This window comes from Streptomyces sp. AC627_RSS907 (assembly GCF_019049165.1).
On sequence record NZ_JAGMUE010000222.1, the window covers coordinates 1 to 51,659 of the forward strand.

At 72.2% G+C, this 51,659-nt stretch carries 47 protein-coding genes and 1 riboswitch; of the genes, 22 read left to right on the forward strand and 25 right to left on the reverse strand.

What is annotated here, in order from left to right; translation table 11 throughout:
* Window positions 1-127 precede the first annotated feature (127 nt).
* The 5 genes from KUM32_RS32365 to KUM32_RS32385 form a co-directional block, all read right to left on the reverse strand.
* Window positions 128-1,321, reverse strand: a complete 1,194-nt coding sequence (locus KUM32_RS32365) for a hypothetical protein (protein ID WP_308408775.1) — start codon at window positions 1,319-1,321, stop codon at window positions 128-130.
* Window positions 1,322-1,388: 67 nt separating this feature from the next.
* On the reverse strand, window positions 1,389-2,402 hold the full coding sequence (locus KUM32_RS32370; RefSeq protein WP_217145506.1) for an NlpC/P60 family protein: 1,014 nt from the start codon (window positions 2,400-2,402) through the stop codon (window positions 1,389-1,391).
* Window positions 2,403-2,684: 282 nt separating this feature from the next.
* On the reverse strand, window positions 2,685-3,737 hold the full coding sequence (locus tag KUM32_RS32375) for a C40 family peptidase (protein ID WP_217145548.1): 1,053 nt from the start codon (window positions 3,735-3,737) through the stop codon (window positions 2,685-2,687).
* A gap of 232 nt (window positions 3,738-3,969) precedes the next feature.
* The gene (locus KUM32_RS32380; protein WP_217145507.1) at window positions 3,970-5,313 is read right to left on the reverse strand and encodes an NYN domain-containing protein; all 1,344 of its coding nucleotides are present in this window, start codon (window positions 5,311-5,313) and stop codon (window positions 3,970-3,972) included.
* 63 nt (window positions 5,314-5,376) lie between these two features.
* Complete coding sequence (locus KUM32_RS32385; protein ID WP_217145508.1) at window positions 5,377-5,616, reverse strand: hypothetical protein; 240 nt, start codon at window positions 5,614-5,616, stop codon at window positions 5,377-5,379.
* Between the two features lie 157 nt (window positions 5,617-5,773).
* Here KUM32_RS32385 and KUM32_RS32390 point away from each other — a divergent pair, with 157 nt between their 5' ends.
* The 7 genes from KUM32_RS32390 to KUM32_RS32420 all read left to right on the forward strand — a co-directional run bounded on the left by KUM32_RS32390 (window position 5,774) and on the right by KUM32_RS32420 (window position 12,157).
* Window positions 5,774-6,544, forward strand: a complete 771-nt coding sequence (locus tag KUM32_RS32390; RefSeq protein ID WP_217145509.1) for a rhomboid family intramembrane serine protease — start codon at window positions 5,774-5,776, stop codon at window positions 6,542-6,544.
* The gene (locus KUM32_RS32395; RefSeq protein ID WP_100044201.1) at window positions 6,541-6,822 is read left to right on the forward strand and encodes an Lrp/AsnC family transcriptional regulator; all 282 of its coding nucleotides are present in this window, start codon (window positions 6,541-6,543) and stop codon (window positions 6,820-6,822) included. Before KUM32_RS32390 ends, KUM32_RS32395 begins: the two co-directional genes overlap by 4 nt.
* A gap of 82 nt (window positions 6,823-6,904) precedes the next feature.
* Window positions 6,905-7,219: a small secreted hydrophilic protein gene (locus tag KUM32_RS32400; RefSeq protein ID WP_217145510.1), complete on the forward strand. Its 315-nt coding sequence runs from the start codon at window positions 6,905-6,907 to the stop codon at window positions 7,217-7,219.
* Window positions 7,140-8,657 (forward strand): ATP-binding protein, encoded by a 1,518-nt coding sequence (locus KUM32_RS32405; protein ID WP_374227579.1) that lies wholly within the window; start codon window positions 7,140-7,142, stop codon window positions 8,655-8,657. The genes KUM32_RS32400 and KUM32_RS32405 overlap by 80 nt, the downstream gene beginning before the upstream one ends.
* 19 nt (window positions 8,658-8,676) lie before the next feature.
* Complete coding sequence (locus KUM32_RS32410) at window positions 8,677-9,342, forward strand: response regulator transcription factor (protein WP_217145511.1); 666 nt, start codon at window positions 8,677-8,679, stop codon at window positions 9,340-9,342.
* A 57-nt stretch (window positions 9,343-9,399) separates the two neighbouring features.
* Window positions 9,400-10,815: an SLC13 family permease gene (locus KUM32_RS32415; protein ID WP_217145512.1), complete on the forward strand. Its 1,416-nt coding sequence runs from the start codon at window positions 9,400-9,402 to the stop codon at window positions 10,813-10,815.
* A gap of 127 nt (window positions 10,816-10,942) precedes the next feature.
* Window positions 10,943-12,157 carry a glycerate kinase gene (locus KUM32_RS32420; protein ID WP_217145550.1) on the forward strand — a complete coding sequence of 405 codons (1,215 nt, stop codon included), beginning with the start codon at window positions 10,943-10,945 and terminating at the stop codon, window positions 12,155-12,157.
* Here KUM32_RS32420 and KUM32_RS32425 read toward each other — a convergent pair.
* From KUM32_RS32425 to KUM32_RS32450, 6 genes are all read right to left on the reverse strand, one after another.
* Complete coding sequence (locus tag KUM32_RS32425) at window positions 12,100-13,479, reverse strand: aminotransferase class V-fold PLP-dependent enzyme (RefSeq protein ID WP_217145513.1); 1,380 nt, start codon at window positions 13,477-13,479, stop codon at window positions 12,100-12,102. The two genes, KUM32_RS32420 and KUM32_RS32425, sit on opposite strands and share 58 nt — an antisense overlap.
* A gap of 194 nt (window positions 13,480-13,673) precedes the next feature.
* Window positions 13,674-13,790, reverse strand: a riboswitch (SAM riboswitch).
* A gap of 80 nt (window positions 13,791-13,870) precedes the next feature.
* On the reverse strand, window positions 13,871-14,935 hold the full coding sequence (trpD, locus tag KUM32_RS32430; protein ID WP_217145514.1) for an anthranilate phosphoribosyltransferase: 1,065 nt from the start codon (window positions 14,933-14,935) through the stop codon (window positions 13,871-13,873).
* A gap of 130 nt (window positions 14,936-15,065) precedes the next feature.
* Window positions 15,066-16,703 (reverse strand): ubiquinol-cytochrome c reductase cytochrome b subunit, encoded by a 1,638-nt coding sequence (locus KUM32_RS32435; protein WP_217145515.1) that lies wholly within the window; start codon window positions 16,701-16,703, stop codon window positions 15,066-15,068.
* A complete protein-coding gene (locus KUM32_RS32440) occupies window positions 16,700-17,758 on the reverse strand; it encodes a ubiquinol-cytochrome c reductase iron-sulfur subunit (protein ID WP_217145516.1) in 1,059 nt (352 codons plus the stop codon). Before KUM32_RS32440 ends, KUM32_RS32435 begins: the two co-directional genes overlap by 4 nt.
* Window positions 17,755-18,564, reverse strand: coding sequence for a c-type cytochrome (locus tag KUM32_RS32445; protein ID WP_217145517.1), 810 nt, complete (start codon window positions 18,562-18,564; stop codon window positions 17,755-17,757). Before KUM32_RS32445 ends, KUM32_RS32440 begins: the two co-directional genes overlap by 4 nt.
* Before the next feature lie 65 nt (window positions 18,565-18,629).
* Window positions 18,630-19,250, reverse strand: coding sequence for a heme-copper oxidase subunit III (locus tag KUM32_RS32450; protein ID WP_029393865.1), 621 nt, complete (start codon window positions 19,248-19,250; stop codon window positions 18,630-18,632).
* 208 nt (window positions 19,251-19,458) lie between these two features.
* On the opposite strand from KUM32_RS32450, the gene KUM32_RS32455 reads away from it, so the two are divergent.
* Window positions 19,459-19,860 carry a hypothetical protein gene (locus KUM32_RS32455; protein WP_217145518.1) on the forward strand — a complete coding sequence of 134 codons (402 nt, stop codon included), beginning with the start codon at window positions 19,459-19,461 and terminating at the stop codon, window positions 19,858-19,860.
* Between the two features lie 62 nt (window positions 19,861-19,922).
* Here KUM32_RS32455 and KUM32_RS32460 read toward each other — a convergent pair whose 3' ends face one another.
* The 4 genes from KUM32_RS32460 to coxB form a co-directional block, all read right to left on the reverse strand.
* Window positions 19,923-21,197: an Ig-like domain-containing protein gene (locus tag KUM32_RS32460; protein WP_217145519.1), complete on the reverse strand. Its 1,275-nt coding sequence runs from the start codon at window positions 21,195-21,197 to the stop codon at window positions 19,923-19,925.
* A 142-nt stretch (window positions 21,198-21,339) separates the two neighbouring features.
* The gene (locus KUM32_RS32465; RefSeq protein ID WP_217145520.1) at window positions 21,340-21,738 is read right to left on the reverse strand and encodes a cytochrome c oxidase subunit 4; all 399 of its coding nucleotides are present in this window, start codon (window positions 21,736-21,738) and stop codon (window positions 21,340-21,342) included.
* A complete protein-coding gene (gene ctaD, locus KUM32_RS32470; protein ID WP_217145521.1) occupies window positions 21,735-23,471 on the reverse strand; it encodes a cytochrome c oxidase subunit I in 1,737 nt (578 codons plus the stop codon). Before ctaD ends, KUM32_RS32465 begins: the two co-directional genes overlap by 4 nt.
* The gene (gene coxB / locus KUM32_RS32475) at window positions 23,468-24,427 is read right to left on the reverse strand and encodes a cytochrome c oxidase subunit II (protein ID WP_217145522.1); all 960 of its coding nucleotides are present in this window, start codon (window positions 24,425-24,427) and stop codon (window positions 23,468-23,470) included. The genes ctaD and coxB overlap by 4 nt, the downstream gene beginning before the upstream one ends.
* A gap of 326 nt (window positions 24,428-24,753) precedes the next feature.
* Here coxB and KUM32_RS32480 point away from each other — a divergent pair, with 326 nt between their 5' ends.
* Window positions 24,754-26,136, forward strand: coding sequence for a cysteine desulfurase/sulfurtransferase TusA family protein (locus tag KUM32_RS32480; RefSeq protein ID WP_217145523.1), 1,383 nt, complete (start codon window positions 24,754-24,756; stop codon window positions 26,134-26,136).
* Window positions 26,137-26,154: 18 nt separating this feature from the next.
* Here KUM32_RS32480 and KUM32_RS32485 read toward each other — a convergent pair whose 3' ends face one another.
* Entirely contained in the window at window positions 26,155-27,129 is a 975-nt protein-coding gene (locus KUM32_RS32485; protein WP_217145524.1) for a carbohydrate kinase family protein, read from the reverse strand.
* A gap of 133 nt (window positions 27,130-27,262) precedes the next feature.
* Here KUM32_RS32485 and KUM32_RS32490 point away from each other — a divergent pair, with 133 nt between their 5' ends.
* Entirely contained in the window at window positions 27,263-27,511 is a 249-nt protein-coding gene (locus KUM32_RS32490) for a hypothetical protein (RefSeq protein WP_254406453.1), read from the forward strand.
* Between the two features lie 92 nt (window positions 27,512-27,603).
* Entirely contained in the window at window positions 27,604-29,127 is a 1,524-nt protein-coding gene (locus KUM32_RS32495) for a hypothetical protein (RefSeq protein WP_217145525.1), read from the forward strand.
* A gap of 80 nt (window positions 29,128-29,207) precedes the next feature.
* Here KUM32_RS32495 and KUM32_RS32500 read toward each other — a convergent pair whose 3' ends face one another.
* On the reverse strand, window positions 29,208-29,564 hold the full coding sequence (locus tag KUM32_RS32500; RefSeq protein WP_217145526.1) for an iron-sulfur cluster assembly accessory protein: 357 nt from the start codon (window positions 29,562-29,564) through the stop codon (window positions 29,208-29,210).
* A gap of 251 nt (window positions 29,565-29,815) precedes the next feature.
* On the opposite strand from KUM32_RS32500, the gene nadA reads away from it, so the two are divergent.
* Together nadA and KUM32_RS32510 are read left to right on the forward strand one after the other, a co-directional pair.
* The gene (gene nadA / locus KUM32_RS32505) at window positions 29,816-31,000 is read left to right on the forward strand and encodes a quinolinate synthase NadA (protein ID WP_217145527.1); all 1,185 of its coding nucleotides are present in this window, start codon (window positions 29,816-29,818) and stop codon (window positions 30,998-31,000) included.
* 183 nt (window positions 31,001-31,183) lie between these two features.
* Complete coding sequence (locus tag KUM32_RS32510) at window positions 31,184-32,005, forward strand: SAM-dependent methyltransferase (protein ID WP_217145528.1); 822 nt, start codon at window positions 31,184-31,186, stop codon at window positions 32,003-32,005.
* A 195-nt stretch (window positions 32,006-32,200) separates the two neighbouring features.
* Here the strand turns inward: KUM32_RS32510 and KUM32_RS32515 are convergent, their stop codons facing one another.
* From KUM32_RS32515 to KUM32_RS32535, 5 genes are all read right to left on the reverse strand, one after another.
* Window positions 32,201-35,320, reverse strand: a complete 3,120-nt coding sequence (locus KUM32_RS32515) for an efflux RND transporter permease subunit (RefSeq protein WP_217145529.1) — start codon at window positions 35,318-35,320, stop codon at window positions 32,201-32,203.
* A gap of 202 nt (window positions 35,321-35,522) precedes the next feature.
* Entirely contained in the window at window positions 35,523-36,209 is a 687-nt protein-coding gene (locus tag KUM32_RS32520) for a response regulator transcription factor (RefSeq protein WP_217145530.1), read from the reverse strand.
* Window positions 36,206-37,426, reverse strand: a complete 1,221-nt coding sequence (locus KUM32_RS32525; protein ID WP_217145531.1) for a sensor histidine kinase — start codon at window positions 37,424-37,426, stop codon at window positions 36,206-36,208. The genes KUM32_RS32520 and KUM32_RS32525 overlap by 4 nt, the downstream gene beginning before the upstream one ends.
* A gap of 113 nt (window positions 37,427-37,539) precedes the next feature.
* A complete protein-coding gene (locus tag KUM32_RS32530) occupies window positions 37,540-37,824 on the reverse strand; it encodes a hypothetical protein (protein WP_217145532.1) in 285 nt (94 codons plus the stop codon).
* 20 nt (window positions 37,825-37,844) lie between these two features.
* Window positions 37,845-38,630, reverse strand: coding sequence for a PspA/IM30 family protein (locus tag KUM32_RS32535; protein ID WP_302185202.1), 786 nt, complete (start codon window positions 38,628-38,630; stop codon window positions 37,845-37,847).
* A 268-nt stretch (window positions 38,631-38,898) separates the two neighbouring features.
* On the opposite strand from KUM32_RS32535, the gene KUM32_RS32540 reads away from it, so the two are divergent.
* The 3 genes from KUM32_RS32540 to KUM32_RS32550 all read left to right on the forward strand — a co-directional run bounded on the left by KUM32_RS32540 (window position 38,899) and on the right by KUM32_RS32550 (window position 41,533).
* Window positions 38,899-39,537 (forward strand): DUF3043 domain-containing protein, encoded by a 639-nt coding sequence (locus tag KUM32_RS32540; protein ID WP_217145553.1) that lies wholly within the window; start codon window positions 38,899-38,901, stop codon window positions 39,535-39,537.
* 83 nt (window positions 39,538-39,620) lie between these two features.
* On the forward strand, window positions 39,621-40,358 hold the full coding sequence (locus KUM32_RS32545) for a bifunctional 2-polyprenyl-6-hydroxyphenol methylase/3-demethylubiquinol 3-O-methyltransferase UbiG (RefSeq protein ID WP_217145533.1): 738 nt from the start codon (window positions 39,621-39,623) through the stop codon (window positions 40,356-40,358).
* A gap of 98 nt (window positions 40,359-40,456) precedes the next feature.
* The gene (locus KUM32_RS32550) at window positions 40,457-41,533 is read left to right on the forward strand and encodes a S1C family serine protease (protein ID WP_217145534.1); all 1,077 of its coding nucleotides are present in this window, start codon (window positions 40,457-40,459) and stop codon (window positions 41,531-41,533) included.
* A gap of 43 nt (window positions 41,534-41,576) precedes the next feature.
* Here the strand turns inward: KUM32_RS32550 and KUM32_RS32555 are convergent, their stop codons facing one another.
* Window positions 41,577-41,795 carry a hypothetical protein gene (locus KUM32_RS32555; protein WP_217145535.1) on the reverse strand — a complete coding sequence of 73 codons (219 nt, stop codon included), beginning with the start codon at window positions 41,793-41,795 and terminating at the stop codon, window positions 41,577-41,579.
* Window positions 41,796-41,984: 189 nt separating this feature from the next.
* Here KUM32_RS32555 and KUM32_RS32560 point away from each other — a divergent pair, with 189 nt between their 5' ends.
* On the forward strand, window positions 41,985-43,184 hold the full coding sequence (locus tag KUM32_RS32560) for a bifunctional adenosylcobinamide kinase/adenosylcobinamide-phosphate guanylyltransferase (RefSeq protein WP_217145536.1): 1,200 nt from the start codon (window positions 41,985-41,987) through the stop codon (window positions 43,182-43,184).
* On the opposite strand, the gene KUM32_RS32565 is transcribed toward KUM32_RS32560, so the two are convergent.
* A complete protein-coding gene (locus KUM32_RS32565; RefSeq protein WP_217145537.1) occupies window positions 43,173-43,859 on the reverse strand; it encodes a class I SAM-dependent methyltransferase in 687 nt (228 codons plus the stop codon). The genes KUM32_RS32560 and KUM32_RS32565 overlap by 12 nt on opposite strands.
* 200 nt (window positions 43,860-44,059) lie before the next feature.
* Between KUM32_RS32565 and cobT the strand changes: the two genes are divergently transcribed.
* Window positions 44,060-45,178 (forward strand): nicotinate-nucleotide--dimethylbenzimidazole phosphoribosyltransferase, encoded by a 1,119-nt coding sequence (gene cobT, locus KUM32_RS32570; protein WP_217145538.1) that lies wholly within the window; start codon window positions 44,060-44,062, stop codon window positions 45,176-45,178.
* Between the two features lie 401 nt (window positions 45,179-45,579).
* Complete coding sequence (locus KUM32_RS32575) at window positions 45,580-46,362, forward strand: adenosylcobinamide-GDP ribazoletransferase (protein ID WP_217145539.1); 783 nt, start codon at window positions 45,580-45,582, stop codon at window positions 46,360-46,362.
* Between the two features lie 30 nt (window positions 46,363-46,392).
* On the opposite strand, the gene KUM32_RS32580 is transcribed toward KUM32_RS32575, so the two are convergent.
* The gene (locus KUM32_RS32580) at window positions 46,393-47,205 is read right to left on the reverse strand and encodes an endo alpha-1,4 polygalactosaminidase (RefSeq protein ID WP_217145540.1); all 813 of its coding nucleotides are present in this window, start codon (window positions 47,203-47,205) and stop codon (window positions 46,393-46,395) included.
* 250 nt (window positions 47,206-47,455) lie between these two features.
* Between KUM32_RS32580 and KUM32_RS32585 the strand changes: the two genes are divergently transcribed.
* The 3 genes from KUM32_RS32585 to KUM32_RS32595 all read left to right on the forward strand — a co-directional run.
* Complete coding sequence (locus KUM32_RS32585; protein WP_217145541.1) at window positions 47,456-48,991, forward strand: leucyl aminopeptidase; 1,536 nt, start codon at window positions 47,456-47,458, stop codon at window positions 48,989-48,991.
* A gap of 404 nt (window positions 48,992-49,395) precedes the next feature.
* Window positions 49,396-50,784: a dihydrolipoyl dehydrogenase gene (lpdA, locus tag KUM32_RS32590; protein ID WP_217145542.1), complete on the forward strand. Its 1,389-nt coding sequence runs from the start codon at window positions 49,396-49,398 to the stop codon at window positions 50,782-50,784.
* Window positions 50,785-50,847: 63 nt separating this feature from the next.
* A partial coding sequence (locus KUM32_RS32595) for a biotin/lipoyl-containing protein (protein WP_302185203.1) occupies window positions 50,848-51,659 on the forward strand: 812 nt, incomplete at its 3' end.

The following is a 51,659-nucleotide window of genomic DNA, read 5'->3' on the forward strand; positions in this document are numbered from 1 at the left end:
GCCCCGCCCGGCCCCGCCCACCCGGCAGCCACGCCCCGCCGACACCGCACCAGCACCGGGGCCCCACGGCCCTCGCCGCGGCCGGCGCGCCAAGCAGGCCGCGTGCGCCCGGCGAGGGCGGCCGGGCTCAGTCGAACTCCGTCCGCAGGTACGCGCGCCACCGCGCCGTGAACTCCTCCGGTGTCGTGCCGAGCACCTCGTTCATCGCGTCCTCGGCCGCGCCCGCCCGCTCGTCGTGGGCTCCGACGGCACGGTAGAAGGCGTGCAGCCGGTCCTCGCCCCACTGGTCGGCGATCATCCGGCAGGCCAGCCAGCCCCCCTCGTAGGCCTCGGCGAGTTCGTCCGCTTCGCCGGTGAAGCCGAAGTCCTCGTCCGTCGGCAGCCGGCCGGGGACCCGGCCTCCGGACACCGCGCGGGCCAGCTCCGGCGCGGCCCGGGACGGAGACGGGTCGGTGGCGCGGTAGCCGACCCAGTCGGCATACCCCTCGGACAGCCACAGCGGCGTGGCGCGGGTGGTGTGGGCGCGGGTGGCGACGTGGGTGGTCTCGTGGGTGAGCACCACCTGCTTGCCCAGGGCGCCGAGCAGCCCGTACGCGTCGGGGTTGACGATGACCCGGTCCGCGGGGGCCCGTTCCCGGCCGCCCGTCTCACCGGTGGTGACCGCCGCGATGCCCCGGTAGGAGGAGGCGGGCGAGCCGAGCAGGCCCGCCATCCCCTCCAGCGACCGGGGGACGAGCACGACGACCCGCCGGGCCCAGTCGCCGTCCCAGACGTCCGGCACGGCCGGCACGGCCCGGTCGGCCAGGTCCGCGAAGCCGCGCAGGGCCCCGGCGGACTGCCCGACGCCGAGGACGAGGCTGTGCTCCCCCCGGACGACCCGGACCGCGCCCTGGTCCCACGGCTGCTGCCCGGACTCCTCGGCGGGCCGGTCGGAGTCGACGGACCACGCCCCGTCCGCACCGTCCCGGCTCAGCCGCACGGTGCGGCCGGCGGTGACGGGACCCCGGTCGTAGCCGTCGACGCGGTAGTCCAGCTCGACGTCGGCGACGGCCGTGTCGCCGGTGCGGTCCACGTCCGTCACGCGGTACGACCACGCGGCCAGCGGCACCGCGCTCAGGTTGTCGAAGCCGGCCGCGGTGCCGGTGCGCGCGTAGGCGGCCCGGTCGTGGTCGAGGACGGCCGCCGCACGCCGGTCCAGCACCCGCCGCACCTCGGCCAGGACGGGGTCGGCGGCGGTCCGGCCGCCGCAGGCCACCAGGGCGACGAGCAGGACGCACAGCGCCACCACCGAGGAACCCGACACCCGCCCGCGACCAGCCACCTTCCCGATCGTACGGGCGCCGGACCGCGGAGGGCAGCGGGCGGAGGGGCCGGACGGGTCGCGGGGTTCAGACCCGGGTGACCGAGGAGACCGGCATCATGCCGACCGGGTCGTAGCGCACGGGGGCGCCGGGGTAGGGCGCGTGGATCACCCGGCCGTCGCCGGCGTACATGCCGATGTGGCTGGCGTCGTCCCGGTAGGCGACCAGGTCGCCGGGGCGCGCCTCGGCCGGGGACACCCGCCGCCCGGCGCCGGCCTGCGCCTGCGAGGTGCGCGGCAGTCCGACGCCGGCCTGCGCGTACGCCCACTGGACCAGGCCCGAGCAGTCGAAGGAGGACGGCCCGTTGGCACCCCAGACGTACGGCTTGCCGAGGGCGGAGCGGGCGGCGGCGAGGGCGGCCGCCGCGCGGCCGGAGGCGGGGGTGGCGGTGCCGGGACCCACCAGGTCGGTGCGGCCGGAGCGGGAGCCGCGGTCGTAGGCGGCTCGCTGGTCGTCCGGGAGGGAGTTGAGCAGCTTCCGGGCCCTGGCCAGCTTCCGCTCCACGGTCTTCTTGTGGGCGGCGACGGCCTTGCGGCCCTTCTCCAGCTCGGTGAGTTTCCCGGCGGCCTCGGCGCGGTCCTGGGCGAGTTCGCGCAGGGCTTCCTGGAGTTCCCTGAGCCGGCCGGACTGGTGGGTGCTGATCCGGTCGAGCACCAGGGCCTTGTCCAGGTAGTCGTCCGGTTCGGCGGAGAGCAGCAGCGCCAGCGACGGGTCGATGCCGCCGGAGCGGTACTGGGCGCCGGCCAGCGAACCGAGCGCGTCCCGCATGGTGTTGATCCGCGCCTGCTGCCGGGCGATCGCGTCCTGCGCGGTGCTGACCTCCTCGCGCAGGGCGTCGGTGCGCGCGTCGGCCTCGTTGTAGGCCTCGGTCGCCTTCTCCGCCTCCGTGTAGAGGCGGTCCACCTCCGCTCGCCTGTCGTCGTGCGGGGCGGCCGTGGCCGGTGCGGCGCCCAGGACCGCGGCGGCGACGGACAGCAGGCCGACGGCGGCGGTGGTGCCGTGGTCGAACCCGGATGGTGCAAGGCGGCGATGGGACCCCACGGGAAGCCGCACTCCTTCCGCTGGCGGACGGGGAAACGCGGCAGACAGTAGCCCCGTGGCGGGGCAGCGGCCAACGACCGCCGGGGGCGCGCAACGCGACGCCCCGCCGCTGACGCAGGTCAGCGGCGGGGCGGGGTCGCGAGCGTCCTGCCGTGATTCGCCCGAACGGGCGCCACGGGGCGGGCGGCTCCGGGATCGCGCGCGGTTCCGGTCACGGGGTCGTGCGCGGTTCCGGTCACGGGGTCGTGCGCGGCTCCGGACAGGGGGCGTGCGCGGCCTTCCTCAGACCCGGACGCCGAACATGAACGGGCCGCCGATCGTGTTCATCGACTCGTAGCGGACGACCGTGCCGGTGCGCGGCGCGTGCAGGACCTGGCCGTTGCCGGCGTACAGGCCGACGTGGTGCAGGTCGTTGAAGAAGAAGACCAGGTCGCCGACCTGAAGCTGGCTCATCGAGTAGATGCGCGTGCCCGCGCCGGTCTGCGCCTCGGAGGTGCGCGGGATGGCGACGTCGGCCTGGGCGTAGGCCCAGGAGGTCAGGCCCGAGCAGTCGAAGGAGGACGGGCCGGTGGCGCCGTAGACGTAGGGCGAGCCGATCTTGCTCTGGGCGGCGGCGAAGGCGGCGGCGGCCCGGCCGGAGGCGGGCTTGCCGGCGGGGGTCCCGGCGCTGGACAGGACCTCGCGCTCGCTGGTGCGGGTGGAGCGCTGCTGCTCGGCGTCGAGAGCGGCCTTCTCCTGCGCGGTGAGCGTGTTGAGCAGCTTCTGCGCGGAGGCGAGCTTGCCCTGGACTTCCTTCTTCTTGTTGCCCAGTTCGGTGCGGGTGGAGGCGAGGTCCTTGAGCTTCTCGGTGGCCTCGGAGCGCTGCTGCGCGAGGTCGCGCTGCTTCTCCTGGATCTTCTTCAGCGCCTCGACCTGCTGACCGCTCAGCTGGTCGAGCGTGGAGGCCTTGTCCAGGTAGTCGTCCGGGTCGGCGGAGAGGAAGAGCTGGAGGGAGGGGTCGATGCCGCCGGAGCGGTACTGGGCGCTGGCCATCGAACCGAGGCCGTCGCGCAGCTCGTTGAGCTCCTCCTGGCCGCGGGCGACGTTCTCCTGGATGGTGGAGATCTCCTTCTGGAGCTTCTCCTGCTTCTCCTTGGCGCCGTTGTACTTCTCGGTGGCCTGCTCCGCCTCTTCGTAGAGCTTGTCGACCTTGGCCTTGACCTCGTCCTTGCTCGGCTTCTCGCTCGGCGCGGCGTTGGCGGCCTGCGAACTGAGAACGACAGCGGCGGCGGCAGCGGTGGTGAGCACGGTCACACGCGCGCGGCTCGACTGCTTGGGACGACGGTGGGACGCCACGGAGACGAGCTCCTTCTTGAGAGGGATCACCCGTTCGAGGGTTCGAGGGCAGACCTTAGTGACCTACTCGTGATCAGTTCAAATCCCCCGCCGGAAAAGTCCCGGTTACGCGCCGCATTCTTTGCCACAACTCACCTGCGGTGACCCTTGGTTGACGCTACGTTGCGTGACGGTTCCGTCAATTCGGGCATTGGGGCCCTACGTTGCGCATGGGGCAGAGGTGAATCAGGGGCTAGGAAAGCCGCTTGAGGAGCACCACGGACGCCACCGGCCGCGCGCCCGCCCGGGCCACCCCGTCGGCGACCTCGCGGTCGGTGGAGACGACGATGACCGGCCGGCCCGGCGGCTCGGCCCGCACCAGCTGACGGATCAACTCGTCGGCGGTGACGCCGGGTTTGGAGAACAGCACCCGCACCCCGCGCGGCGGCGCGAGGAGCACCGGCGCCGCCAGTTCGGCACCGTCGAAGACACAGGTCATCTCGGCGCCGGTCTGCGCGGCGAGCTGGGAGAGCTGGCCGAGCAGCCTGAGCCGCTGCTTCTCCAGCGGCATCTGCGGATAGCCGGTCTTGGTGACGTTGTAGCCGTCGACGACCAGGTGCGCCTGGGGCAGCGCGAGCAGCTGGTCGAGGATGGCGGGGTCGTTCTCGGACAGGGCGCGGGCGGCGATGTCCTTCGGCGACATCCGGCCCGGCTCGACCGCGTCCACCGTCTGGGCGGGCCGCACGGACACCGGGGGCAGCGCGAGCTCCCGGCGCAGCCCCTGGGTGGCGTCCAGCAGGGTGTCCAGGAGCAGCCGTACCCGCATGTCCTCGACGCTGCGTCCCTCGCGGGCCGCCCTGCGGGTGGCCTCCAGGGCGGCCTCCGCCTCCCCGAGCCGGGTCTTGAGCCGCCGGGTCTCGCTCTCGGCGGCGGACACCTGGGCGTGCCCCTCGGCCCGGACGGCGTCCATCTCGGCCCGGACCTTGCGCAGCGCCGCCTCGCCGCGCTTGACGTCGCTGAGGGCGGAGCGCAGTTTGCGGTGCAGCGACTCGGTCTCCTTCTTCGCCGACTCCAGCTCGGCGCGCAGCCGCTCGGTCTCGGCCCTGGTGTGCTCGCGGGCCCGGGTCAGCTCCGCGTGCAGCCGCTCCAGCTCCGCGCGGTTCTCCTCGTCGACGCGCTCGGCGTCCGCGCGCTGCGCCTCCTCGCCGGCGGCGGTCACCAGCTTCACCCAGCCGTGCGGCCGCAGCACGTAGGCCGCGGCCGCCACGTCGAGCGGGTCCGCGGCCGGGGGCGGGGAGCCGGCGTCCAGGGCGGCGGCCAGTTCCGGCTGGGCCTCCCGGAACTTCTCGCCGATGCGCTGGCGGAACAGGGGGTCGGTCTCGACCGCGGCGGCCATGGCGTTCCCGGCGAACTTGGCCCTCCGGTTCGGGGCGAACCGGGCGTACTGTCTCAGCTGGGCGGGCAGTTCGCCGAGAGTGAGCCCGCCGAAGCCGTCGGACACTATCTGCACGACCCTGCGGCGCACTCCGTCGGGCAGCGGGCGGTCGAGCACCTCAGCGGCGCCGTCCTCCGGCCTCCCGCCGTGTGTCTCCACCATCCGTCACCCCAATGTCTCAGCGTGGTCCCGGTACGGGATCACCTCACGCGGGGGCCGCTCCGCTCAGGAGGCGGCACCCGGCCTGTCCACGAGCTCCACCTGGTCCACGGCGTTGCACCAGCGGCACCGCACCGACTCGATGCTCTCACTGAGCACCTCCCGCTCCTCGACCTTCGGCTCACCGGCCAGATCGAGGTGCACGTACTCGACGACCTTGGAGGCCCGGGTCACGTCGAAGCGGGTGAGATTACCGCAGAGGGTGCAGCGCCACCGCGTCGTGCCGGTCGGCAGGGGAACCGTCATCGTGGTTGTCCGCTCTCTTCCAGTGTCGGTGACGCGCCGGACTCCCCCGGTGCGTGTGGGTCGTAACCCTACGGCCTGGCGGGTACCCGACGCCCGCCCGTCCGCGGCGGCGAGGCGATCCGGGAGGTTTCGTCCCGTTACGTCATGCTCTGTAGCCATGATCCATCACTGGACCACGGCGGCCCGCAGGACGGTCAGGACGCTCGGCACGGCCCGCACGGCCGGTACGCCCCGCGGCCGGGGGGCGCCGGTGACGTACGGGCTGATCACCCTGTGCTGCCTGCTGTTCCTGGTCAGCCCGGCGGCGGGCCTGAATCCGGTGTACGGCACCGGCGGCGAACCGCTCGCCGCGCAGCGCGCCTACTTCGCGCGCTGGGGCGTGGTCCCCGCAGAACTGTTCGAGGACTCCCCCGGGTCCGCCCTCACGCCCGCCACGGCCCTGTTCGTCCACGGCGGCTGGGTGCACCTGCTGGGCAACATGCTCTTCCTCCACGTCTTCGGCGCGATGACCGAGGAACGCATGGGCCGGCTCCAGTTCGCCCTGTTCTACCTCGGCTGCGGCTACCTGGCGCTGCTCGGGTACGCGGGGGCCAACGCGTACTCCCTGCAGCCCCTGGTCGGTGCCTCCGGGGCGATCTCCGCGGTCCTCGGTGCCTTCCTCTTCCTGTTTCCGCGCGCCCGCGTGACCAGCCTCCTGCCCTTCCTCTTCTTCCTGCCGCTGCGCTTCCCCGCCTGGCTCGTGCTGCCGTTCTGGGCGGCCCTGCAGTGGACGGCGGCGGGGCGGGCCGGCGACGGCCCGGGGGTGGCGTACCTCGCGCACCTGGTGGGCTTCGGGCTGGGCTTCCTCTTCGCCTGGGTGCGGTTCGGGCGTACGACTACAGTGAAGAGCGTTCCAGCGACGGCCCCCGAGGGAGAGAACCCACCGTGATCAGCGCGATCGTCCTCATCAAGACCAGCGTGGACCGGATCCCCGAGATCGCGGAGCGGATCGCCGCGCTGGAGAACGTCAGCGAGGTCTTCTCCGTCACCGGCACCTACGACCTGATCGCCATGGTGCGGGTGAGCCGGCACGAGGACCTCGCGGAGGTCATCCCCGGCCGGATCAGCAAGATCCCGGGCGTCGAGGGCACGGACACGCACGTGGCGTTCCGTACGTACTCGCAGCACGACCTGGAGGCGGCGTTCGCCATCGGGCTGGACAACTGAGGCCGGGGAGCGGGACGCGGATGAAGAGTTCTTCATCCGGTCCTCATCCAGGCCCCCGGACACCGGGCGCAGGATCGAGGGCATGGTCTTCTCCCGCCGGATGGCGGCCCTGGCGGCCGTCGTCCTGATCCCCCTCGGCATCGCCGCGACCAGCTTCGCCCTCACCGACAGTCCGCAGGAGCCCAGGGTTCCGGCCAAGGTGGAGCTGGAGAGCGCCTCCCCCACCCCGGCACCCGCCTCCTCCTCGCCCGAGCCGGCGCCCGGCGACCAGGTGGTGACCCGGCCGCCGGTGACCGACAGCCCTCCGGATGGCGACGATGACGACGACCGAGGTCAGGAGCCCGACGACGGAGCCGCCGACCGGGGCACCGACGACGGGCCCGGCGACGACGGCTGACCGCGAGCGCCGCCGGATATCGGCTCGTGTCCGCATCCTGCTGTGGCTGCTGCTCGTGATGGCGGTCGCCCTCGCCTCGGTGGCCGCGACCACCCGGTCGATCCTGCTGCGGGACACCGATCAGCGGATCAACGGGCTGCTCGCGCAGGAGGCCGGCGAGTTCGCCAACTTCGAGGAGCAGGGCTTCGACCCGGAGACCGGCCGCCCGTTCACCGACCCGGGCCGGCTGCTGCGGGTCTTCCTGGAGCGGCAGTACGCCGACCTGGACGAGGAACTGATCGGCCTGGTGGACGACGCGGGCGGCAAGCCCACGCAGATCATCCAGCAGCGCGAGATCCCGGTCGCCCTGCCCCTGCACAAGGACGCCGACGCCCGGCGCCGCATCTACGCCTCGCCCGACTCCACCGGCACCCTGGAGCGGCCGGAGGGGGAGATCCGCTGGGCCAAGGTCACCGTGGCGCGCTACGGCGGCGAACCGGCGGCGGCCTTCGTGGTCGCCTTCCACCCCGGGCGGGAACAGGCGCGCGCGGACGAGGTGTTCCGCGTCCTGCTCGCCATCTCCGGTGTCGCCCTGCTGATGACGACCGGCATCGCCTGGGTGGTCGCGGGCCGCATCCTCAAGCCGGTGCGGCTGGTGCGCGCCACGGCCGCGCAGCTCACCGAGCAGGACCTGACCCGGCGCATCCCGGTGCACGGCAACGACGACGTGGCGGCGCTGGCCGAGACCTTCAACGCCATGCTGGACCGGCTGGAACGCGCCTTCGCCACCCAGCGCCGGTTCGTCGACGACGCGGGCCACGAGCTGCGCACCCCGATCACCATCGTCCGCGGCCATCTGGAACTGATGGGCGACGACCCGGCGGAGCGCGAGGAGACCGTCCGTCTGGTCACCGACGAACTGGACCGGATGAGCCGCATCGTCGAGGACCTGCTGCTGCTCGCCAAGGCCGAACGCCCCGACTTCGTCACCCCCGAGCCGGTCCAGCTCGCCGAACTGACCGCCGACGTCTACGTCAAGGCCCGCACCCTCGGCGACCGGGACTGGGTGCTGGCCGAGGTCGCCGACCGCGAGGCCCACCTGGATCCCCAGCGGATCACGCAGGCCATGGTGCAGCTCGCGCAGAACGCCGTGCAGCACACCACCACCGGCCAGACCATCCGCATCGGCTCCCGCGCCGAGGGGCCGCGCGTCGAGCTGTACGTCGCCGACTCCGGGCCCGGGGTCCAGCCGCAGGACGCGGAGGTGATCTTCGAGCGGTTCCGGCGCGGCACGGCCCGGCGCGGGGTGCGCGGGTCCGGCGCCGGGCTCGGGCTGTCGATCGTCAAGGCGATCGCCGAGGGCCACGGCGGCCGTGTCACCCTGCGCGCCACCGAGGACGGCCCGGGGTCCCCGCGGACGGGGTCCGGGGGAGCCACCTTCGTACTCACACTGGACTGACTCCGGGAGAGGCTCGTCAATGAACCGCATCCTCATCGTCGAGGACGAGGAGCGCATCGCCTCCTTCGTCGAGAAGGGCCTGCGCGCCAACGGCTTCACCACCACCGCCGTCACCGACGGCGACACCGCCTACGAGTACGCCCTCACCGGCGGCTTCGACCTGGTCGTCCTGGACATCGGGCTGCCCGGCCGGGACGGCTTCACCGTGCTGCGCGAGCTGCGCGAGGCCCGGGTGACGACCCCGGTGATCGTGCTGACCGCCCGGGACTCCGTACGGGACACGGTGGCCGGCCTGGAGGGCGGCGCCGACGACTGGATGACCAAACCGTTCCGCTTCGAGGAACTGCTCGCCCGGGTGCGGCTCAGGCTGCGCACGGCGGCGCGGGCACCGGAGGTGACCGTGCTGAAGTCGGGTGCGCTCAGCCTGGACCTGCGCACCCGCCGGGCGCGTTCGGGAGAGCGCACCGTCGACCTGACGGCCCGTGAGTTCGTGCTGCTGGAGCTGTTCCTGCGGCACCCGGGGCAGGTCCTGTCCCGGGAGCAGATCCTGTCCCACGTGTGGGGCTACGACTTCGACCCCGGTTCCAACATCGTGGACGTCTACGTGCGGGCGCTGCGCAAGAAGCTCGGCGCGCAGCAGGTCGAGACCGTGCGCGGGATGGGGTACCGGCTGCCGGCCTGGTGAAGTTTCCTTCATGTACCGCTCATTGAGGGCTCACCGCCCGGGAGAACCCTCGATGACGTGACGCCGAACCTCCGCCTCGCGGCGGCCCTGTGCGTGGCGCTGTCCCTGTGCGCGCTGCTGGCGGTCCCCGCCAACTTCCCCGGCCTGGGCGGTGACGCGCGCCTCACCCTGGCCGTGTTCGCGCTGGCCACCTGCGCCTGGATCGGGACTCCGGTCGACGACACCTACATCGCGCTGGGCGCCGGACTCGCGCTGACCGTGACCGGCGTGATCAGCAGCGACACCCTCTTCGGCACCCTCGGCGACGCCACCGTGTGGCTGCTGATCTGCGCCTTCGTGCTGGCGGCGGCGGTGGCGCGGACCGGGCTGGCCGGGCGCGCGGCGGTGTTCCTGGTCGGCGGGGCGCGCAGCGTACGGCAGTTGGTGCACCTGACGACGGCCGCGCTGGTCGTGACGGCGTTCGCGGTGCCGGCCACGTCGGGCCGGGCGGCGCTCGCGCTGCCGGTGTTCCTGGCGCTCGCCAAGGCCCTCGCCGACCGGAAGCGACTGGTCGTGATGCTGGCACTGCTGTTCCCGACCGTGATCCTACTGTCGGCGGTGGCTACTCTGATCGGTGCGGGCGCACATCTGATCACGGTGTCGGTGCTGTGGGAGGCGACCGGGGAGCGGATCGGCTTCACCCAGTGGCTGTTGCTCGGCCTGCCGCTGGCGGTCGCCTCCTCCCATCTGGCGGCCGAGGCGGTGCTCCTGACGACGACTCGGCGCGCGGACCGCGTGGGCCCGGTGCGCATCACCGCCGAGGAGATACGGCGGCACAGCGAGAGCCCGGTCACCGGTCCCTGGACGCAGGCGGAGAAGCGCTGCGCGCTGCTGCTGGCCACGGTGGTGGCGCTGTGGTGCGGCGAACCGCTGCACCGGGTCCCGCCCGCGGTGGTGGCGCTGATCGGCGCGGTCGTCGCCTCCTCCCCCGCTCTGGGCACCGTACGGCTCAAGGACGCGCTCAGGACCGTTCCCTGGTCGCTGCTGCTGTTCATGGCGGCGACCATGGCGATGGGCGTCGCGCTCGCCGACTCGGGTGCGGCGCAGTGGCTGGTGTCGGGGCTGCCCGCGCACGTCACGCCGGCCGTCTTCCTCGGCGTCGTCGTCGCGCTCAGCACGGCGGCCCACCTGGTCCTCCAGTCCCGCTCGGCCCGCTCCTCCGTCCTGGTCCCGCTGGTGATCGCCGCGGCCGTGGGCTCCGGGGTCAACCCCGTCGCCGCCGCGCTCGCGTCCACTGCCGCCGCCGGCTTCTGCCATACGCTCCCGGCCTCCGCCAAGCCGGTCACGCTCTTCGCGGAGATCCCCGGCGTCCCCACCTACACCCCGCGTGACCTGCTGCGGCTGTCCGCCGTCCTGGCCCCGCTGACCGCGGCGCTCGTGCTGTTCTTCGCCACCGCCGTCTGGCCGCTGCTCGGTGTGCCCGTGACCCGATGACCTGATGAAGCCGATGAAGGAGCCCTCCGTGTCCTCCGTGTCCCCCGTCTCGCCCGTCTCCCCCGTCTCGCCGGTCCCGCCCGTCTTCCCCGTCTCCCCGGTCTCTCCCGTCCCGCCCGTCTCCTCCGTGCTGGACCGTGTCGTCGTGGCCCCCAGCGGCTTCAAGGAGTCCCTGTCCGCCCAGGCCGCCGCCGACGCCATCGCGGCGGGCGTCCGCCGGGTCCTGCCCGCCGCCGAGATCGACCTGATCCCGCTCGTCGACGGCGGCGAGGGCACGGCCGTCGCGCTGGCCGCCGCGACCGGCGGACGGCTGGTCGCCCTGGCCGCCACCGGCCCGGTCGGCGAGCGCGTCGGCACGCACTTCGCGCTGCTCGGCGCCCGGGACACGGCGGTGGTGGAGATGGCGGCCGTGGCCGGACTGTCGCTGGTCCCCCGCGCCCTGCGCGACCCCGGCGCCACGACGACGTACGGCGTCGGCGAGCTGATCCGGGCCGCGCTCGACACCGGGGTGCGGCGCGTCCTGGTCGGCTGCGGCGACTCGGGTACCTCCGACGGCGGCGCGGGCGCCCTCCAGGCGCTCGGGGCCCGGCTGCTGGACGCGGACGGCTTCGAGCTCCCGCGTGGCGGACGGGAACTGGTCCGCCTCGCCCGCATCGACCCGTCCGGCCTGGACGCCCGCCTCCAGGACACGGAGCTGCTCGTCGCCTGCAACCCGTACAACGTGCTGTGCGGCGAGCGGGGCGTGGCCCGGGTGTACGGCCCGCAGAAGGGGGCGACGCCCGCGCAGGTCGAGGAGTTGTCGGCGGGGCTGGAGAACTGGGCGGGCGTCCTCGCCCGCGACCTGGGCCCGGCCGGCGCCGACCTGCGCGGCGGCCCCGGCACCGGCGCCTCGGGCGGTCTGGGCGCGGGGCTGGCCGCCGTCGGTGCCCGGCTGCTGCCCCGCTTCGACGTCCTGCTGGACCATCTCGACCTGGACGCCCGGCTCGCCCGCGCCGACCTGGTGCTCACCGCCGAGGGGGCCCTGGACCACCAGACGCCGCGCGGCAAGGTCCCGGCCGAGGTGGCCCGCCGCGCCAAGCTCTCCGGCCGTCCCGTCCTCGCCCTGGCCGGCACGCTCGGCGAGGGTGCGCACGAGGTGCCGGGCGTGGACGCCTGCCACGGCATCGTGCCGGCCCCGATGGCCCTGGCGGACGCCCTGGTGCGCGCCGCCGAGCTGCTCGCGGACGCCACGGAGCGGGCGCTGCGGATGATCCTGCTGGGTGCGCGGCTGCCGGGCCGGGCGGCTCAGGCCTCGTCGGCGGAGGTGGTGTCGGGCACGCACCGCCCGTCCTCGGTGCGGTAGTTCCACCGGGCGCCGTCGTTCACCAGCTCCCTGACCGCGGTCACGAACCGTTCGACGTGCTCGTCCGGCGTGCCCGCGCCGAAGCTCACGCGGATGGCGTTGAGGGACTTCTCGCCCGGCGCCGCCTCGGGGGCGCCGCACTCGCCCTGCGTCTGCGGGTCACTGCCCAGCAGGGTGCGCACCAGGGGGTGGGCGCAGAACAGGCCGTCGCGCACGCCGATGCCGTACTCGGCGGAGAGCGCGGCGGCGAAGTGGGAGCTGTTCCAGCCCTCGACGACGAACGAGAGCACGCCGACGCGGGGCGCGTCGTCACCGAAGAGGGACAGGACCCGGACCTCCGGCACCTCGGCGAGCCCCTCCCGCACCTTGCGGACCAGGTACTCCTCACGGGCGACCAGCGTGTCGAACCCGGCCTCGGTGAGCGCCTTGCAGGCGGAGGCGATGGCGTAGGCGCCGATGACGTTGGGCGACCCGGCCTCGTGCCGCGCGGCGCTCTCGTGCCACTCCACGTCCACGCCCCCGTCGGTGCGCCGGCTGACCCGGCGGCTGGCGCCGCCGCCGGCGAGGTACGGCTCCGCCTCGCGCAGCCAGTCGGCACGCCCGGCCAGCACGCCGGAGCCGAAGGGGGCGTACAGCTTGTGCCCGGAGAAGGCGACCCAGTCCACGTCCAGGCCGGTCACGGACACCGGGTGGTGCGGGGCGAGCTGGGCGGCGTCCAGCACGATCCGGGCGCCGTGCGCGTGTGCCGCGGCGGCCAGTTCACGCACCGGCCAGAGCTCGCCGGTGACGTTGGAGGCACCGGTGACGCAGACCAGGGCGGGCCCGTGGGGCTCGCGGGCGGCGAGGGCGCGCTCCAGGGTCGCGACGGCCTGCGCCGGGGTGCGCGGGGCGTCGAGGTAGGTCACGTCCGCGTCCCTCCAGGGCAGCAGCGAGGCGTGGTGCTCGGTCTCGAAGACGAAGACCCGGCAGTCGGCGGGGAGCGCGGCGGCGAGCAGGTTGAGGGAGTCGGTGGTGGACCGGGTGAACACCACCTGGTCCCCCTCCCGGCAGTCGAGGAAGTCGGCGACGGTGTTCCGCGCGTTCTCGAACAGGTCGGTCGACAGCTGCGACAGGTACCCGGCGCCACGGTGCACGCTGCCGTAGTACGGGGCGTAGGCCGCCACGTCGTCCCAGACCCGCTGGAGCGCGGGCGCGCTGGCGGCGTAGTCGAGCGCGGCGTAGGTGACCTCGCCGCCGGTGACGAGCGGGACGGTGACATCCCGGCCCAGAACGGGCAGCGGGGCACAAACGGACTGGTCTGCGGCGACGGCGGAGACGGACATGGGTGCACTCCCGTGAAAGGCAGGTGTCATCACCACGCGAACCGCGACGGCTCGAGCGTGGGAGAAGGTGAGGAACGGAGAAGGGTGGTGCAGGTGATGAAGGGGATTGCGGAGGCGGGGCTCTGCGGCCCTATCGCATTCGCTGATTCACGGGAGACTCCCTCGAACGACCCAGGACCCCTGGTGACGCGAGGGGTCCGCGCTTGCCGTGGACCTTGCTGTCCACCGCCTGGTCTTCACCCGGGGCACCCCGCCACGGACGGAGGGTTGCCGGACAGTCGGCCGGGGCCGAATGACTGTCGCTCATGACCTGCCAAGGAACGTACGGGAAGTGATCGTCGTCCCGCAACCCGTGTCCGGATCGCGGGACGGACGTCACACCGGCGGTCCGTCAGGCGTTGCTCGCCGCGATCCAGCGCTCCAGGGTCCGCCGGGCCGCGCCCGAGTCGATGGCCTCGGCCGCCCGGTCCATGCCGGCCCGGATCCGCTCGGTCAGCGGAGCGTCGCCGGGCTCCAGGGCGACCAGGGCCGCCGCCGAGTTCAGCAGCACCGCGTCCCGCACAGGGCCTCTCTCGCCGGCCAGCAGACGGCGGGCGACATCCGCGTTGTAGGAGGCGTCGGCGCCGCGCAGGGCCTCCACCGGCACCAGTTCGAGGCCGACGTCCCGCGGGTCGAAGGCCTCCTCGGAGACCTTGCCGTCCCGCACGACCCAGACCCGGGACGTGGCCGTCGTGGTCAGCTCGTCGAGGCCGTCGTCACCCCGGAAGACCAGGGACGAGTGGCCGCGCTCGGCGAAGACACCGGCGATGATCGGCGCCATCCGGGCGTGCGCGACCCCGATCGCCTGGGCCTTCACCCGGGCGGGGTTGGTCAGCGGCCCCAGGAAGTTGAACACCGTGCGGATGCCCAGCTGGCCGCGGGCCGCCGCCACATGGCGCAGTGAGGGGTGGAACTTCACGGCGAAGCAGAAGGTGATGCCGGCCTCCTCGGCGACCTGGGCCACCCGCTTCGGCGTCAGCTCCAGATTGACCCCGAGCTTCTCCAGCACATCGGAGGCACCGGAAGCGGAGGAGGCCGCCCGGTTGCCGTGCTTGACGACCTTCGCGCCCGTGCCGGCGACGACGATCGCCGACATGGTGGAGATGTTGACGGTCTTCGCGCCGTCGCCGCCGGTGCCGACGATGTCGACCGTCTCGCCCGGCACCTCGATCACGTTGGCGTGGGCGTACATGGTGCGGACGAGGCCGGAGATCTCCTCGACGGTCTCGCCCTTGGACCGCAGCGCCACCGCGAACCCGGCGATCTGCGCGTCCGTCGCCTCGCCGCGCATGATCACGTCCAGCGCCCAGGCGGTGTCGTCCGCGGACAGGTCGCGGCCGTCCAGCAGTCCGTTCAGCAGGGCGGGCCAGGAGCGGCCCGCCGTGGTGTCGCCTCCAGCGGGGGTCACAGCGCTCATCAGCCGCTCCTGCGTGTGTGAATCACGGAAAGGTATGCACTCCCCACCCTATCCAGCCCCGGGCACGGCGAAGGGCCCCGTCCGCAGACCGGACGGGGCCCTTCGACCGTGGTGTGGCGACGCTGGAGGGTCAGTGGTGGCCGTGGCCGCTCGTGATCTCCTTGTACTCCTCGACAGTCGGCTTCGGAATCTGCGCGTCCTCGCCGTAGTACGCCTTGCTGAGCTTGGCGCGGAGCTTCTCCATGCCCTTCGGCTTGCGCTCGACGCCGTTCTCGTCGACCGTCGGGCCGATCTCGGCCGGCTTGTACTGCTCGTGCGCCGTGAGGGTGTACAGCTGCTCCTGGCTGAGCGGCTCGTGCACCTCGATGAACTCACCGTGCGGCAGGCGCTTGATGATGCCCGCCTCGCGGCCGTGCAGCACCTTGTCCCGGTCCCGGCGCTGGAGGCCGAGGCAGATCCGCTTGGTGATGACGAACGCGACGACCGGACCGACGAAGAACGCGATGCGGACGAACCAGGTGATCGCGTTGATCGACAGGTGGAAGTGCGTGGCCCACAGGTCGTTGCCGCCACCGATCAGCAGCACGAAGTAGACGGTCAGCCAGGCAACACCGAAGGCCGTACGGGTCGGGGCGTTGCGCGGGCGGTCCAGGATGTGGTGCTCGCGCTTGTCGCCCGTGATCCAGGACTCGATGAACGGGTAGACGCCGATCGCCACCAGGACCAGCGGGAAGATGATCAGCGGGATGAGCACGCCCAGGACGAGCGTGTGACCCCAGAAGTTGATCTCCCAGCCGGGCATGACACGGATCAGGCCCTCGGAGAAGCCCATGTACCAGTCGGGCTGGGCGTTGGTGGACACCTGGTCCGGACGGTAGGGGCCGATGCTCCAGACCGGGTTGATCGTGGCGATGGCCGAGATCGCGGCGATCACACCGAAGACCAGGAAGAAGAAGCCTCCGGCCTTCGCCATGTACACCGGCAGCAGCGGCATGCCGACGACGTTCTTGTTGGTCTTGCCGGGACCCGCGAACTGCGTGTGCTTGTGGTAGAAGACCAGGATCAGGTGGCCGACCACCAGACCGAGCATGATGCCCGGCAGCAGCAGGATGTGGATCGAGTAGAACCGGGCCACGAAGTCGTGGCCGGGGAACTCCCCGCCGAAGAGGAAGAACGAGATGTACGTGCCGATGATCGGCACGGACAGGATCGCGCCCTCCATGAAGCGGATACCGGTGCCCGAGAGCAGGTCGTCCGGGAGCGAGTAACCGGTGAAGCCGGTGAACATGCCGAGGACGAACAGCAGGAAGCCGAACAGCCAGTTGATCTCACGCGGCTTGCGGAACGCGCCGGTGAAGAACACGCGCATCATGTGCACGAACATGCCGGCGAGGAAGACCAGCGCCGCCCAGTGGTGGATCTGCCGGATGAGCAGACCACCGCGGACGTCGAAGCTGATCTCCAGCGTCGAGGCGTACGCCTCGCTCATCAGCTGGCCCTGCATCGGCACGTACGAACCGTGGTACGTGACCTCGTTCATCGACGGGTGGAAGAACAGCGTCAGGTACACACCCGTGAGGATGATGATGATGAAGCTGTAGAGGCAGACCTCACCCAACATGAACGACCAGTGGTCGGGGAAGATCTTGCGCATGTTGGCCTTGGCCAGGGAGTAGATCCCCAGTCGGCCGTCGGCCCAGTCGGCGACGCGCTCGCCGGCCGGTGCCTTCCCGCGAGAGCGGGGGGCTTCGTTGGCTGTAGTGCTCATCCGCGCTCCCAGAAAGCAGGACCGACGGGCTCCTCGAAGTCGCCGAGCGCTTCGAGGTAACCCTCGTCGTTCACGCCGATGCGCAGCTGCGGCAGGGCGTGACCGGCGGGACCGAAGATCACCCGGGCGCCGTCGGCAAGGTCGAAGGTGGACTGGTGGCAGGGGCAGAGCGCGTGATGCGTCTGCTGCTCGTACAGGGAGATCGGGCAACCGACGTGGGTGCAGATCTTCGAGTACGCCACGATGCCCTCGTGCGACCACTCGAGCTCGCGCTTGTCCTTGATGGCCTCCGGCTCCAGCCGGATGATCATCAGCGCCGCCTTGGCGATCTCGTTCTGGAACTCCTCGTCGTGCTCGTCCAGGCCCTGGGGCATGGCGAAGGTGAGCGAGCCCACCGCGACGTCGGAGGGACGCAGCGGTTCGTGGGTGTTCATGTTGACGAGCATCTTGCCCTTGGACCACAGGGTGTGGCGGAGCTTGGTCTCCGGCAGCGGTCCGAGGTCGCGCAGCAGGACGACGCCGGAGAGCGGCACCAGGGTGAGCGCGCCCAGCATCGTGTTGCGGATCAGCTTGCGGCGCCCGATCACGGACTCCTTGGCACCCTGCCTGAAGTCCGCGTGGACCTTGGCACGGACCTCCGCAGGGGCCTCGATCGGGTGGCGCTCGTCGGCGATCTCCTCGTCGGACATCAGGGTGCGGGCCCAGTGGACCGCGCCCGCGCCGATGGCGAACAGCGAGACGCCGAGCGTCATGCCGAGCGCGAAGTTCAGCGCGCTGATGTGACCGAGCGGGAAGATGTAGACCGACTTGTCGACCGGGATCGTCACGAACGCGGCGATGAAGCCGATGGTGGCCAGCATCGACACCGTGAACAGCAGGGCGACCGTGCGCTCGGACCGCTTGGCGGCCCGCTCGTCGTCGTCCTGGACGCGGTGCTCGTGGGGCGGCAGGCCCGGGTCGGCGAACGGGTTCTCCTCGTCCGCGACCTTCACCGAGCCGTGCGGGGTGTCCTGCGCAGCGGGCAGGTTCTCTTCTGGAATGTCTTGGCTACTCATGACTTCTTGGCCTTTGCGGTCCGAGCGGCGACCCAGACGGCGACGGCGATCAGCGCGCCCAGTCCGAAGACCCACGCGAACAGACCCTCACTGACCGGACCCAGGCCGCCGAGGTTGAGGCCGCCGGGTTCCACGGTCTCGTCGCCGTTGACCGCGTCCAGGTAGGCGATGATGTCCTTCTTGTTCTGCTCCGACAGGGTGGTGTCGGGGAAGGAGGGCATGTTCTGCGGGCCGGTCTGCATGGCCTCGTAGATGTGCTTCGGGTCCACGTCCTCGAGCGACGGTGCGAACTTGCCGTGGGTCAGCGCGCCGCCCTTGCCGGTGAAGTTGTGGCACTGCGCGCAGTTGGTGCGCCACAGCTCACCGCCCTTGGCGACGTCCGCGCCCTCCGGACCGTACTTGTCCTTCGAGGGGACGGCCGGACCGGCGCCCAGCGAGGCGACGTAGGCCGCCAGCTGGTCGATCTCCGCCTGGGAGTAGATCACCTTCTTGCGCGGGACCTGTGCGCCCGGCTGCTGGGCCGGCATACGGCCGGTGCCCACCTGGAAGTCGACGGCAGCGGCGCCCACGCCGACCAGGCTCGGACCGTCGGTGGTGCCCTGACCTCCGGTGCCGTGGCAGCTGGCACAGCCGACGGCGTAGAGCTTCTTGCCCTCGTCGATGGCGAGGGACTGGGCGGTTTCATCGGCCTGCGCCTTGCTCGCGGGTGCGAACGCGGCGTACAGCCCCCCTGTGCATGCCAGCGCGAGGAGTAGGACGACGAGCGCCGCCAGCGGGTGGCGTCGTCGTGCGGAGAGCTTTTTCACGGATTACCCCGGTGTCAGGATCTTCTGCGTCGATGCTTCTGGTATTGCGCGGGTGCGTGCCGCGACTACTTGATCATGTAGATCGTGGCGAAGAGGCCGATCCAGACGACATCGACGAAGTGCCAGTAGTAGGACACGACGATGGCGGCGGTCGCCTGCTCGTGGGTGAACCTCCGGGCCGCGTAGGTGCGGCCGAGGACCAGCAGGAAGGCGATGAGGCCGCCCGTCACGTGCAGTCCGTGGAAGCCGGTGGTCAGGTAGAACACCGAGCCGTACGGGTCCGACGAGAGCGACAGGCCCTCGTGCTTGACCAGCTCGGTGTACTCGAACACCTGACCGCCGATGAAGATCGCACCCATCACGAAGGTGACGATGAACCACATCCGGAGCTTCTTCACGTCCCCGCGCTCGGCCGCGAACACGCCGAGCTGACAGGTGAGGGAGGAGAGCACCAGGATCGTGGTGTTCGTCGCGGAGAACGGGAAGTTCAGCGCGTCGGCCTTCTCGGACCAGAAGTCCGGGCCGGTCACCGATCGCAGGGTGAAGTACATCGCGAAGAGGGCCGCGAAGAACATCAGCTCGGAACTCAACCAGATGATGGTTCCGACGCTGGTGAGGTTCGGCCGGTTGACCGACGGGTGCGCGTGCCCGGTTTCTACTGTCGTTGCTGTCGCCACGACCGACATTATGTCGGTCGCTTATCCCGCCCTCACCCCGGGGGGTGCCGTTCGGAGTGTCCGCACCCTCTGTACTGCCCGTATGGCCCATCGAACGGCACCTCGAAGCCGTGTCCGAACCAGTGTTGACGGGGTGTTCAAGGGAGTAGCATCCGGCGCGACGGGCTACGACAGCGTCATCGGGCTTCATCGGTCTTCACCGCGTATCGGAGGAAGCATGCAGGCGACCGCCACGGTGCTGGTCTACAGCGACGACTCCAACACCCGCGAGCAGGTGCGGCTGGCGACCGGCCGGCGGCCGGCCCCGGACGTGCCCGTGGTCGAGTTCGTGGAGTGCGCCACCCCGGCCGCCGTGCTCAAGGAGCTGGACAAGGGCGGGATCGACGTCTGCGTGCTGGACGGCGAGGCCGTGCCCATGGGCGGCATGGGGATGTGCCGGCAGATCAAGGACGAGGTCTTCCGGTGCCCGCCGGTGCTGCTGCTGATCGCACGGCCGCAGGACGCGTGGCTGGCCACGTGGAGCCGTGCGGAGGCGGCTGTGGCGCTGCCGGTGGAGCCGGTCGAGTTCGCGGGTGCGCTGGCCTCCCTGCTGCGGCAGAGGCATCTGCAGAGCGCCTGAGAGCCGTGGGGACACGCGGCTGCGCCGGGTGTCCCCACGGTCCCGCGCCCCTCTCGGGGCACTCACACCGCCGCCGGTCGCAGCCGCGCCGCCTCCTGACTGTGCGCGGCGCTGCCGGCGCCACCCGTAAGGGCACTGCCGGTGCGCCACTTGGTCCAGTCCAGGTTCCAGTCGCCGAAGCCGTTGCCGAAGGACTCCATCGTCTTCCCACCGGAGTTGACGACCTGGACGAGGTCGCCCTCCTGGACCGCGCCGAAGAACCACTTCGCGTTGGCGTTGCTCATGCCGACGCAGCCGTGGCTGACGTTCGCGGAGCCCTGGGAGCCGACGGACCAGGGCGCGGCGTGCACGTACTCGCCGCTCCAGGTGACCCGGGTGGCGAAGTAGACGGGCAGGTCGTACGACTCCGAGGACCCCTCGGCGATGCCCACGGTGCTGCTGCGCATGCGTACGAAGGGTTCCTTGCCCAGGACGACCTTGACGCCGTTGCGCGTCTCGAAGCCGGGTTTGCCGGTGGTGACGGGGATCTTCCGGATCTCCGTGCCGTCCCGGTAGACCGTCAGGGTGTGCGCGGCGGCGTCGGTGACGGCCACGACGTGGTCCTCCGTCGTGATCTTCAGGGGCTTGGCGGTGCCGCCCCACATCCGGTCGCCGATCTTGATGCCCTCGAGAGCGCTGCGGACCTGGACGGTGGCGTGGGCGGGCCAGTACTCCCGGGGCCGGTAGTGGAGCTTCTTGTCGTCCACCCAGTACCAGGCGCCTTCGACCGCGGGCGTGGAGTCCACCTTCAGGGCGCGTTCCACCACGGCCCGCTGGGCCTTGTCCCGGACCGGCTGGCTCAGGTCGGCGGTGATGGGCTGGCCGACGCCGTACGCGCCCGCCTCGGGCCCGAAGACGACGTTCAGGGTCTTCTTCGCGCTGGGTCTGCCGGTCTCGAGGGTGAGGATCTTGCGGCCGGGCTCGCCGTCGTCGTTCTCGGTGCTCACCCGCACGGTGTAGCGGGCGTTGGCGGCCAGTGGGGAGGTGCTGTGCCAGCGGGCCCCGTCGGCGGAGAGTTCGCCCGCCACGTAGCGGCCCGTCGCGTCCATGGCCGTGACGTCCGTGATGCGCCCGTCGGCGCCCTCGGCGACGACCTCCAGGGGCTTGTCCGGGTCGGCCTTCTCCCCGGCGTCCGTGGGGCCGTTGAAGGAGATCTGGCCGGCCGCGTCGTACGGCGCGGCCGACAGCGGGTTGTCGTCGCCCATGCAGGCGGTGACGCTCGCGCCGAGGGCGATCACCAGCAGGGTGCAGCCGACGACCTTACGCCCCCGCGCCTGGAAGTGAACCGTGTCGCTCATGGCCTCACGCTACGGAGCGACGTCAATCGCGGCACGGCGGGTAACCCGGACGAGTGAGTGAGGAGGTGACGAGAACGGGCCGGACACGCAAGGGCCCGGACACTCCTGAGGGAGTGTCCGGGCCCTTGGCGCCCAGTGGGTGCTACTGGGTGCGGTTCTCACCGCGGTAGTACTCGAAGACCCAGCCGAACAGGCCGACGAGGATGACCGGTGCCGAGAAGTACATGACCCACCAGCCGACCGCCACGCCCAGGAAGGCGAGGGCGCCACCGACGCCGAGCGCCAGGGGCTGCCAGCTGTGCGGGCTGAAGAACCCGACCTCTCCGGCGTCGTCCGCGACGTCCGCTTCCTTGTTGTCCTGGGCGCCGGCGTCGACCCGCCTGGCCGTGAAGGCCAGGTAGAAGCCGATCATGATGGCCAGGCCGAAGGCCAGGAAGAGGGCCGTGGTGCCGGCCGGCTCCTTCGACCAGTAGCCGTAGACGATCGCGACGATCAGGATGAAGACGCTCAGCCAGATGAAGAGCTTGCCCTGGATCTTCACTTGCCGGCCTCCTTGCCACCAGCGAGAGCCTTCTCCCCGTGACCGACGTTCTCGAGCTGGTCGATCGCGGAGATCTCCGGGTGGTGCAGGTCGAAGGCGGGGGATTCACTGCGGATGCGGGGCAGGGTGAGGAAGTTGTGCCGCGGCGGCGGGCAGGAGGTCGCCCACTCCAGGGAGCGGCCGTAGCCCCACGGGTCGTCCACGCCGACCGGCTTGCCGTACTTGGCCGTCTTCCAGATGTTGTAGAAGAACGGCAGCAGGGACATGCCGAGCAGGAACGAGCTGATCGTCGAGATCGTGTTCAGGGCGGTGAAGCCGTCGGCGTTCAGGTAGTCGGCGTACCGGCGCGGCATGCCCTCGGCACCCAGCCAGTGCTGGACCAGGAACGTGCCGTGGAAGCCGACGAACAGCGTCCAGAAGGTGATCTTGCCCAGGCGCTCGTCGAGCAGCTTACCGGTGAACTTCGGCCACCAGAAGTGGAAGCCGGCGAACATCGCGAACACCACCGTGCCGAACACCACGTAGTGGAAGTGCGCCACCACGAAGTACGAGTCCGAGACGTGGAAGTCCAGCGGCGGCGAGGCCAGGATGACACCCGTCAGACCACCGAAGAGGAAGGTGACCAGGAAGCCGGCCGACCACAGCATCGGTGTCTCGAAGGACAGCGAGCCCTTCCACATGGTGCCGATCCAGTTGAAGAACTTCACACCGGTCGGGACCGCGATCAGGAAGGTCATGAACGAGAAGAACGGCAGCAGCACACCGCCCGTGACGTACATGTGGTGCGCCCACACCGTCACCGACAGACCCGCGATCGCGATCGTCGCGGCGATCAGGCCCATGTAGCCGAAGATCGGCTTGCGGGAGAAGACCGGGATGATCTCACTGACGATGCCGAAGAACGGCAACGCGATGATGTACACCTCTGGGTGTCCGAAGAACCAGAACAGGTGTTGCCACAGCAACGCCCCGCCGTTGGCCGCGTCGAAGATGTGCGCACCGAACTTGCGGTCCGCCTCCAGCGCGAACAGGGCCGCGGCCAGCACCGGGAAGGCCAGCAGGACCAGCACACCGGTCAGCAGCACGTTCCAGGTGAAGATCGGCATGCGGAACATGGTCATGCCGGGCGCGCGCATGCAGATGATCGTGGTGATGAAGTTGACCGAGCCGAGGATGGTGCCGAAGCCGGAGAAGGCCAGACCCATGATCCACAGGTCACCGCCGATGCCCGGCGAGTGCACCGCGTCGGACAGCGGCGAGTAGGCGAACCAGCCGAAGTCGGCCGCGCCCTGCGGGGTCAGGAAGCCGCCCACCGCGATGAGCGAACCGAACAGGTACAGCCAGTAGGCGAACATGTTCAGCCGGGGGAAGGCCACGTCCGGCGCGCCGATCTGCAGCGGCATGATCCAGTTCGCGAAGCCGGAGAACAGCGGCGTCGCGAACATCAGCAGCATGATCGTGCCGTGCATCGTGAACGCCTGGTTGAACTGCTCGTTCGACATGATCTGCAGGCCCGGCCGGGCCAGCTCGGCGCGCATGACCAGAGCCATCACGCCACCGATGCAGAAGAACGCGAAGGACGTGATCAGGTACAGCGTGCCGATCGTCTTGTGGTCCGTGGTCGTCAGCCACTTGACCACGATCTCGCCACGCCTCTGGCGCCGGACCGGCAGCTCATCCTGGTAGTGGGATCCTGCTGCCGCGGCACCCTGGGGTTCGTTGAGGATGCTCACAGGTTGTTCGTCTCCCGGTTCTTCTCGTGGCTCGTCTGCGCGATGCCGGCGGGAACGTAACCGGTCTGCCCCTTCTTCGCGAGGTCCTGGAGGTGCTGCTCGTAGCGCTCCGGGGAGACGACCTTCACGTTGAACAGCATCCGGGAGTGGTCGACGCCGCACAGCTCGGCGCACTTGCCCAGGAACGTGCCCTCCTTGTTGGGGGTCACCTCGAAGGCGTTGGTGTGGCCCGGAATGACGTCCTGCTTCATCAGGAACGGCACCACCCAGAAGGAGTGGATGACGTCACGCGAGGTCAGGACGAAGCGGACCGTCTTGCCCTTGGGGAGCCAGAGGGTCGGGCCCGGGTTGTTGGTCTGCGGGTTCCGCGTACCCGGGACACCGCAGTCGAAGGTGCCGCCGGCGTTCGCCGGGAACTCCTTCTTGAACCGGTCCGGGATCGCGGCCAGTTCCTTGGAGGTCTTGGCGTCCCCCGTGGAACCGGCGACGTCCTCGACGTAGTTGAAGCACCAGCTCCACTGGAAGCCGACCACGTTGACCGTGACGTCGGGATTCTTCTTGAGGCTCAGGAGCTCCGACTCGTCACGGGCGGTGAAGTAGAACAGCACCGAGACGATAACGAGCGGAACCATGGTGTACAGGGCCTCGATGGGCAGGTTGTACCTGGTCTGCGGAGGGACCTCGACCTTGGTGCGGCTGCGCCGGTGGAAGAAGCAACTCCACAGGATCAGGCCCCACACCAGCACGCCGGTGGCCAGCGCGGCAGCCCACGATCCCTGCCACAGGGAGAGGATCCGCGGAGCCTCTTCCGTGGTTGGGGTGGGCATGCCGAGGCGGGGGAAGTCCTCGTATGTGCAACCGGTGGCGGTCGCCAGGACCAGGCCCGCGGTCAGTGCCTGCAGCAGCTTCCGCCGCATCGGGCGCCGCGGCGAGCGGTCGGAGCCGTTGGGACTCACGTAGCGCCTTCCCGAGAGTCTCGCCCGCGCTGTTCGGCTGCGGCCTTCTCGCTGGTCGGTCGCCGCCCTGCGTCGGGCAGGGGTTTGATGTTTATGCGGACCAAACCCTAGCCGACGCCCTCCGGGGGTTCGCGGGGAGGGTGGCATACGCGCCGCCGGTCACTCCGAAGGGTGGGCTCAGGCGCCTACGGAGGGTCGGACCGGGGGTGTTCGGCTGCCCGCGGCTCGTCGTGGCCGCTCGCGCGCACGCCGGCGCGGCCCGGCCGGCGACGCGGCCCGGCCCCCCTTTGGGGGCGCGGGCCGGCCGGACGGCATAGCGTTGCGGTGTGTCCTACTTCGATGCCGCCTCCGCCGTCCCTCTTCACCCTGTCGCCCGGCAGGCGCTGTTGGCCTCCCTGGACGAGGGGTGGGCCGATCCCGCCCGGCTCCACCGGGAAGGGCGCCGGGCGCGGTTGCTGCTCGACGCGGCGCGGGAGGCGGCGGCCGAGGCCGTGGGGTGCCGGGCGGACGAGCTGGTGTTCACTCCTTCGGGGACGCGGGCGGTGCATTCGGGCGTCGCGGGGGCGCTGGCCGGTCGGCGTCGCGTCGGACGTCACCTGATCGTGTCAGCCGTCGAACACTCCTCTGTACTGCACGCGGCCGACGTGCACGAGGGCGACGGCGGGACGGTCACCCAGGTGCCCGTGGACCGGACGGGGACGGTGGACCCGGCGGCGTACGCGGCGGCGCTGCGCGACGACACCGCGCTCGCCTGTCTGCAGTCCGCCAACCACGAGGTGGGCACCGAGCAGCCGGTGGCGGCCGTGGCCGAGGCCTGCCGGGCGGCGGGTGTGCCGCTGCTGGTGGACGCGGCCCAGTCGCTGGGCTGGGGCCGGGTGCCGGGCGACTGGTCGCTGCTCGCGGCGAGTGCCCACAAGTGGGGCGGGCCGTCGGGGGTCGGGCTGCTCGTGGTCCGCAAGGGTGTGCGGTTCGCGCCGCAAGGGCCCGGGGACGAACGGGAGTCGGGCCGGATGCCGGGCTTCGAGAACCTCCCGGCGATCGTGGCCGCGGCGGCGTCGCTGCGGGCGGTGCGGGCCGAGGCGGCCGAGGAGGCGGCGCGGCTGCGGGAGCTGACGGAGCGGATCCGGGCGCGGGTGCCCGCGCTGGTGCCGGACGTGGAGGTGGTCGGCGACCCGGTGCGCCGGCTGCCCGGCGTCGTCACCTTCTCCTGTCTCTATGTCGACGGGGAGACATTGCTGCACGAGCTGGACCGCGCGGGGTTCTCGGTCTCCTCCGGTTCGTCGTGCACCAGCAGCACCCTGACGCCGAGCCACGTCCTGCGGGCGATGGGCGTGCTCAGCGAGGGCAACGTCCGGGTGTCGCTGCCGCCGGGGACGCCGGCCGAGGACGTCGAGCGGTTCCTGGAGGTGCTGCCGGGGACGGTGGCCGCGGTGCGGGAGAAGCTGGGGGCGCCGGTGGCCGCGGGAGCCGTCCGGGACGCCGGGGCCGGCCTCGTCGTGGACGCGATCGGCCGGCGCTGCCCCATTCCGGTGATCGAGCTGGCCAAGGTCATCGGCGACGTGCCCGTCGGGGGCACGGTCCGCGTCCTGTCCGACGACGAGGCGGCCCGGCTGGACATCCCGGCCTGGTGCGAGATGCGGGGCCAGGAGTACGTGGGTGAGGAACCGGCGGACCGGGGAACGGCCTACGTGGTCCGCCGGTCGGACTGACGCCGCCGAGGGCCCGGATCAGCCCAGGTGCGCCCGGACCTCCGCGGCGGCCTCGTCGCCGTACGCCTTCGTGAACCGCTCCATGAAGTGCGCCCGCCGCAGCTGGTACTCCTGCGTGCCCACGGTCTCGATGACCAGCGTGGCGAGCATGCACCCGACCTGCGCGGCCCGCTCCAGGGAGACACCCCAGGCCAGGCCCGACAGGAACCCCGCGCGGAAGGCGTCGCCGACGCCCGTGGGGTCGGCCTTGCGCTCCTCGTCGGGGACGCCGACCTCGATGGTCTCCTCGCCGGCCCGCTCGATGCGCACGCCCCGGGCGCCGAGGGTGGTGACGCGGTGGCCGACGCGGCCGAGGATCTCCTCGTCGCTCCAGCCGGTCTTGGTCTCGATGAGCCCCTTCTCGTACTCGTTGGAGAAGAGGTAGGTCGCCCCGTCCAGCAGTATCCGGATCTCGTCGCCGTTCATCCGGGCGATCTGCTGGGAGAAGTCGGCCGCGAAGGGGATGGACCGCGTGCGGCACTCCTCGGTGTGCCGGAGCATCGCCTCCGGGTCGTCGGCGCCGATGGAGACCAGGTCGAGACCGCCCACGCGGTCGGCGACGGTCTTGAGCTCGATGAGGCGGGCCTCGCTCATCGCGCCCGTGTAGAAGGAGCCGATCTGGTTGTGGTCGGCGTCGGTCGTGCAGACGAAGCGGGCGGTGTGCAGGGTCTCGGAGATGCGCACCGAACCGGTGTCGACGCCGTGCCGGTCCAGCCAGGCCCGGTACTCGTCGAAGTCCGAGCCGGCCGCGCCGACGAGGATCGGCCGGGTGCCGAGCTGCCCCATGCCGAAGGCGATGTTCGCGGCGACGCCGCCCCGGCGCACGTCGAGCTGGTCGACCAGGAAGGAGAGCGAGACCGTGTGGAGCTGGTCCGCGACGAGCTGGTCGGCGAAGCGGCCGGGGAAGGTCATGAGGTGGTCGGTGGCGATGGAGCCGGTGACTGCGATGCGCACGGCGTGGACTCTCTCCTGAGGGGGAGGCGGGTTGACAGTTCACGCTACCCGGGAGTGCCCCCGGTTCGAAGCAGGCAAAACTACCCGGTAGTACAACTTTCTTCGCGGTCCGGGACATGCCTACGGTGCTGTTATGACGAAGCTGACGAGGCCGGGGACGAGCAAGCCGGGGACGACCAAGCCGGGGACCGCCGACCGCGCCCCGGCCGACCTGGACGGCGATCTGGCGTCGCTGCGCGGTGACTGCGCCCGGATGGCCCCGCGCTGGGCGGCTCCGGCGCGCGTCCTGCCCCGTGCCGTCCCGCTGTCGCTCATCCACGGCGTGCGGGTGCCGCGGACATCGGCCCGGTTGCTGGACGCGATGTCGGACTACGGCGACTGAGCCGTCCGGGCGACCCGCACGGCCGCCGGGAACCGGATCCCACCCCACCGCGTCCCATCGCTGTCCCCCGTAACAGCCGAAGGAGCGATGCGGTGAACACCGAGCGACCCGACAACGACGCCGCCGACGACGAGGCCGGCCGCGGGCGCCCCGCGCGGCGGCGTTCCCCGGCGCTCGCCGTCGCCTCCGTCGCCGCGGCCGTGCTGTTGGCCGGGACCGGTGGGGCGTATCTGGCCACGTCCGCCTCCGGCGGCGGTTCGGACGGCGGCACGACGTCCGGGGCACCGGGCGACGACACTCCCCCGCCGCTCCTCCTCGACGGCCACGGGGCGTCCGGGCAGGGTGGTTCCGGCGGCATCGCGCCCGGCGAGCCCGACCCGCACGGCGTCACCTACCGCGCCGGCGGCCCGCTCCCCGAGGGGCCCGGTTCGGCGCCCGTGTACCGGGCCGAGGGCCAGGTCACCGAGGAGGAGGTGACCCGGCTGGCGAAGGCCCTCGGCGTGGACGGGGCCCCGGTGGCACGGGGGGACGCCTGGCAGGCGGGCAACGCCAGGGACGGTTCCGGCCCGCTGCTCACGGTGGACCGGCGGGCGCCGGGCACCTGGAGCTTCCACCGCTACACGCCCGGCACCGACAACTGCAAGAAGGGCGCCGTGTGCGGGGCCGCCTCCGCCGACGGGACGCCGGTGGGCGAGGCGGCCGCGAAGAAGGCGGCGGCGCCGGTGCTGAAGGCGGTGGGACAGGACGACGCCAAGCTGGACGCGAGCCAGGTCATGGGCGCCCGGCGGGCCGTGAACGCCGAACCCGAGGTCGGCGGGCTGCCCACGTACGGCTGGACGACCGGGGTCGTCGTCGGCGCGCGGGGCGAGGTCGTCGGCGGCAGCGGGCAGGTGAAGGCGCCGGTCGAGGGGGACACGTACCCCGTCCTGGACGCCGAGGAGACGCTGGCGCTGCTGAACACGCCGGGCTCCGGCCCCGGGGCGGGCGTCGGGGGCTGCGCGAGCCCCGTACCGCTGCACCGGCAGGACGGCGCGGACACGCCCTGCGAGCCGGCGACGGACACACCGCGCAAGCCGGAGAGGCAGACGGTCACGGTCGAGGACGCGGTGTTCGGACTGGCCGCGCATCCGGTGCGGGGGCGGCAGACGCTGGTGCCGTCCTGGCTGTTCCAGGTGCGGGCGCCGGGCGCGCGGGACGCCTTCACGGTCACGTATCCGGCGGTCGCCCCCGAGTACCTGAGCACCACGCCCTCCGCCTCGCCGTCACCGGCCCCGTCCTCGTCGTCGCCGTCCGACCCGGCCTCGGGGACGGAGGACCGGCGGGACGTCCGGGTGAGCGGCTACACGGCCGAGGGCAGCGAGCTGACCGTGCACTTCACGGGCGGGGTGTGCGCCGACTACGCCGCGACGGCGAAGGAGAGCGCGCGGAAGGTGACCGTCACGGTGACCGAGACCTCGCAGCCGGACGAGGTCTGCATCCTGATCGCCAAGGAGCACGAGCGGACGGTGCGGCTGGACCAGCCGCTGGGTGACCGGACGGTCGTGGGCTCGGACGGCGGGGACGTCCCGGCGCACAAGCCGGGCGCGCGGCTGCCGGCGCCGTCCGGGGGCCGCTGACGCCCCGAGGCGCGAGAAGGGCGGCGGCCCGGGGTCGTCCCCGGGCCGCCGCCCTTCTCGTGCCGGTGGTGCCGCGTGGCTCAGCTGAAGGAGTCACCGCAGGCGCAGGAGCCCGTCGCGTTCGGGTTGTCGATCGTGAAGCCCTGCTTCTCGATCGTATCCACGAAGTCGATGGTGGCGCCGCCCAGGTAGGGGGCGCTCATGCGGTCGGTGGTGACCTTGACGCCACCGAAGTCCTTCACCACGTCGCCGTCGAGCGAGCGCTCGTCGAAGAAGAGCTGGTAGCGCAGGCCGGAGCAGCCGCCGGGCTGGACGGCGACGCGCAGCGACAGGTCGTCACGGCCTTCCTGGTCGAGCAGCGCCTTGACCTTCGACGCGGCGGCGTCGGTCAGGATGATGCCGTCGGTGACGGTGGTGGTCTCGTCCGATACGGACATCTACATCTCTCCCGGGTTGTACGGAGACTGCTTGCCGACGGTTCCAACCGGCGGAGCCGCGGATTCATTCCGGGGCGGGCCCGTGTCTTTCTCCTCGGCCTTCCCTTCATGCTCGCACACGCCCCGGGGAGCGGACAGCGGCTGCGGCACCGGGATTCACGTCACACCGACACTATGGGCATCGTCAAACTGACGTGAACCAGTTATGATATATAGCGTCAGTTCGACGAAAAGTAGAAAGGGTAGGTGTCGTGACCACCGCCCAAACCCAGGAGCTCGACGTACAGCCGACGCCCCTCGCCCTGCTCCTGCTCGGCCGTGAGGCCGACCCGAGGAGCGAGCGCGGCGTGGAGTGCCCCGGCGACCTGCCCTCCCCCTCCGACCCCGACCTGGTCGCACGCGCCCGCGCGGCCAAGGAGAAGCTCGGGGACAAGGTCTTCGTGCTCGGTCACCACTACCAGCGCGACGAGGTCATCCAGTTCGCCGACGTCACGGGCGACTCCTTCAAGCTGGCCCGGGACGCGGCCGCGCGCCCGGAGGCCGAGTACATCGTCTTCTGCGGTGTGCACTTCATGGCGGAGTCGGCCGACATCCTGACCTCCGACGAGCAGAAGGTGGTCCTGCCCGACCTGGCCGCCGGCTGCTCCATGGCGGACATGGCCACCGCCGAGCAGGTCGCCGAGTGCTGGGACGTGCTGACCGAGGCCGGGATCGCCGAGCAGGTCGTGCCCGTCTCGTACATGAACTCGTCGGCCGACATCAAGGCGTTCACCGGCAAGCACGGCGGCACCATCTGCACCTCCTCCAACGCCGAGCGCGCCCTGGACTGGGCCTTCGAGCAGGGCGAGAAGGTCCTCTTCCTGCCCGACCAGCACCTCGGCCGCAACACCGCCGTGCGGGACATGGGCATGTCCCTCGAGGACTGCGTCGTCTACAACCCGCACAGGCCGAACGGCGGGCTGACGGCCGAGGAGCTGCGCGCCGCGAAGATGATCCTGTGGCGGGGGCACTGCTCGGTGCACGGCCGCTTCAGCCTGGACTCGGTCAACGACGTGCGCGAGCGCATCCCGGGCGTGAACGTCCTGGTGCACCCCGAGTGCCGGCACGAGGTCGTGGCCGCGGCGGACTGCGTCGGCTCGACCGAGTACATCATCAAGGCCCTGGAGGCGGCCCCGGCCGGCTCCAAGTGGGCCATCGGGACCGAGCTGAACCTGGTCCGCCGGCTGGCGAACCGTTTCGCTCCCGAGGGCAAGGAGATCGTCTTCCTCGACAAGACGGTCTGCTTCTGCTCGACCATGAACCGCATCGACCTGCCGCACCTGGTCTGGGCGCTCGAATCCCTCGCCGAGGGCACCCTGGTCAACCGCATCGAGGTCGACAAGGAGACCGAGACCTACGCGAAGCTGGCGCTGGAGCGGATGCTGGCGCTGCCGTAACGGTCCACCGTACGAGGAAGGCCCGCCGGGGCTCGGTCCACGCCGAGCCCCGGTCCGCTTTCACGCCGTCGCCACGGGCGGCGCGGACACGGCCCCCGAACCACCTGACCAGCAGGCCGGGCGCGCCCTCGCGGTACTAGGTTGGTCCCTGATCGTCCACGCCAACTCCTAGGAGACGCCGCCGTGTCAGACATCCACTCGCAGGTCGCCGCCAGCGCGGAGATACGGGCCCGGATCGACACCACCACGCCGCACTCGGCCCGCTTCTGGAACTACTTCGTCGGCGGCAAGGACAACTACGAGGTCGACCGGGAGATCGGTGACCAGATCAAGGAGATCTTCCCCGGCCTCGTCGACGTGGCCGTCACCAGCCGGCTCTTCCTGGGACGCGCCGTCCGCCACCTGGTCCGGGAAGAGGGCATCCGGCAGTTCCTGGACATCGGCACCGGGCTGCCCACCGCCGACAACACCCACGAAGTGGCCCAGCGCGAGGCTCCCGACGCCCGGATCGTGTACGTCGACAACGACCCGATCGTGCTGACCCACGCGGGCGCCCTGCTCACCAGCACCCCCGAGGGCCGCACCACCTACCTGGACGCCGACCTCTACGCGCCCGACACCGTCCTGGAGGCCGCCGCCGGCACCCTCGACTTCTCCCAGCCGATCGCCCTGATCATCCTCAACACCCTCGGTCACGTCGCCGACTACGACCAGGCCCGCGACCTGGTCCGCAGCCTGGTCGCGGGCCTCCCGTCCGGCAGCCACCTGGTCATCAGCGACAGCACCGCCACGAGCGAGGGCATGATCGCCGCCTCGAACGCCTACAACGCCAGCGGCGCGACGCCGTACTACGTGCGCAGCGTCGAGGAGATCGCCGGCTTCTTCGACGGACTCGACCTGGTCGCCCCGGGCGTCACCCAGGTCCCCTCCTGGCGCCCGGACCCCGGGACCGGCCCGGCCGACGCCTCCGTCGACGCCTACTGCGGGGTCGCCCGCAAGCCGTGAAGCGGGGCCCGGCACCGGCCCGGCGGCGCGGGTTTGGGAACGCGGACCGGTGGCCCGGCGTGCGGCGTCCCGGCGACGCGGCCGGGATTCCCCGCACGGGGCGAAGGGTGGCCCCCCACGATGTCCGTGGGGGGCCACCCTTCGCCGTGTCTGTCCTTCGCCGCGTCCGTCCTTCGCCGCGTCCGCCTGCGGGACTCAGGCCTTCGCCGACTCCGGCTCGTGGGAGGTCCGCGACTGGGGCGGCACGCCGCCGCCCTTCTTCGCCGCCCGCTTCTTCGCGCGCCGCTCCTTGCGCAGCTCCAGCATCGTGTAGAGCGTCGGGACCAGCAGGAGCGTCAGCAGGGTCGAGGTGATCAGGCCGCCGATCACGACCACCGCCAGCGGCTGGGCGATGAAGCCGCCCTCGCCGGTGACGCCCAGCGCCATCGGGAGCAGGGCGAAGATCGTCGCCAGGGCCGTCATCAGGATGGGCCGCAGACGGTGCCGGCCGCCCTCGATCACCGCTTCGACGACGCCGTACCCCTGTCCCCGGTACTGGTTGATCAGGTCGATCAGCACGATCGCGTTGGTGACCACGATGCCGATCAGCATCAGCATGCCGATCATCGCCGGGACGCCCATCGGGGTGCCCGTGGCGATCAGCAGGCCGATCGCGCCGGTCGCGGCGAACGGGATCGACACCAGCAGGATCAGCGGCTGGGCCAGCGACCGGAAGGTGCCGACCAGCAGCATGAACACGATGGCGACGGCCGCGAGCATGGCCAGGCCCAGGTTGACGAACGCCTCGTCCTGGTCGGCGGTGACGCCGCCGATCTCGGCCGTGGCACCGGCCGGCAGGTCCAGCGCCTTGATCTTCGACTGGAGTTCGGTGCCCACCGCGCCGGTGTTGTCGCCGGTCGGCTTGGCGGTGATGGTCGCCGCGCGCTGACCGTCGATGCGGGTCATCGAGACCGGGCCGTCCACCAACCGCACGGTGGCAATGTCGCCGAGCTTGACCGCGCCGAGGTCCAGGGCCTTCAGCTCGGCCAGCGTCCCGGCCGGCTGCGCCGACCTGATGACGACGTCGCGCTCCGTGTCGTCCAGGATCGCCTTGGCGGCCGGGGTGCCGCGCACCGCCTGGCCGACGGCCGCGCCGAGCGTCTGGTCGTTGAACCCGGCCTCGGCGGCCTTCGCGTTGGCCTTGACCGAGATGCGCGGCACGCTCTGCGCCAGGTCGCTGGTGACGTCGGTGACGTCGTCGAGCCCGGCGACCGTCTCGCGGACCTTCTCGGCGGCCTCGCGGAGCACCTGCGCGTCGGCCGCCTTGACGACCACGCTCAGGTCCTGGCTGCCGAAGCCGTCACCGGCGGCGACCGTGGTGGTGCCGATGCCGTCGAGCTTCGCGAGCCCGTCCTCGATGTGGTCCTGGACGTCCTCGTGGGACGCGGAGTCCTCCAGCATGATCTGGTACGAGGCCTGGTTGGTGTCCGTGCCGCCGCCGAAGGCGGCCATGAAGCCGGACGAGCCGATGGTGACCTGGTAGTCCTTGACGCCCTCGGTCTCGCCGAGCAACTTCTCGACCTTCGCGGCCTGGGCGTCCGTCGCGCCGAGGCTGGTGCCCGGCTTCAGCTCCTGCTTGACGCTGAGGACCTTCTGGTCGCCCTGGTCGAAGAAGTTGGTCTTCAGCAGCGGCGCCATGCCGAACGTGCCGATGAGCACGACGACCGCGATGGCCACACTGGTGAGGCGCCGGCGGGTGGCGAAGCGCAGCACGGGCACGTAGAAGCGCTGGAGGCGGCTCTTCGCCTCCTTCTCCTCGGCCAGCCGGCGGGCCTCCTCGGCGTCCTCGGGGGTGCCCTTCGGCGGGCGCAGGAACCAGTACGACAGCACCGGCACGACCGTCAGGGACACCAGCAGGGACGCCAGCAGCGCCGCGGTGACGGTCAGGCTGAAGGAGCCGAACAGTTCGCCGACCATGCCGCCGACCAGGCCGATCGGCAGGAAGACGGCGACCGTGGTGAGCGTGGAGGAGGTGACCGCTCCGGCGACCTCGCGGACGGCCTTGAGGATGGCCTCCTGGCGCTCCTCGCCGTACCCGAGGTGCCGCTTGATGTTCTCCAGGACCACGATCGAGTCGTCGACGACCCGGCCGATGGCGATGGTCAGGGCGCCCAGCGTCAGCATGTTGAGCGACAGGTCGCGCGTCCACAGGACGATCAGCGCCAGCACCACCGACAGCGGGATGGAGACCGCGGTGACCAGGGTGGAGCGGACCGACGCCAGGAAGACCAGGATGATCAGGACGGCGAAGAGCAGACCGAGGGCGCCCTCGGTGGTCAGGCCCTCGATGGCCTTGGACACCGCGGGGCCCTGGTCGCTGACGACGGTGAGCGTCGCGCCGGAGCCGAGCTGCTCGCGCAGGTCGGGGAGCTTGTCCTCGACGGCCTTCGAGATGGCGACCGCGCTGCCGTCGTGGTCCATCGTCACCGCGACGGCGAGGGACGGCTTGCCGTTGGTCCGGGTGAGGGAGTCGGCCTTGGCCTCCTCCTCCTTGACGGTGGCGACGTCACCGAGGCGGACCGGCTTGTCGACGCCCTCGCCGGTGACCATGAGGTCCTGGATCTGCTTCACCGAGGTGAAGCCGCCGCCGACCTGGACGGTGCGGTTGGCGCCGCCCTCGTCGAAGGAGCCCGCGGGGACGGTCGCGCCGCCGGCCTGGAGGGACTGGGCGAGGGCCTGCGGGCTCACGCCGGCCTTGGCCAGCTTCGCCTGGTCGGGGGTGACGGTGACCTGGACGTCGCGGACGCCGTCGACCACGACCTGGGCGACGCCGTCGATGTCCTTCAGCTCGGAGACGACCGTCCTGTCGAGCTGGTCGGCCAGCGCCTGCTGGTCCTTGTCCGAGGTGACGGCGAGGACGACGGTCGGGATGTCGTCCGTCGAACCGGAGATGACCTGCGGGTCCACGTCGTCCGGGAGCTGGGCGCGGGCCCGGTTGACGGCCTGCTGGACGTCGGCGACGAGCTGCTGGGTGCCGTTGCCGTAGTCGAAGGACGCCATGATGACGGCGTTGCCCTCACTGGCCGTCGAGGTGATGCCCGAGATCCCGTCGACGGCCTCCAGGCTGTCCTCGATCGGTTCGACGACCTGCTTCTCGACCACGTCCGGGGAGGCACCCTGGTACGGCGCCAGCACGGACACCATGGGCAGTTCGATGGTGGGCAGGAGCTGCTGCTTGAGCTGGGGGATCGCGATCGCCCCGAAGACGAGGGCGACGATCGACATCAGCCCTATCAGGGCCCGTTGCGCGAGGCTGAATCTCGACAGCCAGGACATGGATCAGGGTCTCTCTTCTGTGGCCGAGCGGAGGGGACGGGGCGGCGTGCGGACGCCGGACGTGAGCGTCACAGCCGGACGTGAGCGTCTCAGGTGAGCGCCCACCCCAACACCCTGGGCCATGGGCGTCCCCGTATCCCTAGGCCCCAGGTCCATTTCCTTATGCGGCGCATACTCCCGTCGCAGTACACGCGGGTCGAGGTCACTCCACCCTCGGACGGACCAGCCCGGATTCGTACGCGATGACGACCAGCTGGGCCCGGTCGCGGGCGCCCAGCTTGGCCATGGCCCGGTTGACGTGCGTCTTCACGGTGAGCGGGCTGACCGCGAGCCGCTCGGCGATCTCGTCGTTGGAGTGCCCCCCGGCGACCTGGACCAGCACCTCGCGCTCCCGCACGGTCAGCGACTCCAGCCGCTCGGCGCGGGCGGGATCCCGGTCGGCGTCGTCCGCCGTGCCCTGCTGGGCGAGGAAGCGGGCGATCAGCCCCTTGGTGGCGGCCGGGGACAGCAGCGCCTCCCCGCCGGCCGCGACGCGGATCGCGCTGAGCAGTTCCTCGGGTTCGGAGCCCTTGCCGAGGAAGCCGGAGGCTCCCGCCCGCAGCGCCTGCACCACGTAGTCGTCGACCTCGAAGGTGGTCAGTATGACCACGCGGACATGGGCGAGGGCCGGGTCCGCGCTGATCATGCGGGTGGCGGCGAGGCCGTCCGTGCCGGGCATCCGGATGTCCATCAGCACCACGTCGGCCCGCTGTTCGGCGGCCAGCCGGGCCGCCTCCGCGCCGTCGGACGCCTCCCCCACCACCTCCATGTCGGGCTCGGAGTCGACCAGCACCCGGAAGGCGCTGCGCAGCAGCGCCTGGTCGTCGGCGAGCAGGACACGGATCGTCATACGGGGTCCTCCGCGGGGTGGGTGCGGTTGCTGACCGGAAGGATCGCATGGACCCGGAACCCGCCTCCGTAGCGGGGGCCGGTGGTGAGGGTGCCGCGCACCGCGGTGACGCGCTCGCGCATGCCGAGCAGCCCGTGTCCGCCGCCGTCGGTGGACGTCCCGGCCTGGCCGGTCCCGTCGTCGAGCACGGTGACCTCGATGTTGGGCCCCACGCGCACCACGCTGACCTCCGCCTTCGCCTGGAGCCCCGCGTGCTTCTGCACGTTGGTCAGGGCCTCCTGGATGATGCGGTAGGCGGCCAGGTCGACGGCGGCGGGCAACTCGGTGCCCTGGTCGGCGCGGGCCACCTCGACGTGGAGCCCGGCGTGGTGGAAGGTGCCGACGAGCTCCCCCAGGCGGTGCAGACCGGGCGCGGGTTCGGTCGGTGCCTCCGGCTCGCCGGACTGGCGGAGCAGGCCGACCGTGGCGCGCAGCTCGTCCAGTGCGGAGCGGCTGGCCGCCCGTACGTGGGCGAGGGCCTCCTTGGCCTGGTCGGGCCGCCTGTCCATGACGTGGGCGGCCACTCCGGCCTGGACGTTGACCAGGGCGATGTGGTGGGCGACGACGTCGTGCAGGTCGCGGGCGATGCGCAGCCGCTCCTCGGCGACCCGGCGGCGGGCCTCCTCCTCACGGGTCCGCTCGGCCTTCTCGGCCCGGTCGCGGATGGCCTGGACGAAGGCGCGCCGGCTGCGGACCGCGTCCCCGGCGCTGGCGCCGATGCCGGTCCAGGCGAAGACGGCGAGGTTCTCCTGCGCGTACCAGGGCAGGTCCCCGGCCAGCATGGCGGCGCCGGTGAGCACCGTCATGGTGAGCAGGCCGACCCGCCAGGTGGTGGGGCGGTCGGTGGAGGCGGCGACGGTGTAGAGGGCGACGACCGCGGACATGACGACGGGTGCGCGGGGGTCGCCGGTGACGCTCTCGGCGACGGAGACGCCGCCGGTGACCGCGAGGACCGCCATCGGGGACCGGCGGCGGAACACGAGCACGGCGGCGCCGACGGTCATCAGGAGCAGGCTGAGCGCGTCGGGGGTGCGAAAGCCCCAGCTGACGCCTTCGGGGCCGTGCGGGTCCACGAGGGAACCGGCGACCATGCACACCAGGACCGCGGCCGCGAGGGCCGCGTCCAACGCGGAGGGGTGGGCGCCGATACTGCACCGGGCGCGGGCGAGGGTGCTCACGACGCCTTACGGTAGCCCGGGTGGGCGTCTGTCATCGGCGGTCCCGCATCAGTGGCCGTTGCCCGGGAGCCGTGCCGCCAGAGACCCGCTCCGGCCACGGCGGGCCGAAGGACTCACGCTCCGCCCGGGATGAGGCCGTCGTCGCTCAGCATCTCCTGGACCTCTTCCAGCGTGGCGTCCGAGGACGGGAGGATGAGGTCCGACGGCTCCAGGGAGTCGTCCGGGAGCGGCTCGCCCAGTTCCCGGACCTTGGCCAGGAGGGCCTGGAGGGTCGCGCGGAAGCCGGGGCCGTCGCCGTTCTCCATCTCGGCCAGGAGTTCGTCGTCCAGCTTGTCCAGCTCGGCGAGCCGTTCGTCGGCCAGCGTCAGCTGTCCCTCCCCCATGATCCGTACGATCATGTCGCCCTCCTAGGCGTGGCCTACTGCTTGTCGAAGCGCGGGGTGTCCTGCGGCTGCTGCCGGGGCTGCGACTGGCCCTGGCCGCCTTCGAGGGCCTGCCGGTCACCCGTGCCGCCGCCGGCCAGCTCGGCCTTCATGCGCTGCAGCTCCAGCTCTACATCCGTACCACCGGAGAGCCGGTCCAGCTCGGCCTGGATGTCGTCCTTGTGCATGCCGGACTGGTCGTCCAGGGCGCCGGAGGCGAGCAGTTCGTCGATGGCGCCGGCCCGGGCCTGGAGCTGGGCGGTCTTGTCCTCGGCCCGCTGGATCGCGAGGCCCACGTCGCCCATCTCCTCGGAGATGCCGGAGAACGCCTCGCCGATACGGGTCTGCGCCTGGGCCGCCGTGTAGGTAGCCTTGATGGTCTCCTTCTTCGTGCGGAAGGCGTCCACCTTCGCCTGGAGGCGCTGGGCCGCCAGGGTGAGCTTCTCCTCCTCGCCCTGGAGTGTGGCGTGCTGCGTCTCCAGGTCGGTGACCTGCTGCTGGAGGGCGGCACGCCGGGAGAGCGCTTCGCGGGCCAGGTCCTCGCGGCCCAGCGCGAGCGCCTTGCGGCCCTGGTCCTCCAGCTTGGACGACTGCGACTGGAGCTGGTTGAGCTGGAGCTCCAGGCGCTTGCGGCTGGTCGCCACGTCGGCGACGCCGCGGCGGACCTTCTGGAGCAGCTCCAGCTGCTTCTGGTACGAGTAATCGAGGGTCTCGCGCGGGTCCTCGGCCCGGTCGAGGGCCTTGTTGGCCTTCGCGCGGAAGATCATCCCCATACGCTTCATGACACCGCTCATGGGCTTCGCGCGCCCCCTTCTGACGGACTCCGGCTCCAGCACCTGCGACAGAACCCACAGTACGGGCCCTGCATCCATTACCGCACTGTTCGGGGACGGATGCGCTCATCCCCAAGGACGACTGCGTGCGCTCCCGGTCCGGCGTAGGGAGTAGGTGCTCCCCGGGGGTTGTGCGGGAACCGGTGTCCGGGCTGTACGCATCGTCCCCTCTGTCCTCTTACAGACGACCGGCGTTGCCGGATCGTTCCCCACCGGGCTGGGGTCCACACCGCCGCACCCCGTACCCTTGGGCTTTGTGTTCCGTAGCCGTGCCAAGGAAGAGAAGGCCCAGAGCGTCGTCAAGACGCCGGTGACCGACTCCAAGCAGCCCCGCGACCCGCAGGCCCCGAAGGGCAGGCCCACGCCCAAGCGCAGTGCGGCCCAGTCCCAGCGCCGCAGCGTCGCCAACACGCCGATGACGCGCAAGGAGGCCGCCAAGCGGCAGCGCGAGGAGCGCCGGACCGCGATGGCTCGCCAGCGCGAGGCGCTGGCGAGCGGGGACGAGCGGTACCTGCCGGCCCGTGACAAGGGGCCGGTCCGCAAGTTCGCGCGCGACTTCGTCGACTCGCGGTTCAACATCGCGGAGTACTTCCTGCCGATGGCCGTGGTCATCCTCGTGCTGAGCATGGTCCGGGTGGCCTCGCTGCAGAACGTCGCGCTGCTGCTGTGGCTGGTCGTGATCGTGCTGATCGTGCTCGACTCGCTGGTCACCGGCTTCCGGCTGAAGAAGCGCCTCGCCGAGCGCTTCCCCGACGACCGCAGGCGCGGCGCGGTCGCCTACGCGCTGATGCGCTCCCTCCAGATGCGTCGGCTCCGGCTGCCCAAGCCGCAGGTCAAGCGCGGGGAGCGGCCCTGAGCACGACGCCGTTCGCCGGGGGCGCGGCCGATGCCTGGCTGGGCGGGCTCGGTGGTCTCCGGGACGTCGTACGGCAGGAACTGGTGGCCCGGCAGCTCGACGAGCAGATAGTGGGGCGCTTCCCGGTCGGCAGGCGGCTGCGGGTGCTCGACGTCGGCATGGGGCGGGGAGCCCAGGCGCTGCGGCTGGCACGGGCCGGGCACCAGGTGACCGGCCTGGAGCGGGACGCCACGATGATCGCCGCGGCGCGCGAGGCCCTGGCCGGCCAGCCGGAGGGCATCCGGGAGCGGATGCGGATCATCGAGGGGGACGGCCGGGACACCGGCGTGCACTTCAAGCCGGGCAGCTTCGACGTGGTGCTGTGCCACGGCGTGCTCATGTACGTGGAGGAGCCCGACCCGCTGCTCGCGGGACTGGCCCGGATGCTCGCCCCCGGGGGACTGCTGTCGCTGCTGGTGCGCAACGGTGACGCGCTCGCCATGCGCCCCGGTCTGTACGGCGACTGGGCCGGCGCCCTCGCGGCCTTCGACACCAGTGCCGGTCTCCCCCACGCCCGGACCGACTCGGACGGGGGGACGGCCGTCCGGCTCGGCCCCGGCGTCCGGGCGGACCGGCTGGCGACGCTGACGGCGAAGCTGGCGGGCATCGGCGCCCCGCTGCACACCTGGTACGGCGTGCGGGTCTTCACGGACACGGCGGCGGACGACGCCGCGGTCCCGGACGACCTGGAGACCCTGCTGGCCGTCGAGGAACGGGCGGGGCGCACCGACCCGTACCGGGGGGTCGCGGCGCTGCTGCACCTGTGCGGGGTACGGGGCTGAGCGGTTCGCCGTCCGGGCGGTGTTCCGGGCACCCCCGCGGGCGCCCGTTCGGATGAGTACGGGGAGCCGGGGCCCCCGCGCGCGGTGAGACTCGGGGCATGGACGCTTCCCGCACCCGTGTGTCCCGGTCCGGTGCTCCCGTCGCCGCGCTGGCGTGCTCCCTGCTGTTCGTCGCCGGCTGCTCCGGGCCGGGTTCCGGTGCGGGCGCCCGGGGCGAGGAGGGCACGGCACAGGCCGCCGCGCCGCTCGCGGCCAACGACCTCCAGGACGACTACCTCCGGGTGATCAGGGACGTACTGCCGTCGGTCGTGCAGATCCAGGCCGGGGACGACCTGGGGTCGGGGGTGGTGTACGACGGCCGGGGGCACGTCGTCACCAACGCGCACGTCGTCGGTGACCGGGAGAGCTTCCGGGTGACGACCGCCCACAGCGAGGAAGCGCTGGCCGCGAGACTCGTCTCGTCCTACCCCGAGCAGGACCTGGCCGTCATCAAGCTGGACAAGGTGCCCGACGGGGTGCGGGCGGCCGGCTTCGGGGACTCCGCGAAGGTCGAGGTGGGGCAGATCGTGCTGGCCATGGGGTCGCCGCTCGGACTGTCGTCCAGCGTGACGCAGGGCATCGTGTCGGCGACCGGGCGGACCGTGACCGAGACCAGCAGCGGCGGCGGTACGGGCGCGACCATCGGCAACATGGTGCAGACGTCCGCGGCCATCAACCCCGGCAACAGCGGCGGCGCCCTGGTGAACCTCGACGGCCGGGTCATCGGCATTCCGACGCTGGCCGCGACCGACCCGGGCCTCGGCGACAGCGCGGCGCCCGGCATCGGGTTCGCGATCCCGGCGTCGATGGTGAAGACGGTCGCCGACCAGATCATCGCGGACGGCCGGGTCACCGACTCGGGCCGGGCGGCGCTCGGCATCACCGGCCGCACGGTGATCGACGACTCCTACCAGCCGGCGGGGGTGGCCGTCGTGGAGGTCGCTTCCGGCGGGGCCGCCGACAGGGCGGGGCTGGTGACCGGGGACGTCATCGTCCGGCTGGGGGACACGGACATCACGACGATCACCTCGCTCTCCGAGGAGCTGGCGTCGATGAAGCCGGGTGACCGGACGAAGCTGACGTACACCCGCGACGGCGACGAACACACCGTCGAGGTGACCCTGGGAGAGCACTGACGGGGCGGGGCCGGCCCGGTCGGCCGGGGCCGGCCCCCGCCGGTCAGGCCTCCGCCTCCTCGGCGTGCAGGCTCATCGGGCCGTAGATCTCGGTGGAGTCCTCGAACAGCCGCACCTGGTCGGTGCCGCCCTCCTTGAGGTCCTTCCAGTGCTCCCCGATCCAGGACTCGGCGTCCCCCTGCGTGGTGAACTCCTCCGGCTGCACCGCGGGCCGCACCTCCGTCCCGTCGGCCGTCTCGAACCGCCACGTCCATGCCACCATGTACGCCTCCAAGATGTGAGCGCATGCGGAGCGGAAGCCGGATCACGGCCCGGCTCCCGGTCGCAGCCTATGCGCTGGGCGGGGCCACTCCGTAGGAGGCCGGCAGACCGGGAGACGAGAAGGTGCCGGCTCGCGGCCTCAGGGGCCCTCGGGCGCGCGTGTCGTCGGGCGACCAGTGAAAATCGGTGCGTGGACGTGACTCTGCTCGGCACCGGTGCCCCCGCGGGACTCCCCCGCCCCGACTGTCCCTGCGCGGCCTGTGCCGTGGCGCAGGGCGAGCACGCGCGCGCGGCGGCGGCGCTGCTGGTGGACGGGGCGCTGCTGCTCGACCTGACGCCCGGTGCCGCGTTCGCCGCGGCGCGGGTCGGGCGTTCGCTGGCCGGCGTACGGCAGGTGCTGCTGTCGCACCCGCACGACGGCCCGGCCGTGGAGGTGCCGGCCGGGCTGCCGCAGCCGGGGCGGGTGCCGGACGGGCGGGAGCTGGCGCTGCTGACCGGGCACCGGGTGCGGGCGGTGGCGATGGACGCGCCGGGCACCGGGTACGCCGTGACCGGTCCGGACGGGCAACGGCTGCTGTACCTGCCGCCGGGCGGCGCCCCGGCCGGACTGGAGGAGCCCGCGGAGCCGTACGACCTGGTCCTCGCGGACGTCGTGGGACGGCCGGACGCGCTGGCGAAACTGCGGGCGGTGGGGGCGGCGGGGCCGACCACGGACGTCGTCGCCGTCCACCTGGGTCACGACGTGCCGCCGGGGCGGGAGCTGGCGCGGCGGCTCGCGGCGGTCGGGGCGCGGGCGGTGCCGGACGGGACGACGCTGGTGGTGGGCTCCTACGAGGACGTGCCCGACGTACCGCGGCGGACGCTGGTGCTGGGCGGGGCCCGGTCGGGCAAGTCGGTGGAGGCCGAGCGGCGCCTGGAGGCCTTCCCCGACGTGCTCTACGTGGCCACCGGCGGCTCCCGCGACGGGGACACCGAGTGGGCGGCACGGGTCCGCGCCCACCGGGACCGGCGTCCGGGGTCGTGGCGCACCGCCGAGACGTGCGATCTGGTGCCGCTGTTGCGGGAGGACGGGCCGCCGTTGCTCGTCGACTGTCTGTCGCTGTGGCTGACGGACGCGATGGACGCCGTGGGGGCGTGGGACGACGCGGAGTGGGCCGACGGCGGCGAGCGGGCTCTGCGGGACCGGGTGCGGGAGCTGACGGAGGCGGTGCGCGCCACCCGGCGCACCCTCGTCGCCGTGTCGAACGAGGTGGGGTCGGGCATCGTGCCGGCCACGGCGTCGGGCCGCCGCTACCGGGACGAACTCGGGCGGCTGAACGCGGCGTTCGCCGTGGAGTGCGAGCAGGTGCTGCTGGTGGTGGCGGGGCAGGCGCTGGTGCTACGGGGCTGACGCGTCCTTGCGCGCGATGACCCGGTGGGCGCGCGCGCCGGTGAGCACCGTGCAGCCGCCGGCCGCGAGTTCGGCGCGCAGCCCCGCCGGGTGCGGGGTGCCGGGCGGGGGGACGAACAGGCGGCGCGCTTCGGCCACGTCGACGAGCAGATGTCCGCCGGGGCGGAGCACGTGGAGGGCCGCGCGCAGTTCGGCGCGGGGGTCGGGAACGCGTTCCAGCTGCTGGAAGAGGCTCACCACGTCGTAGCGGGCCCGCAGGCGGGCCGCGATGTGCGGGTCCGTCAGACGTCCGACGAACGCCTCCTCCACGCGCTCGGCCGCGCGGGCCCGCAGGACGCGGTGGGTGGGGTCCAGGCCGTCGAACGAGGTGTACGGGAAGTACGCGCGCGCGGTGCGGGGGAAGTCGGCGTCGGCGGTGCCCACGTCGAGCCAGCTCTCCGGCTCGGGGCAGCGGGCGAGCATCGCGCGGGCGGCGAGGCGGTACCGCAGGCGTTCGCCCGCGAGGACCGACGGACGCTCGGTCGCCGACGTGAGCGAGGGGTCGCGGAAGGTGTGCCGGCAGTCCCGGCACCGGGCGAGGACGGACCGGCCGTGCGCGGCCCGGCGCAGGCGGGCGCGCAGCCGGCGCGAGCCGCACCAGGGGCAGTCCTCGCGGTGCGGTCCGTACCGCGGCATGGGTGGCACCGGCGGTGGCGGAGGCGGCGCCGAAGGGGCGGAGGGTGCGGACACGGGCGGCTCCCGACGCGAAGGGGGACGGCGATAATCCACGCAAAACGTTACGTACGGGATCGCCTTCCGGGGCGCAACGACGCCACCCTGGCGCGGTGCGGACCGACCCGCCGTCGCGTTCGACCGGGGCCGGTACTGTTCGGCGAATGAGCTCGCTGAATCTCGACGACTTCACCGATCTGATCGAGCGCCCCGACGGCGGGGTGCGCCGCGACGCCGAGGAGCGCCGTGAGCGTCAGGTCGTCCCGCCCGGATCGCTGGGCCGCCTGGACGACCTGGGCGAGTGGCTGGCCGCGGCGCAGTCGGCCGTACCGGTGCGTCCGGTGGAACGGCCCCGGGTGGTGCTCTTCGCCGGTGACCACAGGGTCGCCGAACTGGGCGTCTCGGCCCGCCCCGCGGGCGCCGCCGGTGAGCTGGTGCGCGAGGTGCTGGAGGGCGGACGGCCCGTGTCCGTGCTGGCCCGGCGCCTCGGCGTACCGGTGCGGGTCGTCGACATGGCGCTGGACTGCGACCCGGAGACGCTGCCGGCCGGGGTCGTGCGGCGCCGGGTGCGGCGCGGCGGCGGGCGCATCGACGTCGAGGACGCGCTGACCCTCGAGGAGGCGGAGGCCGCCTTCCGGGCCGGGATGGCGGTGGCCGACGAGGAGGCCGACTCCGGTACGGACCTGGTGGTGCTCGGCGATGTGAGCGTGGGCGGGACCACGGCGGCGGGCGTACTGGTCGCGGCGCTGTGCGGGACGGACGCGTCGGTCGTCACCGGGCGCGGTGGGCTGGCGATCGACGACCTGGCCTGGATGCGCAAGTGCGCGGCGATCCGCGACGCGCTGCGGCGCGCCCGCCCGGTGCTCGGGGACCAGCTGCGGCTCCTCGCGACGGTGGGCGGCGCCGACCTCACCGCGATGACGGGCTTCCTGCTGCAGAGCGCGGTGCGGAAGATGCCGGTGATCCTGGACGGGGTCGTGACGGCGGCGTGCGCGCTGGTCGGACAGCGGGTCGCGTTCCGGGCACCGGACTGGTGGCTGGCCGCCCACGACAGCGGGGAGCCGGGTCAGGCCAAGGCGCTGGACCGGTTGGCCATGGAGCCGCTGCTGTCCCACGGTGTGACCGTGGGCGAGGGCACGGGCGGTCTGCTGGCGCTCCCCCTGGTCCAGGCCGCGGCGGCACTGGCGGCGGAACTGCCGGAGGTCTCCGACGGAGGCGAGGACGAGGACGAGGGCAAGGGCGAGGGCGAGGGCGAGGGCGAGCAGGAACGCGCCGAGGTCTGACCGGACAGGCCCGGCACGGGTCGGAGGCGGGGAGCCGCTGCTCACGGATCGCCCACCGAGGACGCGCGCCGCACCCCGGCCCAGCAGCCGCACCGCGCCCGTCCCCCACCGGCAGGGACCACGGGGGAGCCGCCCCGGGTAACGGGGAGCCGCCCCGGATGACACAGCGCCCCTGGGCGGCACCGACAACCCGACGACCACTGGGGCATCGCCGGACGGCCCTGCCGCCCTGACCCCGGCGAGAGCCACGGAAGCCACCGCCGGGCGGCACCGAAACCCCGATGACCGCTGGGGCGCAGACGGACAGCCCTGCCACCCCTGGCCCCCGGCAGGGGCCACGGTGAACTGCCCCCGGACGACGCGGCGTCAGGCGGACCACGGGCGGCGGGTAGTCTGCGCCGGTGTTCAGGACCCTTTTCGCCGACGGCCTCCGTTTCGCGTTCGGCACCCTCACCGTGCTCCCCGTCAGGGTGACCCGCTGGGACAGGGAGGCCGCGCGCGCCGGCATGCTGTGCGCGCCGCTGGTCGGGCCGGTCGTCGGTGTCGCCGCCGCCGCCGCCGGGATCCTGCTGCTGTTCCTGGGCGCCGGGAGCCCGCTCGCCGCGGTCGCCACCGTCGCCGTACCCGCCGTACTCACCCGTGGGCTGCATCTGGACGGGCTGGCCGACACCGCGGACGGGCTCGGCAGCGGGAAGCCCGCCGAGGACGCGCTGCGGATCATGAAGCAGTCGGACATCGGGCCGTTCGGCGTACTCGGCATCGTGTTCGTGCTGCTGGCCCAGGTGGCCGCGCTGGCCCAGGCGTACGAGGGTTCCTGGGCGCGGGGCGCGCTCGCCGCCGTCGTCTCGGCGACCGCCGCCCGGCTGGCGCTGACGCTGGCCGCCCGGTCCGGGGTGCCCGCCGCGCGCCCGGAGGGACTGGGCGCGGCGGTCGCCGGGGCGGTGCCGGTCCGCGCGGCGGTCGGCGTGGCCGCCGCCGTCACGGTGGCCGCCGCGGCGGCGGGCGCGCTGCTCGGACCGTACGACGCGGTCCGCACGGCACTCGCCGTGCCGGTCGCGGTCGCCGCCGCGGAACTGCTGCTGCGGCGCTGCGTGCACCGCTTCGGCGGGGTCACCGGTGACGTCTTCGGCGGCGTGGCGGAGACCGCGGCCACCGCCGCGCTGGTCGTGCCGGTCCTCGGCTGAGCCGAGCCCGGGACCGGCGTGCGGCCCGGTTCAGCAGGCCTCGCGCCACGCCCCCAGTTCGTACTTCTTCAGCATCGAACTCAGCCGCAGCTCACGGGAGTCGGCGCAGAACCGCTCGGTCGGCAGTTCGTACTCGACGTGGAAGACGGCCTTGTCCGCGTCGATGAACGGCTTGTTGTCGGCGCACTCGCCGAACTGGGCGCACTGCTCGTTGACCGCGAAGTCGAAGTCGTCCACCAGCTCCGGGATCTGGTCGAGGTCGTTCTTGAGACCGACGGCCATGCCGCGGTCGTGGGCGAGTTCGGCGATCAGCCGGTTGTAGCGGAGCTGGTCGTCGGCGGTGAGCGGGAAGCCGGTCTCGTTCTTGTAGCCGTCCATGTTGTCGGGCTCGACGGCGTCGAAGCCCTTCTCCCGGCACATGTCGATGCGCTCGGCCATCAGCGGCTCCAGGACGTCGGTCTCACGTATGTCGAGCCAGCGTTCGCCCTCCCAGCCGTTGCCCTTGCCGAGCACCGACTTCGGGAACTTCTCCGCGTCGGGGCGGAAGTCCTCCCAGGCGCCGGTGGACAGGTAGCAGATGACCTTGCGCCCGTCGTCGTGCAGCCCGGCCACCGTGGCCTTGGTGTGGTCGAAGCCGTCTATGTCGTAGACCGGCACGTCCACGGAGGTGTCGAGCCTGCCGCTGAGTTGCCACTGCCAGGCGGTGCCGGGGCGGGGCTGCCAGTGGCCGGCGGCCGCCGGTTCGTCGCCGGAACCGGCGGCCTCCGGCTTGTCGCCGGCGGGCGAGGAACAGCCGGCGAGCAGCAGCAGGAGAAGGGCCGTCGACAGGACCGGGCGTCGCACGAGGGGACTCCAGGGGTGTGGGGGTGGCAGGGTGGTCACCAGGAATGATCTCCCATCCCCGGCACCGCACGGGAAACCGCGGCCCCGCGGGAGGGAGCGAACGCGGGCGCGAGCGTAGGCTCGTGCCGGGTGTCCGCCTGCCCAGGTGGGCACCGCACCGCAGGAGGGATCTAGGGTCGGTTGTCGGGCCCGGTCGACCCACCCGCATTCGGCCACACCAGACTTCATACGGAAGCGAGAATTCACCACCGTGACTGCTCTCACTCTCTCCACCGCCGCGGCGGCCGGCCTGCGGGCCGACGCGATCGTGATCGGTGTCGCCAAGGGCGACCGCGGCCCGGTCGTCGCACCGGGCGCCGAGGCCGTGGACAAGGCGTACGACGGCCGGCTCGCCGGTGTCCTGGAGACCCTCGGCGCCACCGGGGCCGAGGGCGAGGTGACGAAGCTGCCCGCGCCGTCCGGCTTCAAGGCACCCGTCGTGGTGGCGGTGGGCCTGGGCGCCCAGCCCGGGAAGGACGCCGGTTTCGACGCCGAGGCGCTGCGCAGGGCCGCCGGCGTCGCCGCCCGCGCCCTGAACGGCTCGAAGAAGGCCGCCTTCGCCCTGCCGCTGGGCGACGCCGCCGACGCGGGCACGATCGCCGAGGGCGTGCTGCTCGGCGCGTACTCCTTCGACGCCTACAAGGAACAGGGCCCCCAGGCACAGGGCGCCGCCAAGGGCAGCGCCAAGGCCCCGCTGGCCGAGGCCGCGCTGCTCGGCGGCAAGCCCCGTGACAAGGCGTACAAGGCCGCGATCGACCGGGCCGCCGCCGTCGCCGAGGAGCTGAACCGCGCCCGCGACCTGGTCAACACCCCGCCGAACGACCTCAACCCCGAGGCGTTCGCGGCGATCGCGCAGGCCGCCGCCAAGGAGCACGGCATCAAGGTGCAGGTGCTCGACGAGAAGGCGCTGACCAAGGGCGGCTACGGCGGCATCCTCGGCGTCGGCGCCGGCTCGGCGTCGGGGCCGCGTCTGGTGAAGCTGTCGTACACGTCGTCCAAGGCGACGAAGACCCTCGCGTTCGTCGGCAAGGGCATCACCTACGACTCGGGCGGCATCTCCCTGAAGCCGGCCGGGCACAACGAGACGATGAAGTGCGACATGGCCGGTGCCGCCGCCGTGTTCGCCGCGGTCGTCGCCGCCGCGCGCCTCGGCCTCGACGTCAACGTCACCGGCTGGCTGGCGCTGGCCGAGAACATGCCGTCCGGTTCGGCGACCCGTCCGGGTGACGTGCTGCGCATGTACAGCGGCAAGACGGTGGAGGTCCTCAACACCGACGCCGAGGGCCGTCTCGTCCTCGCCGACGCGCTGTGGGCGGCCTCGCAGGACAAGCCCGACGCGATCATCGACGTGGCGACGCTGACCGGCGCGATGATGCTGGCGCTGGGCAGCCGTACGTACGGGATCATGGCGAACGACGACGCGTTCCGCGCCGCGGTGCACGAGGCCGCGGAGGAGGTCGGCGAGCCGGCGTGGCCGATGCCGCTGCCGGAGCACCTGCGCAAGGGCATGGACTCGGCGACCGCCGACATCGCGAACATGGGCGAGCGGATGGGCGGCGGGCTGGTGGCCGGTCTGTTCCTGCGCGAGTTCGTGGGCGAGGGGATCACCTGGGCGCACCTGGACATCGCCGGGCCGGCCTTCAACGAGGGCGGACCGTTCGGTTACACGCCGAAGGGCGGGACCGGGACGGCCGTCCGGACGCTGGTGCGGGTCGCCGAGCTGACGGCCGCGGGTGATCTGGGCTAGGGGCGCCCGAGAGCCCGGGGGTGCGGGTGACTGCGGCGGCTGCGGGCCCGTTGTGGCTTGTCGCGCCCACGCGGCGCAGCCGCCGATCAAGCACAGCCCCGCGCCCCTGGTGGGCGGTCCGCCCGCCGACCGGGACGAAACCGCAGGCCGGTCTGCGCCCGCGCGGCGCAGCCGCAGACCGGAGACGGCCCCGCGCCCCTCGCGGCGTCGTCCCACCGCCCGCGCCGAGGGAACGTGGGGCGTCTCACACACCGGCCCCGCGTCTCGTTCGCCCTCCGCAGGTGCGAAGATGGGGCTCGGCAGGACAGGGCCCCACCTAAGGGCCGAGAACAATGAGCGGCCGGACACCAGCCGCCGACCGGTCACTGGAGACCGGCGTGGCGCACATGCATGGAGGACGTGACGTGGCGAACGACGCCAGCACCGTTTTCGACCTAGTGATCCTCGGCGGTGGCAGCGGTGGTTACGCCGCGGCCCTGCGCGGGGCGCAGCTGGGCCTGGACGTCGCCCTGATCGAGAAGGACAAGGTCGGCGGTACCTGCCTGCACAAGGGATGCATCCCCACCAAGGCCCTGCTGCACGCGGGCGAGATCGCCGACCAGGCCCGCGAGGGCGAGCAGTTCGGCGTCAAGACGTCCTTCGAGGGTGTCGACATGGCGGGCGTGCACAAGTACAAGGACGAGGTGATCGCCGGCCTGTACAAGGGCCTGCAGGGTCTGGTCGCCTCCCGCAAGGTGACCTACATCGAGGGTGAGGGCCGCCTGTCCTCCCCGACCTCGGTGGACGTCAACGGTCAGCGGATCCAGGGCCGCCACGTGCTGCTGGCGACCGGCTCCGTGCCGAAGACCCTGCCGGGCCTGGAGATCGACGGCAACCGGATCATCTCCTCCGACCACGCCCTGGTCCTGGACCGCGTGCCCAAGTCCGCGATCGTGCTGGGCGGCGGCGTCATCGGCGTCGAGTTCGCCTCCGCGTGGAAGTCCTTCGGCACCGACGTCACCATCATCGAGGGCCTCAAGCACCTCGTGCCCGTCGAGGACGAGAACAGCTCCAAGCTGCTGGAGCGCGCCTTCCGCAAGCGGGGCATCAAGTTCAACCTGGGCACCTTCTTCCAGAAGGCCGAGTACACCCAGGACGGCGTCAAGGTCACCCTCGCCGACGGCAAGGAGTTCGAGGCCGAGGTCCTGCTCGTCGCCATCGGCCGCGGCCCGGTCTCGCAGGGCCTGGGCTACGAGGAGGCCGGGGTCGCCATGGACCGCGGTTACGTCCTCGTCGACGAGTACATGCGGACCAACGTCCCGACCATCTCCGCCGTCGGCGACCTCGTCCCGACCCTCCAGCTCGCGCACGTCGGCTTCGCCGAGGGCATCCTGGTGGCGGAGCGGCTGGCCGGTCTGAAGACCGTCCCGGTCGACTACGACGGCGTGCCCCGGGTGACGTACTGCCACCCCGAGGTCGCCTCCGTCGGCATCACCGAGGCCAAGGCCAAGGAGATCTACGGCGCGGACAAGGTCGTCGCCCTGAAGTACAACCTGGCCGGCAACGGCAAGAGCAAGATCCTCAAGACCGCGGGCGAGATCAAGCTCGTCCAGGTCAAGGACGGTGCCGTGGTCGGCGTCCACATGGTCGGCGACCGCATGGGCGAGCAGGTCGGCGAGGCCCAGCTGATCTACAACTGGGAGGCGCTGCCGGCCGAGGTGGCCCAGCTCATCCACGCCCACCCGACCCAGAGCGAGGCGCTCGGCGAGGCGCACCTGGCGCTGGCCGGCAAGCCGCTGCACTCCCACGACTGACCACCCTCGGTCACTGGGCGCGACGACACAGACTTCCGCAATTCCTAAGGAGCAACCGAAACCATGGCGGTTTCCGTAACCCTTCCGGCGCTCGGCGAGAGCGTCACCGAGGGCACCGTCACCCGTTGGCTGAAGGCCGAGGGTGAGCGCGTCGAGGCCGACGAGCCGCTGCTCGAGGTCTCGACCGACAAGGTCGACACCGAGATCCCGGCCCCCGCCTCCGGCGTGCTGTCCTCCATCAAGGTCGCCGAGGACGAGACGGTCGAGGTCGGCGCCGAGCTGGCGCTGATCGACGACGGCTCCGGCGCACCGGCTGCCGAGGCCGCTCCGGCCGCCCAGCAGGTCGCCGAGCCGGCTCCCGAGCCGGCGCCGGCCGCCCCGTCCACCGAGCAGGCCGCCCCGGCGCCCGCTCCCACCGCCCAGGCCGCTGCCGGCCAGGGTGGCGGCGGTTCCGCCGAGGGCACGGACGTGGTCCTGCCCGCGCTGGGCGAGTCCGTCACCGAGGGCACCGTCACCCGCTGGCTGAAGTCGGTCGGTGAGAGCGTCGAGGCCGACGAGCCGCTGCTCGAGGTGTCCACCGACAAGGTCGACACCGAGATCCCGGCCCCCGCCTCCGGCACCCTGCTGGAGATCGTGGTCGGCGAGGACGAGACGGCCGAGGTCGGCGCCAAGCTGGCCGTCATCGGCGCGGCCGGTGCCGCTCCGGCCGCCGCCCCCGCCGCTCCGGCCGCCCCGGCCCAGCCCGAGCCCACCCCGGCTCCGGCTCAGCCCGCCCCGGCTCCTGCTCCCACCCCGGCTCCCGCGCCGGCCGCTCCGGCTCCGGCTCCCGCCGCTCCGGCTCCGCAGGCGTCCCCGGCGCCCGCGCCGCAGCAGAC

Bases quoted from the DNA above. Each gene is read 5' to 3' on its own strand.
- KUM32_RS32380 (WP_217145507.1), bottom strand. From the start codon at position 5,313: ATGGTGGAGACACACGGCGGGAGGCCGGAGGACGGCGCCGCTGAGGTG.
- KUM32_RS32385 (WP_217145508.1), bottom strand. From the start codon at position 5,616: ATGACGGTTCCCCTGCCGACCGGCACGACGCGGTGGCGCTGCACCCTC.
- KUM32_RS32390 (WP_217145509.1), top strand. From the start codon at position 5,774: ATGATCCATCACTGGACCACGGCGGCCCGCAGGACGGTCAGGACGCTC.
- KUM32_RS32400 (WP_217145510.1), top strand. From the start codon at position 6,905: ATGGTCTTCTCCCGCCGGATGGCGGCCCTGGCGGCCGTCGTCCTGATC.
- KUM32_RS32405 (WP_374227579.1), top strand. From the start codon at position 7,140: ATGACGACGACCGAGGTCAGGAGCCCGACGACGGAGCCGCCGACCGGG.
- KUM32_RS32410 (WP_217145511.1), top strand. From the start codon at position 8,677: ATGAACCGCATCCTCATCGTCGAGGACGAGGAGCGCATCGCCTCCTTC.
- KUM32_RS32425 (WP_217145513.1), bottom strand. From the start codon at position 13,479: ATGTCCGTCTCCGCCGTCGCCGCAGACCAGTCCGTTTGTGCCCCGCTG.
- trpD (WP_217145514.1), bottom strand. From the start codon at position 14,935: ATGAGCGCTGTGACCCCCGCTGGAGGCGACACCACGGCGGGCCGCTCC.
- KUM32_RS32435 (WP_217145515.1), bottom strand. From the start codon at position 16,703: ATGAGCACTACAGCCAACGAAGCCCCCCGCTCTCGCGGGAAGGCACCG.
- KUM32_RS32440 (WP_217145516.1), bottom strand. From the start codon at position 17,758: ATGAGTAGCCAAGACATTCCAGAAGAGAACCTGCCCGCTGCGCAGGAC.
- KUM32_RS32450 (WP_029393865.1), bottom strand. From the start codon at position 19,250: ATGTCGGTCGTGGCGACAGCAACGACAGTAGAAACCGGGCACGCGCAC.
- KUM32_RS32455 (WP_217145518.1), top strand. From the start codon at position 19,459: ATGCAGGCGACCGCCACGGTGCTGGTCTACAGCGACGACTCCAACACC.
- KUM32_RS32460 (WP_217145519.1), bottom strand. From the start codon at position 21,197: ATGAGCGACACGGTTCACTTCCAGGCGCGGGGGCGTAAGGTCGTCGGC.
- KUM32_RS32490 (WP_254406453.1), top strand. From the start codon at position 27,263: ATGACGAAGCTGACGAGGCCGGGGACGAGCAAGCCGGGGACGACCAAG.
- KUM32_RS32500 (WP_217145526.1), bottom strand. From the start codon at position 29,564: ATGTCCGTATCGGACGAGACCACCACCGTCACCGACGGCATCATCCTG.
- KUM32_RS32515 (WP_217145529.1), bottom strand. From the start codon at position 35,320: ATGTCCTGGCTGTCGAGATTCAGCCTCGCGCAACGGGCCCTGATAGGG.
- KUM32_RS32520 (WP_217145530.1), bottom strand. From the start codon at position 36,209: ATGACGATCCGTGTCCTGCTCGCCGACGACCAGGCGCTGCTGCGCAGC.
- KUM32_RS32530 (WP_217145532.1), bottom strand. From the start codon at position 37,824: ATGATCGTACGGATCATGGGGGAGGGACAGCTGACGCTGGCCGACGAA.
- KUM32_RS32535 (WP_302185202.1), bottom strand. From the start codon at position 38,630: ATGAAGCGTATGGGGATGATCTTCCGCGCGAAGGCCAACAAGGCCCTC.
- KUM32_RS32550 (WP_217145534.1), top strand. From the start codon at position 40,457: ATGGACGCTTCCCGCACCCGTGTGTCCCGGTCCGGTGCTCCCGTCGCC.
- KUM32_RS32555 (WP_217145535.1), bottom strand. From the start codon at position 41,795: ATGGTGGCATGGACGTGGCGGTTCGAGACGGCCGACGGGACGGAGGTG.
- KUM32_RS32565 (WP_217145537.1), bottom strand. From the start codon at position 43,859: ATGCCGCGGTACGGACCGCACCGCGAGGACTGCCCCTGGTGCGGCTCG.
- cobT (WP_217145538.1), top strand. From the start codon at position 44,060: ATGAGCTCGCTGAATCTCGACGACTTCACCGATCTGATCGAGCGCCCC.